This is a genomic window from Salinivibrio sp. YCSC6 (assembly GCF_004916735.1).
GTDB lineage: Bacteria > Pseudomonadota > Gammaproteobacteria > Enterobacterales > Vibrionaceae > Salinivibrio > Salinivibrio proteolyticus.
Genome location: NZ_CP039517.1, coordinates 634,386 through 691,643 on the forward strand (window position 1 = coordinate 634,386; position 57,258 = coordinate 691,643).

Below are 57,258 nucleotides of genomic sequence, written 5' to 3' on the forward strand. Positions count from 1 at the left end.
CGTTGTTTTGAAGTTGATGGTTGTAAATCATCTGGTATAGCACTACTGTAGGCTTTTTCGAAGTCACTAGACAAAAATGAATCTGTAACTAAATCATTAATTTCATCCTGAGAGTACATAGACAAAGTTGAAAGAGCTAAAGCTGGTATTTCAATGCCAGCCTCTTTTCCATCAACTCGTAACTTCACAAATGCCGTCTTCTTCAATCTACTTTTTAAGTGAATCTCGCGAATAATGGATGTAACGTTAATCTCTCTTTCACGACCTTGAATAAGCGCTTCTTTATAACTTTGCATAATAAACTCAGAAACTGGAATCTCTTTAGTCACACCAGTCTCAGGATCAACTATTTCCAACTTACTCAATTTATCCTCCTAGAACGTAATATTAAATTAGTGCACATATCCGGTTTTCCAAAGTCCTTATATGCGCGATTCTCTGCCTAACTGGCTGTTTAAAATTCTATTTATTACTCATAATAAATGCTGATTGTCCGCGAATGTGTTCACGCCGCTTATCTCTTTTTCAGCATTAACACTATCCCCACGCAAGCTATATGCCTAATCGACGCTTTAAATCATCCGTTATGGCTGGGGGAGTGTGCATCTATCACGGATAAACGCGTACGCTTCTGCGTATAGTTGATGAGCTCATAAATATCGGTGAAGACCATTTGCAGAGAGCCTGTTAATGCGGCGGACACCTTGATGCCTTCTAACGAATTAGGCACTGCAACCGCGCAATGTCATCAGGGCCATGACGTGAGTCAGTAAAAGGCCGAATGTAGAGCAGCAGTCCAAACCAAACTCAATACGCTTCGCGGATGCTTGACGAACGGGGGAATCCATGTAGCCTTGTTAAGCTACGCTTGCTCTGCATTTTTATACAATTGTTCAACGTCATATTGAGCTTCCACTTTTTCATTGGAACCAAAGTATTCATGTAACAGCAAAAATTTATAAGCAAGGATGCTTTCTTCGTCACAACGTGTTGTTAGAGCATTACTATCTAGGCTATTCTCCGCAAGTAAGTCATTATATGATTTATCCTGATTGGATATACCTAGATATTTAGCACTCATAGAATAAAAGCAATTAATCAGATCTTCATATAAATCTACAGCTTTGGGCGGCACTCTTGTCCCTGCACCAAAGTTTCTCAGTACTCTTGAGGTGATCTCTGGTTCTTTAATAGAACAACTAACCACTTTCCTTAATCGATCAATAACTTTTCGAAACTCATCGGGTAAATAGATAGTTAAGGATGAATTTGCCTTGATTATTCTTTCATCACATTTTAAACGTTCTTTCTCTAATTTATCAGCACTTCCACATTTATTAACGACATAATGTATATATGTGTTAAAGACCATTTTATGCTCAGAGACGGCTGCATTAATTTCTTCAAAAAGAGGCAATACACGTTCCATTTTTATCTTTTCAAACTCAGCTTGTTTTAATACAAGTTCTTTCTGAATTTGCAATGCATTACCGACTTCTTGTTTTTGAAGATCTAATCGATTTTTAAACCAGCCATCAACTAAAGACTTAACAATAAGTTTCCACAAAATAAAGACAATAACGACAAATGTCGTCCATTCACCTAAATTTAATTTTTGTATAATTTCTAACATTTACTTGATGACTCTTATTAGTAGCTTAACGCTGAGCTCAGTTGCAAAATGATTGGCGCGTCATTTTTCTCTGCAAAATGCGTGACAATTATTTTGTCAATTGAAGCGACTTGTTATATTTTTTGTCCCCAATTTTTTACAACATGATCTTTGAATATCATTGTTTTTGATTTTCTTCCTAAATACTCGACAACTCCGACTAATTCCTTAGAAAAATCAATACGAACAGGGCTAATGATTGGCTTTGGAATTACATATTTTAATTCGATAGCCATGATTTTTAATTTAATTCCATCAAAACACAAGTAAGCATCTTTATATTTATAAGTAACATGATGCTCACCAAAATCATCTTCATTTTCTTTTGTAAACCTTTCTTGCAATTCTTTCAATGTGTACTTGTCTGATCTATCTATATCTTCAACAAAAGCTAAATCACTACGAACTTCTATTTTCAATTTATCTAAATCAATATTAGTATTTGCTTTTGCCCATTCGGCATCAATATAAGGTCTAAAAAATGCAATTGTCGCTTCGGACATAATATGAATATTAACATTCACATATTTTATTAAAGGCGTACCATCTTCAGCGTTCCAGTCTGTATCATTTTCTTCTCGAACGATTAACAACTCAACTTTATTACGTTCAGCCTTCGTTTTCGCACCAGATTGATAACCTGTTTTTGTTGCAAATATAGGTTTTATATCTGGTATATCTCGCAACTTACCTAATAAAGCATCTATTTTTTCAATTGTTACTTTTGATGCGTAGTCTTTACACTCAATAATAGTTTTATAAGTAATTCCTGCTAATTCATATTCCCAATAGAGATCAAACTCTCTATCTATTCCACAATTATCTGTGATTTTCTTATTACGCTCTATCGTTATATTGTGCAACTCTGTCCATTTTTCCGACTCAAAAAGTGCTTGTTGTAGTGAGGCAACAAACTCTTCATAATCTCTACCATTATTGCTCATACGATCTCCAAAATCGAATAAAAATATAACGCCGGCAGCACGCGCGGCTTTGGAATGGAGGCGAAGCCGCAATGGAAAAGCCGCCGCTGTGCCTGCGATTGTTATGGATACTCTGCCTCCAAGCGAGCCGCCAAGGACAGAGCAACGTCAATATACGCTTCAATTGGCATTCCTCGAATGTCGAATTCCTCAGCATGCGCCGCTTCGTTTCGCAACTTTCGTAGCTGGTTAAACTGATAGTATTCCTGCTTGCTCAAGACTTCGCCCTTGAGCATTTTTTGTAGCTGCAAAGGGCTTCGCGCGTGGCGGCTCTCAATCTCTGGGTATATTCGAGCTGCCTTCTTCGCTGCGGCAGACTCGACAGCACGGAAGGACTCAAGGACGGCTGAACGAGGCGATATATCTGCCAGCCTCACCAGGAAACTGAACTGGTCTTGGTATTCGTCTGATCTCGGTATTTCTTGATCTTCGATCCCGGCAGCTTCCCGCTCCTGGACTAATTCAGTAATACCTTCCGTAAATTCGATTTCGGTGTCTTTATGCTTGAATCGTTTGAGTCGCGGAATTAGTTCAGCGACCTTTTCACGCAGTAAAATGACAAGAATAATCACCACCCCTGGCCAAGCCAGAGAGTCGATTACTTGTGCTATGAAAGTCTTCCAATCCATTATCATTTATCCATAACGCAGGGGCTCAGGGGCGCGCAGCGTCCCTTGGAGCCCATTGTTATGTGATTATTCGTCGTGAGTTTGATCACTGAAACCTCAAAAACAAACCGAGATAATTATCATGGATCGCGCTCTTCCAAGGCTTGCCATAATGTCTAAAGCCCAATGCTTCTAAGATCTTCACCATTCTAGGATTAGCAGAAACTTCCGTTGAAGCCATTAGGTTTTCTTGGCCGTACGCATCAACCAGCAGCCGCGCAATATTCCTACCGATACCTTTTCCGGTATGCGCAGGGTCAGTAAACAGATAACCCAGTTCCCAATCAAAATCATCACTCAACTTTGAGAGATCAGCTTTTTGTTCAGAAAAATCCGATTTTGTTCTGACCTTTATTGCCCCTATGCCAACTACTTCGTCATCGATTCTAGCGATGCAAAGGAGTTTGCACCTATCGGCCTTTTCGCTCACGTCGCCTTGGACCTTACCCTGCCGTTTCAGGGCTTTAGCGAAAGTGTCTCGAACCGAAGCGTTAATATCACTCTTAACGAGCACCTGATATTCAATTCTCATTCAAATAATATTTCCCGATGTCTTACACATAACATTGCATTAGTGCGCATGTACGATTTCCCAAAACCGTTATCCGCACTCTCTTATACCTAACTGGCTGTTACCAATAGAATTTCTAATGGATACTGCTCTTCCGCGACAGTGTGCAGCCGCCTATCTCTGTTCAAGCGTTCACACTATCCCCAAACACAAATCTTTAACTATATGACTAATAAGCTCTTTTAATCATCCATTCTGGGAGAGTGCGCATCTGTCATGGATAAACGCGCACGCTTTTGCGTTTATCTAGCCGATAAACAGGTTAACCATCCTGTGTTTTGCCATGCTACCGCCAGCTAGTTGTCGGCACCTAACACGCCATTGAGTTGGTAGATTTGAAATTAGTTTATCAAGGGCTGTTTTGGTTTTCGTGCGCTATTGTCCAAAGTGTTAGATAAACCATGTTTTGTGAGGTGGGTGCAAGAAGTTGGTTAGAACACAAGGAGCGAATTGGGTTGGTGGGGTGAAGTGCGCGATTAAAGCTACTTTAGTATGTTCGTTTTGGCGGCGATAGTCAGCGTAAATGGCTTCATTGCGTATCTTCGGCATCGATTTCTTGGATAAAGTTATCGATGTCGTACTCAGCATCGCCACTCTGTTCGCCCTCTACGAGAAGTTGACGCAGTGTATGCAGTTTTGTCTCTTGGTTTTCGAGTAAACGCAGTGCGGCGCGAACGACTTCACTTGTCGAGCTGTAACGCCCTGTTTCGATTTGGCTAGCGATAAAGCCATCGAAGTGTTCGCCCAGGGTAATACTTGTATTCTTTGCCATGGTTAAAACTCGTTGATACCAATATATACCTAATTATGGTATTTGGCGTACGTGAAGGCAAGATGACGGACATGGGCGATAAAACCTATGCGACGAGCAATATGCGCGAGCTCTATCTCGCGCACTGCTGAGGTTGGGATGCCGCTGTGTTCGCCGATGCCGATCAGTGCGATTGCGCTGAGTGGGTGGTGGCAGAGCGCGTTGCTTTTGTGGTTTGGCGCGTCGGCTGCGGGCGTTGTTGGTTGCGGTGGATTTGATATTGCTGCCACGCGAAGGTCACCACAAAACAGCCGGTGAGTAGCAATACAATAGTCGGGCCGGGTGCACTGTCGAGGTAAAACGAGAGGGTGACGCCGCCCACGGCGGTGACTAAGGCGATCGCACAGGCAATCCATAACATGCGGCTAAATTGCTTGCTGAGCATAAAGGCGGTGACGCCTGGTGCAATCAACATCGCTACCACTAAGATAATCCCCACAGCATGTAACCCCGCCACAATGGTGGCAATCATCACTGAGAGCAGCAGCCAGTGAAGCTTTTGTACGGGGAGTCCGAGCACGCTGGCTTGCGCAGGGTCGAACGAGAGCAGCATTAAATCTCGCCCTTTAAGCAGCACAAGCGCCAGCACGACCAAGCCAGTGATGGCGGCTGTGAGCAGCTGTTGGTGGTTAATCCCCAACAGGTTGCCAAATAGAATATGGTCAAGGTGCAAATCAGACGGGAACTGGCCTTGCAAAATCAGCCCCAGTGCGAAAAAGCCAGAAAATACAATTCCCAGCAAGGTGTCTTCTTTCACACGGCTATTTTGTTTGAGCCAATGCACACTGGTGGCGCATGCAGATCCTGCGGCAAAGGCGCCGACAATCAGCGGCAGGCCAAATAAGTTTGCCAACACCAACCCCGGCAGCACCGCGTGTGCCACGGCATCGCCAATTAATGACCAGCCTTTTAACACCAAATAGCACGAAAGAAGCGCACAGGGCAGCGCTACCAAGACGGCCATCAGCAAGGCATCTTGCATAAAAGTCAGTTGATATGGATTCATTGCAGTGCCTCCTGACGTTTAGCGCGCCGTGCGAGGATCCCGTGTTTGGGGCCAAACACAAAGGCGGCTATGAAGAGTCCCACTTGGGCCAGCACAATCAGTGCGCCGGCGTTAAGGTTGGCGAAATAGCTGATGTACACCCCAAACAGTGAAGTGAGTGTGCCGATGACGCCGCTTATGACCAACACGGGCCCGAAGCGATCAATCAATAAATAGGCGGTGGCGCCGGGGGCGATCACCAAGCAAATCACCAAAAAGGCACCGACACTTTTAAGTGCCGCCATGGTGCAAGCGCTGAGCAGCGCAAAAAACAGCACTTTGAGCCCTACGACTGGCAAGCCAATGCAGCGGGCGTGGCTTTCATCAAAAAAGGTCAGCATAAAATCACGCCATTTCACCGCCAGTACGGTGAGGCTGACCAAGGCAATGATCAGCATTTGCACCGCATCGAGCGGGGCAATGGCGAGCAAGTTGCCCAGCATAATTTGTTGAATATCGACCGCGACGGGCGAAATGGAGACTAAAAACAGGCCGAAGGCGAAAAAGCTTGAGAAGATCAAACCGATGATCGCATCTTGTTTGATGTGGCTACGTTGGTGCAAAAACAGCATCACACTCGCGGCCATGCCGCCGGCAACAAAAGCGCCGAGTGAAAAGGGCAAGCCCAGCATATAAGCGCCGGCAACGCCCGGTACAATCGCATGAGAGAGGGCATCGCCCATCAGCGACCAGCCTTTGAGCATCAAAAAGGCGGAGAGCAAGCCGCACACGCCACCAATTAAGGTGGTGACCAGCAATGCTTTTTGCATGTATTGATAGGCGAGAGGATCGAGTAAGCTCATTCGCGGCGCTCCTGCGCGCTTTGTTCGCGCTTGCCGTACACCACCAAGGGACGTTCATCGTCGGAAATCACCGACAGCTCGCGCGGATCGGCATCTTGGTGGAGCTGATCGCTGGGCATGACATACTGGCGCAGTTTGCCGCCAAAAATGGCACTCAGGTTCTCGGTGGTAAACACATGCTCAGTGTGTCCGCCTGCTACTACCGCGCGATTGACCAGCACAGTGCGATCGCAAAAGTCGGGCACGGTGCCAAGGTTATGGGTGGCGATTAAAATGGTTTTGCCTTCGTCTTTAAGTTCGAGCAACAAACGCATAATCGACTCTTCACTGGTGACATCTACGCCAGTAAAAGGCTCATCCAGTAAAATCAGCGGGCTGTGCTGAGCCAGAGCACGGGCGAGGAAAACGCGCTTTTTCTGTCCGCCGGACAGTTCACCAATTTGCCGCTGGCGAAAGGCTGTCATACCCACGCGGGCTAAGGCCTCATCCACGGCCTGATGATCCGCCGCTTTGGGGCGACGCATAAATGACATCTTGCCGTAGCGACCCATCATCACCACGTCTTCCACTAACACCGGGAACGACCAATCAATCTCTTCCGATTGAGGCACATAAGCGACCAAGCCTGCTTTTTGCGCTTGCTTAATTGGGGTGCCGTTCACCGCAATGCTGCCACTGCCGGGATTCACAAACCCCATGATCGCTTTAAACAAGGTGGATTTGCCGCTGCCATTGGCACCGACTAGGGCAGTAATGGTTTGCGCTGGCAGCGAGAAGCTGGCGTGTTCAAGAGCACACAGGCCGTTTCGATACACGACACGCACCTCGTTGACATCTAACACACTGGACGTGCCGTCGGTTAAATCATAGTGCGTCATGGCGTAACCCCGCTAACACGGTTTCTGTGGTAACTGTCAGTAAGGATAGATAGTCAGGCACGGGTCCGTCAGCGCTGCTGAGCGAATCGACATATAAAAGGCCGCCATAGTGTGCGTCGGTTTCTGCGGCGACTTGTTTGGCGGGCGCATCAGACACGGTGCTTTCGGAGAAGACAGCACGCACTTGGTGTTCTCGCACGGTATCAATCAGCGCGCGCACTTGTTGCGGTGTGCCCTGGCGCTCGGCGTTAATCGGCCATAAATAGGCTTCGTTGAGGTTTAAATCACGCGCCAGATAAGAAAACGCGCCTTCACTGCTCACCAACCAACGCTGGGATTCGGGGACAGCGGATAAGGCATCTTGCGCACGCGCGAACACGGCTTGAATTTGCGCTTTGTAGGCTTTGGCATTGGCTTGGTAGTGCGTTTGGTTGACAGGGTCGTACTTAATCAGGGCTTGCTCGATGTTATCAACGTATCGCATCGCATCAGAGGGCGACATCCACGCGTGTGGGTTGGGCTTGCCACGATACGGGCCCGAGGCAATCACAATCGGCTCCACCCCGTCAGATAAGATCACATTCGGCACCTTATCAATGTGCTGGAAAAAACGTTCGAACCAGCGCTCTAAGCCTAACCCGTTCCACATCACCACATCCGCACCTTGCGCACGCAGAATATCTCCCGGAGTGGGTTGGTAATTGTGGATCTCCGCGCCGGGTTTAGTGAGAGACACTACCTCGGCATGCTCGCCCGCCACGTTGGCAGCCATATCAGCCAGAATGGTAAAGCTGGTCACCACTTTTAGCTTGTCCGCGTGTTTTAATTGGTCGGCGTGCGCCATCGGAGAGAGCAAGAGCGCCGCAATAATTAGCAGGTGTTTTCTCATAAGCGTTAATCTCGTTCATTATGCGAGTGACTACGGCGTGAGGTCGCCAGCCGATCATACGTTAAAGATAACGGTTATGATAATCATTCTCAAGTGAGTGTTATTAAAAAGGGCACACAAGGCGCCCTGTCGTCACGTTTCCTGTGATCTTTTACTAATCACGAATGGTGTCGTAGCGAGCCCATTCCATAATGGTCCAATCTTTTTCTTGGGCATGCAGGCTTAAGTGCGGGTCCGGGTTAACCGCAAAAGCGCTGTCGACTTGCTCAAGCAAGGGGACATCCCAGTGCGAATCACTGTAACCGTATGTGTGGCCGACCGTGTCATGACGGTCAGATAGCCATGCCTGCATGTAGTCATGCTTGCCACGAAAATCACGCACGCAATGGGATATGCTGCCTGTATACACACCATTTAATGTTTCAAGCTCAATCGCAATCACGGTATCGAGTTTGAGTAGTTCGCCAATTGGCCTTGCCAAGTGTGCGGCGGTATTCGATACCAGCACACAGTGATCGCCACGGTTGCGATGCCACTCGATGCGCTCTAACGCTTGTGGCACTACCACGGGAGCAACGCGCTGATCGATAAAGTCGGTCGCCCATGCAGCCACAGTTTGAGTGGATTTTCCTTTGATTGGGCTCAACTGCACTTGCATATACTGCTCAAGGTTGATGCGGCCTTTTTTAAAATCCAGATACGCCCGTTTTTCTTGGTCGACCACGTTTTGCGGGGCGAGATCGCACTGGCAAAGGTATTCCAGCCACGCTTGCTTGGTGTCGGTGGCAATCAGTGTTTCGTCTAAGTCGAAGAATGCAATGTTAATCGGAGAAGTCATAGCCAAACTGATGTAATGAGACATTGATAGGCATCCTAACCAGCAACTATGACGATAGGGTTTCACTCTGCAGCCACATCGTCTGGTAAGAGCAGCCCGTATTTTTGCTTCAAATCGTCAAAGGTGCCATTCCGTTTGATTATTTCTAACCCGCGGTTAAAGGCTTGAATATATTCTTGCGCCTTAGGGTTGGCTTTGCCGGCGGTGACATGGATATGTTGCTTGATCATCGGGGTGGGGGAAAAGTGAAAATCATCAGCATCTAGGTTTAAGGGCTCGAGCTCGTGTTGCATCACAAAGCGATTGCCCACAGCCAGATCGACCCGTTTGGCAGCGAGCATTTGTAAGCTTGATCTTAACGAGGTGGTTTCCACCCGTTGAAAATAATCCGCGTCTAAAAACCAAGGTTCATAGCCATATTCCAGTACACTGGCAACCCGTTTGCCGGTAAGGCTGTCTGGGCCAGTGAAGTTAAACGCTGTGTCTTTTCGCATCATGATATCGATATTGGTTGCGAAATAGGGGTCGCTGTAGAGTAGAAATTCACTACGTGCGTCTGTGTACCAAGTGGTGGTGATTAAGTCGATTCGCCCATTTCTGACTTCGTACAAACCACGCGCCCAAGGGAAGAGTAAGAATTTGGTGTCATAGCCTTGGGTAGAAAGGGCAGCGGTCACTACTTCAACAGAAAAGCCCGGTTTAGCTGTATCTCGAGTGACGTAAGGAGGCCAAGCGTCGTTGACTGCGGTAACAATTTTCATCGCCCCTTGTGCAGGAATTGTGGCGAGACAGAAAGCAAAAACGAAGGAAAGACGCTTAAAAGAGGTGAGTCTCATAAATAGGTATCCTTATCATTTAATGGATATCATCGCCAGACCAAGGCGTCGCTTTTTATGAGTATAGTGAATGTTTAGGGATAGATAATAAACGCCCCAGCAGGTGCCGGGGCGTGTGGATTAGTAGGGAAGGAAAGGGTTATCCCTTATTGGCGGATACCCTCTACGTGCAGCTCCATATCGACATACGTGGCTGGACCCATAGTGGCAATGCCGAAATCAGCAAGCTCGAGGCGAGTGTTGCCCATAAAGCCTGCGCGGTAGTTACCCCAAGGGTCATCGCCGTGGCCAACTAATTCAGCGTCAATCTCAATCGGCTTGGTTTGCCCATGCAAGGTGAGATCGCCTGCAATAGTCATTGAGCCATCGCCGTTATCTGTGACCTTGGTGCTCTTGAAAGTGGCTTGGCCAAACTTGCTCGCGTTAAGAAAATCCGCACTACGAATATGCTTGTCACGCTCGGCTTGGTTGGAGTCCAAGCTGGTGGTATCAACGGTCACTGTCACGCTAGACGCGCTAATGTTGTTGGGATCAAATTCAAACTGACCATCAAATTTGTTAAAGCGACCCTTGATAAAGCTGTAGCCCAAGTGAGGCACTTTGAAGTTGACAGAGGCATGTGCGCCTTTGGTGTCAATCATATAAGTGTCTGCCAATGCAGGCCCAGATAAGAGTGTCGCGGCGCTAATTCCCATGGCTAACATGAGTTTTTTCATTTCGGGTTTCCTCCGATCATCTTCCGTAATGTATTGTCTTTGTCAATAAAATGGTGCTTTAACGCAGCCAGTGCGTGAACAGCGGCTAGGGCAATCAGGGTAATGGCAACGTAATAGTGTACGTCACCCGCGATATCCGACTGATTAGGGAAAAGCTCCCCAGCACTCGGCACGGTAAACCAAGTAAACACGTCGATACCTCGGCCATCTGAGGTGGAAATTAAATACCCAGACACAAACAGTACTGCGAGGAGCAAGTAAATCGTGTGATGTGCCGCGGTCGCGGCCTTACGTTCCCACGCTTTGCCCTCAACCTTGGGCATCGTATGAGTGATTTTCCACCCTAAGCGCAGTATGGTGGCGCCAGCGAGCAAGATCCCAATGGATTTATGCCAATGTGGGGCGGTTTGATACCAACTGCTGTAATAGCTAAGGTCGACCATCCACAGGCCCACGGCAAACAAGCCGATAATGACCAGAGTAGAGAGCCAGTGCAGCACCCGCATTACAGGATCGTAACTCGTTTTTGCTGTCATAGTCCCTGTCCTAATAACAATTCCAACACAGTATATAAGGTAAAATGAAATTCAGAACCAAGTTACCTTGAACAAGATGTTCGAATTATTCTAACGAACTCTTTACGCGGTTACGAATCGCGGTCTGTCCAACTGAGGCTCAGTGAGACGGAGTCGGCAAACCTTAACGCATGCGGCTTATCAATAGTTACTTGGGCGTAACGCACCCAGTGGTGATCGCGTGCAATGTCGAGCACGCCGGCGACCAGTTTTTCCAACAACAAAAAGCGGCCATTCTCAACATAGTCGATAATCGCTTTGGTGATCACTTTATAGTTCAGTGCGTCGTCAACATTATCTTCTTGGCTGGCTTTGCGGCCGGGATAGTGAATTTCTACGTTAATCACCACGTCTTGCTTTTTTTCCTGTTCTTCGGGGTTAAAGCCGATATAAGTACGCAAACGTAGGTTGGTAATTTTGATCACAGCGTCATTCATCATTGTGCTTTCCAGTTAGGCAATTACGCTAAATGGCGTCCGCCATCGAGTTTAAGGGATTGGCCCGTCATATGCTGACTGGCAAGAATAAAGTCGCAGGCGTCGATCACTTCCTGCTCGCCGGGCACGGTGCCCAAAATCGATTTTTTGCGCGCTTTTTCACGGTAGGAATCGTCATCGCCGTCGTTAAACATGATAAGCGCAGGGGAAATACTGTTTACCTTGATGTCGGGGGCGAGTTGTTGGGCAAACGATAGCGTGAGGTTTTCAAGCGCGGCTTTACTCGCGGCATAGGCAAGGTGTTTTGCGCTACCTTTATGGGCCACATAATCGGTCAGGTGAATAATGTCGCCGCTATTCATCCATCGGGTTGCCGCCATATTGATTAGATAAGGCGTTTTGGCGTGGATTTGCATCATGCTGTCAAACAAAGCCGCGAAATCTTGGCTTTGCTTTTCACTGTCCCACGATGAGGCATTATGGATTAAGCAATCAAACACCGGATTGTGCGCGTCAATGGCTTGGATAAATGCGTGAATGCCGGCATCGGTAGAAAAGTCCGCCTGAATACAGTGGGCGCCTCGCTCGATAAGCTCACTCACTTGGGGGCGCGGTGTCCGATACGACACAGTGACTTGATGCCCTTGGGCAAGAAAGTGACAAGCAAGCGCGTAGCCGATCCGTTGTCCTGCCCCTGTGATAAGAATATGCTTTTTTGTCACGTGTTTTCCTTTATGGTTACCACTGAGAGTGAATGCACTCTGACAACAACGAGTATGTTACGTTTCATAGACTTGTAGCGATCAAAGATAGCGACATGTTAACGAAATCGACAGATTTATACGGAGTTAACTCGCTGATTTCGTGGCATGAACAACAAAATCGCGGACAATCGGAACAAATACATTACCATCATGCAACCAACTTTAAGGAAAATTGTCATGGAACCTTGCCAATGGGCACAGCAGAGTGAGTCGGAGCGGCATTATCACGATACCGAGTGGGGCGTGCCGACATTTGATGATCAAGCGATCTTTGAGTTCATTTGCTTAGAGGGCGCGCAAGCAGGATTAAGTTGGCGGCTGATTCTAGAAAAGCGTTCCGCGTATCGCGCCGCTTTTTCTGATTTCGATTTCTATCAACTGGCAAACGTGGCTGAGCCGAATATTGCTGAGATCATGGCCAACCACGAGATTGTCCGCAATCGCTTGAAAGTAGCGTCTGTGTTTACCAATGCGAAAGCGGCGGTGACGCTGGTGGAAGAGTATGGATCCTTGGCGAGAGCACTTTGGCAGTTTACTGACGGTGTACCAATTGTTAACCACCACCAATCGGATGCCGATGTCGCCACCGCGACCGACGAGTCCCGCGCCATGAGTCGCTTTTTGAAAAAGCGTGGCTTTAAGTTTGTGGGCGAGACCATTTGTTATTCGCTGATGCAAGCGCTTGGCATGGTCAATGATCATGTCGTCACATGTCCGCGCTATCAACCCTGTTGCGAACTGGCTGACTCGGTAAAAGCCTCGCCTCAGAAATAACGACGGAATTGCCAGAAGCGCGCTTGCCAATAAGGGTTATCGAGGCGTGACACTGTCACTCCTTGTGACGTGGACGCATGCATAAATTGCTGATTGCCGAGATAGATACCAACATGGCGCAAGCCGGGGCGAATGTGGAAGAAAACCAAATCGCCCAATTGAGCATCCTGATAATCAACCGGATAGCCGCCCTTTGCTTGGCCATGAGTTGTGCGCGGTAAGGGCGTGGATAGCGCATCACGATAAACGCGCTGGGTATAAGCCGAGCAGTCGATGCCTTGGCGTGAGGTGCCTCCCCAACGATAAGGCGTGCCTTGCCATTGCTGGTAGTGCTGGGTTAGTGCGTAGTGCAATGCTTGGCTGCTTGCGGAATGTGAGTGAGCCGAGGAGACGGGCGTTGTGCTTGAGTCCGGATCCGATGGTGAGCTGCTACATGCGCTTAGCAACAGGATGAAGGTACACACTAACCCTAGCTTTATCATTCGCTTCCTCGAATACAGTTTCTTCCCGCCTGTTTAGCTTTATACAGCGCTTGATCGGCCAGTTGCAACACTTCATCCGGTTGGCTGGCTTGCGAGGCATCGGCGAAGCCGATACTGACAGTCACATGAACGGTTGCGCTATCTTTTTTCTGTCCTCGTTTTTGCTTGCCTTCACTCGGGTTGGTGGGACGGTTTTCTTCACGAAGTACCAACGGGTATTGGGCAATATCCTCTCGCAATGCGTCAAGAAAAGGCAGGCATTGATCGGTGGTTTTTCCTTTGAATAAAAGGGTAAATTCTTCCCCGCCGTAGCGGAAAGCGCTTGCGCCACCTTCGCATTGTGACAGCAAACTCGCCACCAGTTTTAACACATCGTCACCGGTTTCATGGCCATAGGTGTCATTAAAGCGCTTGAAGTGATCCACATCGAGCATGGCGATGGTGTAACGACGACCGAGGTGTTTTAACTCATCTTGCAATGCCCGACGACTTGGAATGGCGGTTAAACCATCTAAAAAGGCCAATTGATGACTAAACGCGACTTGGTTGGCAATAAGGAGTAAGCCGGCAATGGCAAAACTAAATGATGACACATAGGCCATATCAAAAAAGATCACCGTGACTGATGTACAGGTGAGCGCGATAAAGGTGGCATGATCATCGACACTGTTTTTATGTAAAACACGTATCGCGGCCATACACAGCGCAATCAGTAGCATTACGATCAAAAGCAGGGGCAATGGGCTAAAGGCGGGGATGCGCACAAACACTGGATGCTGGTACAGCCAGGTCGCCAATTCACCATATTGCATCACTAACAGCGCGCCCCAGCCAATCTCGAGTGCCATAGCGGCAAAAAATAACAAGCCATACAGCGAGGTCAGCTTTCTATCGCGGGTGATGCGAATATAGAGCAAATTAATCGGCAACAATACGACTAGAAGGACATATTCCAAATAGGTTGTGCCGTCAGTCAGTGGTGATTGCAGCCGGGTTAAAATGACGGTGTAGCTAATAAGCAATATCACCACAGTCATGCCAACACGCGCACTCTTGAACAAGTGACTTAATAGCAGGGCAGTAAATAATAAATAGAAGGGAGCGGCATAGAGTAAGTTTAGGTATGGCGAAAGCGAGGCCAGCAACGGGTGATAACCGGCAGCAAAAACAAGGAAGATAAGTAGCGGCACGCCCAAACGTGCTAACGGTGAATGTAACAGCCCCATGACACCTTATATACTGCGTGGCAAGTGTGAAAAACCAATGCTTGTGTTTTAGCTATCATAGTTTGCGCACGGTGAAAGGGTGCCAAATTCAGGGCCTTAAACAAACAGACTGTGACCAGCCTTGTGCTTTTTCCTGCCGATGCGCCGTCAAGGCTTGTTATCGATGGGATGGTGGCTCGATGACCCTGGCGCCTTGCCGTTAGATAGCGCGAAACTAATGACTAACCTATCACTTTCGGCGCAAGACGCCCAATAAAAAAGCCAAGCGGTAAGGCTTGGCTTTGAAGGGGAGTGGACTCGCCGTAGAGAGCCACAAGAAAGAGGGCGAGATTATTCTTCTTTCGCTTGCTCAGGCAGCGCAAACACTTGGGTTGGTTTTGCCACAATAGAGCGCGTGGATTCTTTGATATCCGCAATCACCACTTCTAGGCTGTCGCCAAGCTTAAACTCAACGTTGCCATCAATGGTCACTGTGCCAGTTTCTTTATCACAGGCAATGCGGGTTTTGTTATCGATGATCAGCGACGATGGGATAAACGCCGGTGCGCCATTTTCGAGTAGGCGAACACGCATACCCGCGCGATTAATATCAAAGATTTCCGCTGTGTAACGGGTTTGTGCTTCCACTTCTGGCTTCAACAAACGGACGTACAGCCAATCAGCGACATCGCGCTCGGCCATGCGGTGGTGTTTGCGATGACCAGCCAGTTCTTCACCGACCGTATCCGCAGGGGCATTAGCTTCGCTTTCGCCGCGAATGCTCGCTTTGAGTAAGCGGTGGTTAATCATATCGCCGTACTTACGGATAGGCGATGTCCATGTAGCGTAGACATCAAGGCCCATCGCGTAGTGAGGAGCTGGCTCGTGACCAATTTCACTGTACGCTTGGAAACGACGCAGGCGGTTGTCGAGATACGTGCTGTCGAGGCTGTTTAACCAACGACGCAATGCGCTAAAGCCTTCAACGGTTGCCAAACTTTCGCTATCGGCTTCTCCTTCATGGGCTTTGACCAACTCGACCACATCGTCCAGCTTGTCACTGTTAAAGCCTGCGTGGGTGTTAAAAATACCGAAACCGAACGATTCACGCAGTTTGCGACCCGCACAAATGTTAGCGCTGATCATCGCCTCTTCAACGATACGGTTAGCGATGCGGCGCGCGTCAGTGTGAATCGCGATCACATCGTTATCTTCGCTGAGTTCAAAGCGATAGTCTGGACGATCGGGGAAGGTCACCGCATGCGTTTCACGCCATTCAATGCGAGCAAGTGCAAACTGATGCAACTGATGGATTTGATCCGCGATGTCGCTGCTCTCTGGCTGCCATGCTGCTTGTTCACCTTGCTCGATGTAGTCAGACACCTTGTCGTAGGCTAGCTGGCCGTGTGATTGGATCCATGCTGAGAAAAACTCGGCGTCATCGGCAATGGTGCCATCGGCAGCGATATTGAAGGTACAGCAAAGCGCCGGACGTTTCTCGTGGGCACGTAGTGAACACAAATCGTCACTCAGATCGCGAGGCAACATTGGGATATTGCGACCGGGCAAGTAAATCGTAAAGCCGCGGCTGCGGGCCACTTGGTCAAGGTCGTCATCCGCATCGATATACGCAGTCGGATCGGCAATCGCGACTGTCATGGTAAAGCCGCCTTGCTCGTTGGCTTTTACATATAACGCATCGTCCATATCTTTGGTCGATTCGCTATCAATGGTCACGAAGGGGAGCGCGGTCAGATCGCGGCGCTCTAAACCTTGCTCCAACATCGCCCATGCTTCTTTAGGCGCAGGCTCTTGGTTTGGTAAGTTATGTTTTGCTAGCGTGACCCACCAAGGCGCAATCTTGTCATTGGCATCGGTGATTTTTTCACTGACTTGGCAGAAGAAGTTGTCGTCGCCTTTGAGTGGGTGACGGATCAGGGATGCGACAACCCAGTCGCCATCTTTAAGTTCGTCTTGCGATAAGCCGCGCTGGGTTTTGGCGCGGATAGCATCTTTGATTTGCGGATGATCCGGGACAATATTGAGACGGTTACGAATCCACTGAACGCGACCAATAAAGCGGTCAATGCTTTGCTCAATCAAGGCATCCGGCTCTGCGACCTCACGCTCTTTTTCTGTGCGAACGAAGGCTTCAACACGATCACCGTGCATCACTTTCTTCATATACGGTGGTGGAATAAAGAGGCTGGTTTTATCGTCCACTTCTAAAAAGCCAAAGCCTTTTTCAGTGGCTTTCACCGTTCCCTCTTTCTTGGGCAGGGTTTCTTGGATCTGTTGCTTAAGTTGCGCTAGCAGGGGATTGTCTTGAAACATAACATCGGTCTCGGTTTTCGAATCGCCACACTATACGTATTCGGTCACGCAAAACCAACCCGTGACCGGAAATTGCTATCGATGGTGTGGTAAGGCGTGGATCCGAGTGAATCGCCAGTAATCGGTTGATGCGTAACCATACAGGGATTGTATGCGAGATAAACAATGTGCCACATGAGTGCGCGAAATCGGCAAAATTTGTGAAGTTGTTCAACTTTTTCTGGCTTTTTTCGCCTGAATAGCGCAGAATGCACACCCTTAATTACCGAGGCCCGTGGCGCTGGTGACTTACACTGTGAAAGAGCAGTGTAGCTGGTTGAGCAGAACGCTGAAGGGGCCCCGTTTCGCTACACTCATAGATTGGGATCCCAATGCAAGAATCTGTAACCAAATTTCGCCAGTTAGATCTGGCCGACACCCTTTTATCTGCACTTGACGCCATGGGCTTTGAATCGCCAACACCGATTCAGGCTGCGTCTATTCCTGTGCTGCTAGAAGGCCGTGATGCGCTAGGTAAAGCGCAGACGGGGACGGGCAAAACCGCGGCGTTTTCTTTGCCGCTGTTGAACAAAGTTGATTTAAGCCAGCATAAACCTCAAGCCATCGTGATGGCGCCGACTCGCGAGTTGGCCATTCAGGTTGCTGCTGAGATGAAAACCTTGGCGCAAAACATCAAAGGCCTCAAAATTCTTGAGATCTACGGTGGTGCTTCGATCGTTGATCAAATGAAGGCGCTGAAAAGCGGCGCGCACATTATCGTGGGTACCCCAGGTCGTGTGAAAGATTTGATTAACCGCGATCGTTTGAAGCTGGATGAAGTACATACCTTTATTCTCGACGAAGCGGACGAAATGCTCAAAATGGGCTTCGTAGACGACGTCACTTGGATCATGGAGCAAGCACCTGAGTCGGCACAACGCGTGTTGTTCTCTGCCACCATGCCTCCAATCGTTAAACAAATTGTTGATCGTTTCTTGCGTAAGCCTGCTCGCATCGATGTTGCGGGAAGCAACCGTACGGTTGAGAAAGTTGAGCAACAATTCTGGGTTGTGAAAGGCGTAGAAAAAGACGAAGCGATGAGCCGTCTTTTGGAAACGCAAGACACAGACGCCTCGATTGTGTTCGTTCGTACTCGTCAAGATACCGAGCGTCTTGCGGACTGGTTGTCTGCACGTGGCTTTAAAGCCGCTGCGCTGCACGGTGATATTCCGCAATCTCAACGTGAGCGTACGGTTGACCACATCAAACGTGGCGTGATTGATATTTTGGTAGCAACTGACGTTGTTGCGCGTGGTCTTGATGTGCCACGTATCACCCATGTCTTTAACTATGACATTCCGTTTGATGTTGAATCTTACATTCACCGCATTGGTCGTACCGGTCGTGCTGGACGTGCAGGTAAAGCGATCTTGCTGGTACGTACCAACCAGATGCGTATGCTGCGTACCATTGAGCGTGTCACTCAGACGCGCATGGACGAAATCCAGTTGCCGAACCGCGATAAAGTAGCGGAATCTCGTGTGGCCCGTTTGGCTAGCGAACTGGCTGAGAAAAAAGATGCTGACTCAATCGCTCCTTTCGTCAGCTTGATTGAACAGCTCCAAAACGACATCGAAGTTGATGCGACTACCTTAGCGGCGATGCTACTTCAGCGTCAGCAAGGCAAGCGTCCATTGTTCTACAAAGGCCCTGATCCTATGATTGCGGCGATGGAACGTGAAAGCCAACGTCGTGAGCGTCGTCGTGATGATCGCCAAAATGGTCGTGACCGCCGTGATACCAACCCGGCAGACTGGGATACCTATCAGTTAAGCGTGGGTCGTGAGCAAGGCGTACAAGTTAAAGATATCGTTGGCGCGATTGCCAACGAGCTAGGTCTAGACAAAAACAACATTGGTGCGATCAAACTGGCACCGGGACACACTTACGTACAGTTGCCAAAGACCATGCCAAAAGAAGTCTTTGCGCAGCTTCAGAAGCTACGTATTCGCCAGAAAGAAACCAACGCACAACGCGTTGAAGGCAATGTGATCCGTGACCGTCGCCCAAGCGATCGCGGTGGCCGTGGTCGTCAAGACCGTGACAACCGTGGTCGTGGCGAACGTCGCTTCAACCGTGACCGTGGCAATGATCGCGGCTCATTCCGCGGTGAGCGTCGCCAAGCGCAGTAAATAATAGAAAGCCGGGTAGCAATGCCCGGCTTTTTTGATCCATGTCTGCGACGTAATGCCTTGTTGGCAGGGTATTAACGGCGCTGATATGCCTGTGGCATTGTGGGACATTCCCGATGTGCCAGCTATATACTTTTAACGGTGCGCGGTTTAATGTGCACTTTTACCGTTGTCGCCTTTAATGGCGTGATAACGCGAGTGGTTCGAAGGGCTTGCAGGCCACTGGTGCGTTAATGATGAGTTTCCCATGTCATGATTAACTTTCAAAACACACTGCGTCTATTGGGCATGCCTGTTTTATGGATGGGTATTGTTCAATTTGTGTTTGGACTTCTGTCGCTATTCCTATTTCGCGATCATGTGTCGACACAGTTTTTTTATCCCTCTTTACTGATGATGATGGCCTCTTTGGTTATCTCTTGGCTATTTCGTAAAAGTAAGCTAAGCCAAGTCACCTTCCGTGATGCCTTATTGTTTTCGACCTTTACGTGGATTTTGGTCGGTATATTGGGTGGGATCCCGATTAAACTGGTGACTGGGGTGAATTTTTCGGATGCCACCTTTGAGTCGATCAGTGCACTTAGCACCGCTGGTGCCACCATACTCAGTGGGCTGGATGATATGCCCGCCTCTTTCCTGTTGTATCGCCAGTTTTTACAATGGATGGGCGGACTTGGTGTGGTTATCTTTGTGGTCGCGGTGCTTCCTATGTTGAACGTGGGCGGGATGCGGCTGTTAAAAGCAGAAACCCCCGGACCCATCAAAGACGAGAAATTGTCCCCGCGGATCTCTAAAACGGCCCACTATTTATGGGGCGTGTATGTGGTGATCACGCTTGCTTGTGCCCTTGCGTATTATTTGGCGGGGATGAGTGCTTACGATGCCATTGCCCATAGTTTCTCAACCGTTTCAACCGGTGGCTTCTCGACGCATGATGCCAGTATGTGGCACTTTCAAAGCCATTTGATGTTGATGATCTCCAATGTCTTTATGCTGCTTGGCGCGATTAACTTCGGTTTGCACTTTCGTATTTTTCGCATCGGTTGGCGGGGTGTGCGTTTGTATTTCGAAGATGAAGAATCACGGGTCTTTCTCATTGTCGTTGCCTGCTTATCCCTGATATTGGGATTATATTTATACGGTGAATCACGCTATGAATCGGTGTGGGTTTCTCTAAGCTTTGCTGCGTTTCATGTGGTGTCTTTTATTACCAGTACGGGGTTCGGTGCTGCTGATTTAAGCTCTTGGCCTGCGGCGACCGGACTGTTCTTGGTGTTCTGTGCCTATTTGGGTGGCTGCTCAGGCTCGACTGCTGGCGGGAACAAAATTATTCGCGATATCATCACGTTTAAAATTATTCGTCGCCAGCTGCACCAATTGATTCACCCCTCAGCGATGCTGCCTATTCGCTATCAGGACAAAGTCGTATCCAACGACGTGACGCAAGCGGTTATGGCGTTTATGTCGCTGGCTGCGCTGACCACGGGTGTTTTCACCTTGTTGATGATGATGACAGGTCTCGACTTTTGGTCTGCATTTACCGCGGTCGTCGCATGTATCAATGTATTGGGCCCAGGTTTTGGTGAGGTTGGCAGCAACTTCCAGCCGGTGAGTGACACCGGTATTTGGTTCCTGAATGCCGCAATGATTTTGGGCCGTTTGGAGTATTTCACCGTTTTGGCCCTGTTTATGCCGCACTTTTGGCGTTGGTAAGCCCGCGATCAGGCGGGCTGTTCAGTCTCCGTTGCCATTAAGGTGTCAATAAATTCACCGATATGGCGCTGCTCGGTATACGGATTAAGGAACACGGCCTTTTCGCCGGGAATAAACAAGCATTGGCCATCGGTGTCGAACTCCGTATGGGCAATGGATTCAACCCAATTGGTATGAAGTTTTCGACCTTGCCGAGCCAAAAAGTGCTGGCGGTGAAATAAGCTGTGCTGGGTAATGCTGTCGATACGCGCGCCTAATTGGTGTAGCTTTTGTTCTTGCTCGAACAAGGTATCCACATCGAGGTCTTCAGCGGGGTGATACAGGCGAAAGGCCACCGTGGGCCCCAAGTTATCTCTTGCGACCACTTTGCAATAAGGTAAATCGCTCAATCGTCCCTTCAGATACTCCGCGTTTTGTAAGCCATGCGCAATCATGGTCTGATAGCCTCGCTTGCCCAGCATATTAAGCGCACAGTAAGCACCATAAGCCCCCGCTGCACCGCGAGAACACTCAATGGTGGATTGCAGATGGGTATGGGTGGTTTTGCTCGCTTCAAAATAGGAGAAATAGTGAGGATCTTGTTTGAGGCATTCCATATCGTCGCTATTTTTGAACATCACCAAACTGGAGGTATAAGGGACAAACCCCCATTTTTGGAAATCGATCGTGATGGAATCGGCATAGCGCAGACCACGGATCCGCGGGAGTAAGGCGGCGAGTTTTTGCTTAGTCACGCTGTTAATGCCGAGCGGATTGTCGTTAAAGTCGTAATCATTGAACATGATAAGTGGCCAACCGACGGCCGCATCCACATGAATATGAGGCTTGCTGACGACGTTATATTGCTGACAAGCACGCTCTCGGATCTGATACACGCGTTCAATGTCATCAATTGCAAAGGTGTCTGTGGTCCCAAAGGTGAGCAAGATGGTAGGAACCGCTAGCCCTTGCGCCAAACAGCCGTTTAAGGTGTAGGCAAAATCATCCAAATCCATGCGGTTACGCGCATCGACTTTGACGCGAAGCACTTGATTAGGAATATCTGTCCCTAACAGGCCGAGGTTCGTCATGTTGGAATAGTGACCGGCCAATGAGTTAATCATCCGAAAGTCTTGCCCTTGCAGACCCCGCTGACCGGACAGCGGAAACTGTTTTCTCAGCCCAAGCAAGTAACCGTAGAGGTTGCCAAAGGTGCCACCTTGGGTAAAAAGCCCCGTGGCGCGTTGGTCATCATAACCAATCAAGTTGGCGACTTGGCGGACGATAGTTTGCTCAAGCTCTACCGACAACCCCGCGTATTCGCTATACACCAAGTTTGGATTGGCCAAAGTAGCCAGTAGTGCGCCATGAATGGCAGGGTCACAGGGCGCAGTAATCACATTTTCGACCGCTTGCGGTGCAGTCCAATCTTTGGAGTGTGTTGCCGCGTGTAAAGCAAGCGGCGGAAAAATATGATGACTCAGATCGCTGTGGCTGGGCACGTGTTGTTGCTCAAGTAAATGTATATCGGGTGACGTTGGCGCGGGGAGCATACCTTGCTCGAGCCACTGGGCTAAACCCGGCGTACGATAAATGGGCCAGCGGTTCGGGTCTCGGTTAAAAAAATGCGCCCGCATGGTTTGGTAATGTTTAGCGAACGTGGGGGTGACGGCATAGCCGTCGGGGTGGGCACTAGACATAACTACATCTCCAACTGCGAAGTCAGGCAGGGGGCCCTGCCTGACGATAACAACAACCGAATAAAGTGTGAGGGTGCTTGTGCCGCTTGAAACGGACTGCGTGCAAAACTACTGCAGTTTAAAATTGGACACTAAGCGATCAAGCTCTTGATTCGACTGTGATAATGAGTCGGTTGCGGAAACGGTTTGCTTACCGCTCTCGACTAAGCTGCTCACCATGTCGCGAATCGAGAGCATGTTTTTACTCAACTCCTCCGCTACGGCACTTTGTTCTTCGGTCGCGGTTGCGATTTGGGTGCTGACATCATCAATTTCACGTACGGAGGCGCTCATGATGGTCAGGCTGTTTGAGACTTCCGACGTCTTATCCGCCGTGCTTTGGCACTGCTCTTTGGTTTTTCCCATCGCCTCAACCACGCTCGATGTGCCATCAAGGAGGGCAGTAAGCATATCTGAGATTTCGGTCGTGCTGCTTTGCGTGCGCGCGGCGAGGGCACGAACTTCATCGGCAACCACCGCGAACCCACGGCCTTGCTCACCGGCCCGCGCGGCTTCAATCGCGGCGTTAAGGGCAAGCAGGTTGGTTTGCTCGGAAATTTCCCCGATCACATTGAGCACGTCGCTGATTTTGTTTGCATCCTGATTCATGCTGGTGATTCGGGCTGACATATCTTCCACTTCATCTACCAGTGCACTCACGGTGACGACGGCATTGTCGACCACTTCAAGCGATTGACTGGCCTCTTTACTGGCCGATTCTGTGATGTCATTCGATTGCGAGACATTTTGAGCAATACTGCGTGCACTTTCACTCATCTCAGTAATCGCGGTCACCACTTGTTCGGTTTCTGCCGAGTGCGCCTCGAGAACAGACTCGTTTTCTTGGGTGTTTTGCGACAGCTGGGTGATGTTGCTGGAAATCATTTGACTGGCTTGGGAGACCTTCAGCATCATATTTTGCAGGTTTTCGACAAAGGTATTAAAGCCGCGGCTGATTTGGGCCAAATCATCGTTGCCATTGACCTCAAGTCGTGCGGTGAGATCGCCGCTCCCTTTGGAGAGATCTAACACCGCTTGTTTCAATTTGATCAGTGGACGGTATGAGTAATTGATGATCAGATAGATCGCTGCCAAGCTCAGCGCCAGCAGGATGATCCCCGTCACTAAAGATTCAATTTTAGCACTGCGAATGTCTGCCAACGCCGTTTGCTGATCCACAAACACCATCAGCGTCCAATAGCGATTTTCCGTGAGGTTAACGCGCTGGAAATAGCCATCAAAATTAATGCCCATATAGGGAAAGCTCAAGTGACCTCGCTCATCGGTGCGGAACATGTTTTCCATATCACTGAAGGTGGCACTGACCTGAGAGGGCGTTTTGCCGATATCGTTCGGATCATCACTGGCAAAAAAGACTGCGTTTTGATCGGTCAGTGTTGCGGCACCACCGGCAAAGCGCATGTTGCTTACCTGAGTGATCACGCTTTCCAGTGGAATGTCACCAAGCAACGCGCCGATGAAGCGGCCATTTTCAAACACGGGGGCAACCGCGCTGATCACCTTACCGCCAGTCACTTTGTCGGTGTAAATACCGGTTAAGTGAATGGATTGATCGGCTTTGACTTGCCGATACCAGTCGCGATCGCGGAAGTTGTATTGGTTGGTGGTGACGCCATCGCCTGAATGATTCGACATAAACGAATCACCGGTTTCATACGTCATGATCACATTGGCGATACCGGCGGTGTCTGCCAGCATCCTCACTTGCGCCACGTTTTCTTGTGCGGTGAGGCCCGTTGTGAAGTGATTTGCACCTTTTTCAATAGCCGAGAGTTGCGAGGTAACCAGCTGCTCTAACTCTGTAACATGGTGATCAAGTTTGTTTTGTGTTTGTGTGGTGAGAGACTCAATCATTTTCTCTCGTAGCGAGAGCGTATTGAGTGTTCCCAACACCACGAGAGAGACGGTCACCAACAGACCGACCCCCACCATAATGCGTGATTTAAACCCCAACGTCATAGTTTTTACCCCTTACTGAGCTAACGCTTGTCTGTCTAAAAAGTAAGGGTGCTTCCTACGGGCGGTAATCGTACACTGTCCGCTTTTCTATGCGGCTTTTATTATGGTTACCGCGGAGTCACCCAGCCAACACCGTTTTAAAGTTAGTTAAATGTTCGGCAACTCGCCAAATAATGAATGCTTTTTGATAAGAATAACAGTAGAGCGGGTTGGTGGATTTGGCTAGTCGAAATGACAAAAAAGTGTATGACAATTTGGCGTCACTCGTGCGCTGGAGGTGTCACAAAACACAGACACCTATGCTGTTTTAAACAGGTGATTTATTGGCAGAGAGAATAACTGGTTTAAAGTTGGTCTCTTTTATCCGTGCGGAGCGCTTTGTGTAAACGCGCCTTAATAGGCGCGAGAGGATCAGCTGACAGGGGGGTCTTGTTCGGGAATGATGAAGGCGTCGGGTTGGGCTCGATACTTTTCGACGCATTCGAGGTAGAAGTCCCGCTGCCATTCAGCTAGCGCATGCGCTTCTTGCTCGAATAGGCTCGATTCTGCTTTGTTGTTGACCACTTTCCAAACTGCGTAGGCGGCTTGTTTGTCGAGTTCTATTTTTTGTTTTTCATCGGCAGGCAGGTTCGCCAAATTAATGTCCATAGGGGGCTCTTGTGTTTGGGCGCGTAGTCGCGATCCTAGCGAAGTCGATGCCACACGGCAAGATTAACTCGCGCTTAACGGCAGGCTGACATTCGTCGGTCGTGGCTTGTTACCCTTGCAGCCAATGCTCTTTTTTTCGATTGGACACTAGGATGACGTTTAACCAAGAGGATCGACAAGCCCTCTACGACACGTGGATGTCGTACAAAGCCAAAGCACGGATCACGCAAATTGAAATGGCAAAACGCTTAGAAGTCAGCCATCTTACCTTTTCACGTTGTATTCATGGCGATGCCACACTCGACAGCCGTTTTGTGTTCGCATTTTGTCAAGCGATGGGCGTTGAGCCCAACAAAATCTTACCCAGCCTGCGTGAGCGCGAACAAGCGTACCAAGATGTGTTGGTAAGCAGTAAAGTCATTGTCGACGGCGACATTGAAGCAGTGTACTACGAAGGTAACCAAGTGATTATTGAATACCGTAAACCACTGGTGGCATCAGCTGAATCGTCGTTTGAACGGGTTTCGTGAGGGGCGAATGGGCTCAGGCGGTTTGGGGTCAGGACGCTGTGGGAGCTCAGCCATAATCGCGGCGCGCTGATCGTCGGTCATTTTGCCCCACGCAATGATTTCATCGAGGGTACGCTTGCACCCTACACAAACATCTTCTTCACGGCGGCACAAACCAATACAGGGCGTTAACACGACAAAACCTCGACAGCATAGACAGAACAAAAAGGGCAGGCCAATGATGTGCCTGCCCGTTTAGTATACCGCTCAGCCTAGCGTGTGACCATGCCGCGAATTTGTTTGGCGCGCTCTTCATCTGTCGCGTCAGAGGGGGCGGGCGTGAGTAGCGCCTTTTGGCAGGCAGGCCTTGCCGCTAGCGTATCTAGCCACGCTTTTAAAGCATCAAGGCCCGAAATATCAATGCCGCTCCATTCATGAATGCGCGCCCAAGGCCAGGTGGCCATATCGGCAATGGTGTATTCGTCGCCGGCAAGGAACGGATGTTTTTGCAACTGGCCATCAACCACTTCGAGTAAGCGTCGCCCCTCTTTTTGATAGCGTTCGATTGCCGCTGGGATTTTCTCTGGGAAATAGCGGTAAAACACGTTCGCTTGGCCCATCATGGGCCCAACCCCACCCATTTGAAACATGAGCCACTGGATAGTTTGCGAGCGCGCTTTAGGGTCTGACGTTAGAAACTGCCCCGTCTTTTCCGCGAGATAGAGCAAAATGGCACCGGACTCAAACACAGCAAAATTGTCGTTGTCCTGATCGACAATGGCAGGAATACGTCCATTGGGGTTAATCGCCAGAAATTCCGGTTGTTTCTGTTCGTTCGCCATTAAATCGAGTGCATGCAATTGATACGGCAGTCCCATTTCTTCCAAGGCGATCGCAACTTTGTAGCCATTGGGGGTGGCGGCTGAATAAAAGTCAATCATGTTAGCTCTCCCTGTCAGTGAACCCTCAGTATCGACACGATAAAGCGGAAGATCAATCTTCGCCAAGCTGCTGTGTGCTGGGCCATATAAGTGACATTGTCACACCATCTTGGCTGGCGCGATTGCTGGCCACAAGTGTCGCTTGGTGAAAGTCTGCAATCAAACGTGCAATGTAAAGGCCTAAACCGAGATGCGGTTTATCCGATTTATGCGACTCTGACCGTACGCTGACCATAGATTGGAACAACTGATCACGCATATGTTCGGGCAGTAGCGGCCCGGCGTTACTTACTGTGATAGTAATATGCTCAGCATCAAGGCTCAGCGCAAGATCAATCGGGGTGGCGCCATCATCAAACTCAACCGCGTTGGACACGAGCTTATCCAATAATTGCGCGAGGTAGTCGGGCACAGCGAATACTCGAACGGTCTGCGCCGGTAGTGTGATGTTAAACCGATGATCCGGATACGCCAGTTGATAGCCTTGCCCGCAGCCTTCTATCAGTGCATTGAGATTCACCGGCTCTTTATCGGCATTATCAAAGCTTTGTTCAAGGCGTGTGGCTTCGGTTAAGGTCGATAAGATCCCTGCAAGGCGTTGCACCCCGTCTTGGGCGCGGTTGATGTAGGTAAGCTGGTCAGGGTCCGCTTGCGTGTACGCCATATTTTCCAATGACGATCGCACTACCGCAATGGGCGTTCTCAGCTCATGGGATAAGCGAGATGACATTTTTTCAAGATACTGGTTATAGCCAGCAATGCGGCCAACCATGTCGGTGATGGTTTGGGTTAATAAACCGATTTCATCGTGGCTGGTTGCCGGTGTGATTGTGCCCGTGACGCGCCCTTGGCTATCGATAGCATGATTAGCTTCTTGTTGGAGACGACGCAGACGTTTGGCGATATGCGAGCCGAATAACAGCAGCAAGAGCACGCCGGTACAAATCACCGCGAGCATCACGGAAAAGAGGGTTTCGAGGGCCTCATTACGCAGGCTACGGATCCCGTTGGTGGTCTCTTCAACAATCACGGCCCCCGCTACTTTACCTTCCAACCAAATCGGGTAGGCTGCGGTTAAGATCATCGCTTGGTTGTCATCTGAGCTGCGCCAACTGGCGTAAGGCCGCCCTTGTAAGGCTTGTTGCGCCTGTACGCCCTTATAAATTGAGGCTTGTTGCATCGCATCGACAAAATGCTCAGGCGGGGTTACAAGCAGTTTATCGTACCAAGGGCGTAGCAGCGTTTGTGTTATCCAGTCCATGACGCCTTGCTGCTCTGGGATCGCTTGGCGAGGTTGCCAGACGCCGGTGGAGGTTTGGATATCGCCCGCTTTTGCTAGCACGCGACTGTGTTGATCAACCACCCATACACTGGAGGCGCCATTATTCATCCGCTCAATTAATGCTTGAATGGGGGCCGAGGGCATCATAAAGCTGCCCAGCGTTGCCGCCGAACGTGTTGATGCGGTGCCAATGATCGCCCGTAGACCGCGGTTAAAACTGTCATCCACATCGTAGTAAGCGATGCCGAGCTGCTGGCCGACCCAAGCTGCTGGCAGTTTGATCTCAACTTGGTAGCCTTGCTCGGTGGCGCGCCACTTAGCGGCGATGGGAAGTGGTTGGGGCGGGCCTTCGATATTTACGCCGGTGGCATTGTCGGCAAGACCGTTATCAAGATGGATGATTTTTGCATTGTCAGAATCACGCGCTTGTCCGATGGCGACGCGATAAAACGCCCCTTGCGGTGAGGTGAGTGCCAATATGAGATGATCTTGACTGTCGATATCGCCTGTCGCTTGTGGCTTGGCAGGGGTGCTATCGATAATATCGAGCGCGAAATACACCGCAGTGTCGGTGCTGCCACTCATGATCGCCAAAGAAAGCGTGTCACTGTTGTATGCACCTTGGCTAAAGATCAGTCCGTTGCGTTGGTAAAGGCGCTGATGATGGTGATAGGGTTGCCAATCCTCTAAGTTGCCATCTAAGCGAATAGGCTGGGTTAAGCGAAATGCATGCAAATCTTTGCCCGGCTCTAAGGTAGAGGGTGGGGCATGCTGGGTAAATAAGCTGGGGCGATCGTTCATCCCCATCGCAAAGGCCCGAGCGGTGCCCATTAGCGTCTGCTCTTGGCCTTGGCGTAAAACACTTTCCATTTCCCACACGTACTGGTAGCCCAAATAGGGCAGCAGCAGTAGAAAACTCGAGAGAATTACAATCTTGGTGCGGATCCCGGCCAGCCCTTCTCGCACCCAGCGACGTCCTTTTAAGCCATAACGACGCAGTCGACTCAGGCTCATGGGTGTTCCTCATCCCAGCGATACCCCATGCCATAGACGGTGCTAATGCAATTAAATTGGCTATCGACGGCGAGAAACTTTTTACGGATCCGTTTCACGTGCGAGGTAATGGTGCTGTCGTCCACCACCGCGTGCGCTTCATCCATTAATGCTTGACGGCTTTTGACGTGGCCCGGACGTTTAACCAAGGCATGGACCATCCAAAACTCGGTCACAGTGAGATCGATCAAGGTGTCATGCCAGTAAACGCGCATCCGATCCAAATCAAGATTCAGCGGGCCGCAATGCAGACTTTTTACTTGGCTAGCCGGCGTTTGGGCCAAGAGATCACTGCGGCGAAACAAGGCGGCAATGCGTGCCATCAGGTGAGGCAGTGAGACGTCTTTGGTCAAGTAATCATCGGCGCCCATTCGCAGCCCCACCACTGTGTCAATGTCACTATCCCGAGCGGTTAAGAAGATAATCGGCACTGTTGCAGACATCGCGCGTAGGGCTTGGCATAGCGCAAAGCCGCCGTCAATTTCATTCCCCAGACCAATGTCGATAATGGCTAAATCGGGTAGACGTTGCTCAAAAGCGGTTTGGGCAGATGGGCGATCGGCGTAGGTATTAACCTGATAGCCTTGGCGACGAATCACATCGGCATAGTTATCGCGAATGGCGGCTTCATCTTCAACAATTGCTATCTGCTTCATGGTACGGGATAGGTAACGAGTGTTGCAGTGACTATACCCAAACTCAGCGCAGAGAAAACCCCTTTTGCCGGATTCCGCGCAATTGCCATTTTTTTGCCACAATTGATCGCCACATTGCCATTTTTGCTCCCGCAAAATGCCTGATCGGCTTGTTTTAATGTCCTCATCGCCAGCACGGCACAACAAACACACTTTCGAGGACATTATGGATATCAAAAAAGCACTCACACACTCTGTATTCGCGGTTTCTATGTTTGTCGTGGCAACCCCACAAGGGATGGCCGCCACACATGTTGAGCGAGACAAAAAACCAGAATTGATCGGCATGGGCAGCGGCGCGGTGGCTGGCGCGTTAGTGGCCGGACCGGTCGGCGCAGTCGCGGGAGCGATTATCGGCACCGTGATGGGGCAAAACGCGAGCTTCGAAACACTTGCGACGGAGCAGCAAGATACGATTGAAACGATGAATGCGAAAAATGAGCAGCTGAGTCTTGTCACGCAAAAATACAACGAAGCTCAATTAGAGCTTGCCCGCTTGCGCACCGAGCAACATTCTATCGAGGATATCGACTTAGCGATGAATATTCAGTTTCGAACCAGCTCGGCTGACATTGAACCCCACTTTATGATTCAGCTTGATGAGCTGGCAGGGTTTATCCAGCAAATGCCGGATGCGCAATGGCAATTGGCCGGGTATGCCGACCCACGTGGGCGCAAAGCCTATAACCAAGCGCTGTCAGAGCAACGTGTGCAAGCGGTGTATGACTACTTGGTCTCGGTTGGGGTCGAACCGGCGCAGCTAGAAACGGTTGCGTATGGAGACAGCCAGCCATTGGCCGACCAAGCCGACAATGAAGGCTTTTTCTTTGACCGTCGCGTTACCCTTTCACGCGTGAAAGGCGGGCAAATGGCACAGGCACAGTAATCGTCGCTTTATCGTTTTGGGGCTGGGCTACCATGCAACGGCCTAGCCCATCGCAAATGTTAGAGACTTATCTTCGGCAACCAAGGAAGACACCATGATTCGACAGGCAACCCTTCACGATATCGATGCCATTTGCGCTTTGTGTGAGCGCTGTCAGCCTGACCCACTTCCGTGGCGTCAAATGAAGAAAACACTCACCGATCTGATTCACGCAGAGGATGCCAACGTATTAGTCGCTGAGCTTTGTGGGTTGGTCGCAGGCGTGGTGGCGTTCAATGTGATCTTACAACTGGATAAATCCAACCATGTCGGGCGCATCAGCACCATTATGGTGGATGAACACTTTCGAGACATGACCCTCGGCCGCCAGTTACTCAGTGCCGCGGAGACCTGTTTGCAGGCAAGAGGGTGTGATCAGATTGAAGTGGTCCCGAGTTATCACAAAGCCGATGCGCAAAGCTTTTACCTGCACTGCGGTTTTAAACTTACCCCAGAGCGACTGATAAAAGCGTTAGCAGCGTAGCTAAGCGACAAAGGCTTTCTCTTTACCACTTTGCGGATTGGGGAGCGTGGTTGGCCATTCGCCGGTTGCTTCCCACATCAACAAAGCTTGTTTGGCCGCAAGACCGCCCCCGTAGCCAATCAGCTGCCCTTGGCGACCAATAATACGATGGCAAGGAATGATGATAGAAATTGGATTCTTGCCATTCGCGCCGCCTACCGCTTGGTTGGCTTTTGGGTTACCAATAGCGGTGGAAATGGTCTGATAGCTGGCCGTTTGCCCATACGGAATTGCTTGTAGCGCTTGCCATACCCGTTGCTGAAAGGGTGTGCCTTGTGGGGCGAGGGGCAAAGAGAATTGTTGGCGCGTGCCATTGAAGTAACCATCCAGCTGACGACATGCTTCATCCAGTACCCGTTGGGCGGAGTGAGACGATGCATTAACGGGTTGCGGTGCGCGTTTAGGCAAATACAACCCGGTGAGTCCGTCGCTATTCGCGGTTAAGGTTAACTCACCGAGTGGTGATGCATAAGTGATTTGGCTCATAACACATCCTTGTGGTTGTCACTTAATTAGTTGGTGTGCTGATTACAATACGCGCAAGCGGTTAAAAATGCTTGTTCTTGGAACTGCTTAAGGCCGAGCTCTTTTAAGCTCACATCAACAGGATGACGTTTTAGGGTTTGCTTCATTACGCTGCTTGGCAGCACCTCAGCATCGATTCCCTCAATTAGCTGCAACGCGGCTTCTAGCTTGAATCCAGCACTGCTACCGGCAAATTTGCCTTTGGTTGGGCGCTCGCGGATCACAATCTTTTCTACCTGATAGTCTTCGACCAGCTTGCTCATGGTGCGATGAAAGTGTTGGATGCTTTCTTGTGCTTCAGGCTTGGCAACGGTGATCTTTTTTGCGCGGCACTCAGGCACAGAAAACAAGCCGTTGTCGCTGTCTAGCAATACAATGTTCGCTTCATTGGCTTTTAAATCAACAGCACAAACTCTCATGATGATCTCTCTGTCTTAATCGGTAAGGGCGGGCAGTATACGCAAAAGGTCTCGCGTCGTCACAGGATTAACCATACTTGCACGGGCGAGTCTGTCAATAATGCCGATAAATTCGTCCATACGGGTTTTTTAGCACCACGCTGGATAGCCAAGAGCAATGGGTTCGGGAAGAAGGTCGATAAAATAAGACATATAGCTCGCATTATTCTGGACGTTGGCGTAATTTTATGCGCGCTCCGTGTGCGGAACCCCAGCGGCTTCGCGCGTTTCCTTTCGCCGTATGATTATTCATCGCAGAGACAACCATCATGAATACTGATGCACGCGCCACCACCAAGCCGAGTGGCCTTTTAATCGTAGGAATCCTTTTTATTCCCTACCTATGTGTTTGGACCTTATTGGACAAAAAGTATAGCGCGTTTAGCCGTATTCTCGGCTTTGGCTATATGGTGATTGCATTTATGTTATTTGTTAATGGCCCCACTAACCCGCAGTCTATATGGTCAGCGACGTTAAGTTTGTTGGCCCTTTGCGCATTGGGCTTTGGGTTTTATTTAGTCCGCCAAGCGCTCAAGTGGGGGTGGAAAAATGCCATTGAGCAATTAAAACCAACCGGCAGGGAAACCACATCAGCCGCCAACATGCAGGCACCGTCCCAGCCAGCGGTGACAAAAAAACTGCCGGCTTGGCTTGTGAAAGGCATCGATGTAAGCGAAAACGCCGATGGCACGATTCACTTCACGTTTCCCGCTGATATGTCTGGCCCAGCGAAAGACAAAGTCATTCAGTTCTGTGAGGGTTTATCGGACTTCGGCCCCTTTACGTGGTCAGACGCGGTGGCTTCTGAGTCCGTTTCGTCATCTGCTGAGCATCACGCGCCCGCTCAAGCTAATGATACTCGCGTGAGCAACACCGACTCGGCGCGTCCGGTTGAGGGCTTGATCAAACTTGCCACCCCTAAGCATGGCTGGTTTAAAGTCAGCTTCTTAGGCTTTCCAAACGATGAAGAGAGTCAGTTATCAGAGATGGCACTGCAAAGCGGTATGACGATTAACGATCACACGCAAGAAGCGGTTGATGTGCTCTGCTTTGGTGATTTTGCTAGCAACGCAATGATAGAAAAAGCGCACGCTGAAGGTGCGGTGGTGTTAGATAAAGAAGCGTTTGTTCACTTTGTGGCGAGCGGCTATGTACCAGAAAAAGGCACCGCCTTGGCGTAACGGCGTCTCGGTTTGTAACGCGCTGCGGCGAATCGTGCGAGTGTGTTATACTCGCGCGCTTTGCTTTCGTATTGCCTGAGTTCTTTATGCAGATTATCGCCCAACACACCGATGAGCGCGTGTTACCGCTCGACAACAAAACCATTATCACACGCCATGCGGCCCGCGCGATTGCGCTGCAAGGGGATGAGATCCTTTTGATGTACACCGCACGTTATGATGATTATTCGTTACCCGGTGGCGGTATTGACGAGGGTGAAACTGCAGAGCAGGGGATGATCCGCGAGCTACAAGAAGAAACGGGTGCCCAACATATTCGTGATATTCGCCCGTTTGGCTGCTTTGAAGAATACCGCCCTTGGTATCGTGACGGCGCTGATGTGATGCATATGTTTTCTTACTGTTTCTACTGCCAAGTCGATCGAGAGCTGGGTACTCCCACGTTTGAGCACTACGAGATCCATAACGGCATGCGGCCTGTGTGGGTGAATTTGTCTCACGCGATCGCGCACAACAAAGCGGTGATGGCAAACAGCGACAAAGCCGGGCAATCGCTGATCCGTGAAACTATGTTGCTTGAAATGATTGCTCAGCAGCGAGAGAACCCCCAACAAGCCACGGCGTAATCGACAAGGAATGCTTCATGGACAAAGCGCAACTGATTAAATTGGCCAATATGCGCATGCCGTTTGGCAAGTACGCAGGCCGTGTATTGATTGATCTGCCTGAAGAATACTTACTGTGGTTTCAAAACAAAGCAGAATTCCCCGACGGCGAGCTCGGGGAGCTGATGCAATTGTGCTTAGCATTAAAAGTTGAAGGCTTAGAAAGCGTGGTTAAGCCTTTAAAGCGGATTTAACCTACCTCAACCCAAACAGTCAGGCCACCAGCTTGGCTGTTTTCCCTTATCTCAAGCTGGTAACGAGGAGCAAGCTCTCGGTTGCAAACGGTTTTTACTCCCAAAATGCGTTAGCACCGATAGAAACTAGAAACTTCTAGCTACATAATTGCATAACAGCTAATGGGTGAGGCAAATAGCAAGACCTGCCCTTTTAATGGAAATCATCAACACTAGACTCTGTCATTTAAGGTGGGCTCTAAGGAGGGAGCATGGTATTCGATACCAAATTGTTCGAAAAAAAAGAGTTCAAAGCAGCAATCAACAAACTTGAAGAACTGCTCTCACATTCAAAAGCGGTTTTGCTAGGTGCTGGGGCGAGTGTTTGCGCTGGGCTTCCATTAACAAACCAGCTAACAGAAAGAGCATTAATAAGTGACAAGCTCTCTGATGACTCAAAGCAGATACTAACTGCTATACAAACTTCTTTTGCAGGTGCCAGCCCAGCATCGCACATTGAAGATTACTTAAGCGAACTCGTCGATTGGCTTGCTATCACGGCTCGTCGGGCAAATCGCAATGTAACCGCTAGCAGTGTATTGATTGGAGGTAACGAATACAGCAACGATCAGCTATTGCAAGCGATAAAAGAGATAAAATTCGCTATTTTTGACGTGATTAATGTTGAAGTAGATTCTGCTGTACATGAGCGCTTTGTTCAGGCACTGCATCGACCAATGCGACCAGGGAAAGACAACCATTCGAGCACAATCGATTAGGCTCTTCACCGGATGTGGTGGAAAGTGTTTCTTTTCAAGTTTTCCGATTAATTGGACAATGAGGAAACACTCTGCACTTGAGCCCTGAATCAGATGAAAGATACAGCACTCTATCAAGCGATCCTTGGACTGACTCCGCCATGGACTGTCGACTCTGTCCAGGTGGATAAAAAGAGCCAGCGTATTACCGTGACCATCATGTACGAAAGTCCTTCAGGCGTTGCTTGTCCAACATGCTCGAAAGTGGTAAGAAAGCATGACTCTCGAAAGCGGATATGGCGTCATTTGGATACATGCCAATACGAAACATATCTTGAGGCCCAAGTTCCACGTGCTGACTGTCCAAAGCACGGGGTTCAGACCATTTCTGTTCCTTGGGCATCTCCTAGTAGTCGCTATACCGAACTCTTCGAGACAAAGATTATTGAAACACTTCAGTTCACTTCTCTTCACTCTGTATCTAAAGCCTTTCGACTGAGTTGGGGAGCCATTGATCGGATAATGAAAAGGGCTGTTTCACGAGGGCTCGCCCGGAGAAATTTAAATAAGGTAGAAGATCTGTTGGTAGACGAAACTGCCTTTTGCCGAGGGCATGATTATGTCACTGTGATGTCGAGCCGAACGGGCCAAGTTCTCGCTGTTGCCGACGGTAAAAGTGAACAAAGCTTAGCAAACTGCTATCGAGTGCTGCCTAACATCGCTAAACAACAGGTCCGCTCAGTCTCGATGGATATGAGCCAAGCTTTTATGAATGCAACCGAGTCCTTCTTTGGCTCACGATCTAAACGCCTGATTGCAGTTGATCATTTCCACGTAGCAAAAGTGCTCACCAAAGCTGTTGACGATGTTCGCAAGCAAGAGGTTAACCGTCTACCGCCATACCTTAAACGAGAGTGCTACAGAACGCGTTATGGCTGGCTCAAAAGAAATAGAAACCTCACCGGTCGCCTGAGAGAGCGTATAAACAGATTGGCCAAACTCATGATAGATACAAGCCTTAGCTGGTTGCTCAAAGAGCAAGCAAGAATAATCTGGTACGGAAGTTCGATCAGAAGCGCAAGGAATCAATGGCTAGAGTGGCTTGCTTTAGTTAAAGCAAGTGGAATTAAACCATTGATGACAGCAGCAGCGACAGTGAAAAAGCACTTACCAGCAATCCTTAATGCAATGCGGCTTAAGGCATCGAATGGCTTGGCGGAGGCTATAAATGCCAAAATCCAATATATGAAGCTTAGAGCCAAAGGCTTTAGAAACAAACAACGGTTCAAGACAGCGATACTGTTCTATTTTGGGGGGCTTGATATGACTTTCCACCATGAACGATGAAGAGCCATCGATTATCTGGTGATGAACTATGACACGTTAATTGAAGACTCACTCGCACTATCACAATTGAGATATGCCGATGGTTTAGAAGGCGGCGTATCAGGATGGTGGAACCCTTCGACGTTTGAACAGAACAATCTAGATGCCCGCGTATTTAAGCTACATGGCTCCATCAATTGGGCTGAACACACTTCTTCATCAACACCATTGCGTATTGCGCCACATTTAAAGTGCAGCCAAGATCAAGCTGCGAAGATTATGATTTGGCCTGCATCGACTAAATACCGTGAAACTCAGCTCGACCCCTACGCCCATTTAATGCACAGAGCAAGAGCTGTTTTAAACCCGCGAGGTGGTAGCCAACGGGTTTTATTGATTGCAGGTTATAGTTTTGGTGATGCACATATCAATCTAGAAATCGAACGAGGTTTAAGGGCTTCAAATGGCAACTTAACCGTGATTGCGTTCACCAGTGAAGCCGAGCCTAGCGGTACGCTGAAAATTTGGTATGAAGACAGCTCAATCAACGAACAAGTACTGATTTTTGCTGATAAGGGGTTTTATCACGCTGAACACAAGGCAACCTCGGAAAGTAGTATTGAATGGTGGAAGTTTGAAAACCTAACCAAGCTCATTGAAGGAGATATTTGATATGGATAATAAATACATAAAACCCATTGAGAATCTCTCTATCGGGAAAATTATTGAGGTGGATGGCTCGCGTATTATCGCTGAGCTCGACCCTACGATTTCAGACTTGTCCCGAGTATTTGCTGGTGAAAACTATCCGATTGGGCAATTTGGCTCAATCATCAAAGTTCATTTTGGCCGCCGCTCTATTTATGGGTTAGTCAGTCGATTACGTATGAAGGCGGACTACCAGCTAGAAAAGGGCTTGCCTGTCGCGTCTTCAGACGAGCGAATAATTGAAGCTGATTTGTTTGGTGAAGGGGAGTGGCGCAGGAAAGGTGAAGATGAGTTTGCCCTTGACTTTGAACGCGGTGTTGCTACCTATCCACTACCACAGCAAACCATTTACCTGACACCCAAATCAGAGCTTAGATTTATCTACGGTGATGCCAAAGGTGCGGTTATTCAACTTGGCGAGCATGTTGGATCTGGTGGTGCACCTTGTTACGCTGAGTTGAATGAATTACTAGGTAAACACACAGCCATCCTTGGCTCCACTGGTGCCGGTAAATCAGGTACTGTGGCGGCAGTTATTCATAGTATTCTAGAACGTGGGCAGATAGCTAATTATGAGCGCTGGCACCCACAAATTATTATCCTTGATCCACATAATGAGTACGGCAAAGCGTTCCCCGCGCACCAACGCTTATCGACCGATGAAGGTTCACTAAAACTACCGTATTGGTTACTCGATTTAGAAGAGTCATTGAGCTTGTTTATCGGCAAGACCGAGTTTGCAGCAACCTCACAATCAAACATTGTTAAGAATGCGTTGATTGCAGTTCGTGAGCAAGCAGCTGAGCAACTTAAGCTTGATAAGAGCCAGCTCACAGTGGATTCACCTATCCCTTATATTCTTGGTGACAGCAATGGGCTTGATCATTTTGGGAAAAAAGATGGTCAACTTTATACCGAAGGGCTAATCGGAGCCATTAACCAGCAAAGACCAAATGATGCTAATAAAAAGAATCACGAAGACTTTAGCAAGGTCATTCGCAAAATAGATTCATTACTTAAAGACGGTCGTCTTAAATTTATGATGGAAAGTTGGGATGGAGCTGAAGATCCGTTACCGATAATCGTCAATCAGTTCTTAACGCGGCGAACTAGAGTGCAGATTGTTGACTTGTCTGGTGTACCCAATGAAGTGGCAGGGGTAGCTAGCGCAGCAATCGCGAGAATAGTTTTTCAACTTAAAGTCTGGCAAACCGAGGCTGAACGGCAAAATAGCCCAATACTTTTGGTGTGTGAGGAAGCACACCGATACGTGCCGAATCGTGGTGAGGCACAGTATGAAGCAGCGCAGTCTGCAATTCGTCGAATTGCGAAGGAAGGCCGTAAGTATGGCGTTGGTCTGTTACTCGTTTCTCAGAGACCGAGTGAAGTTGAGGCAACAGTGTTGTCGCAATGCAACTCATGGATTGTACTTCGAATAACTAATGATGCCGACCGCGAGCATGTGCGTAGTGTGTTACCTGACTCGATGTCCGGTTTAACCAAAATGCTTTCCGGTTTAAGACGTCAGGAGGCCATATTTGTCGGTCAAGCAGCAACGTTACCAACTAGAGTGATGATTCGCAGCTTATCTGATGACCAGTTGCCTCGCTCAAATGATGTTAATTTCGATAAAGGTTGGCAGCAACAGGCGCTGACAATCGAACAAATTACTGATGTAGTAACGAAGTGGCGTTATCAGACAAAATGATCCTAAAATAGGACTAGAACTATTCAGGCGATCTGTAACAGAAAAGTCATTTTTAGGTACAGATACAACGTAGCTCTTGTTCGGTAAAAAGAAGGGTGCTCACCTATAAAATCAATTGGGTGCAGTACCTTTGATATGTCATGCATCAAAAGGAAACGGGGGCAGGCAATGCGTTTCCCCCTAACTTTTTTAATCTTAATGCTCTCCAACTTTAAAAAATCTAAACGCAGAAGTGTCCAATTACAAATTACAGAAACCCCCGCTTTCATCTCCCAAACACAATCCTTCCCGTGAAACGCTCGTTGAATGACGAGCGTTATAAGGCCGCTTAAGCGTCAGGTTTGACCGGCAATTACCCATTGGCGGTTGTCGTCAGTCGCCTCCATCATTGCGCGTAGAAGTTGTGCGCGGGCGTCGTCACTGGGGGCAATTAGATCATAAATACCACTGATTGGTTGGCCGTTTTCTTGGGTGTCTACCCGCATGGCGGCGGCGCAGGTTTCGCCGTGTTGGGTGCCAATGCACAAAGAGACCGTGGCTTCGGCAATTTCTACACCATCATGCAGGGCGAGTTGCGCGAAGTAAGCAAGCATGTCGGGGCGGGCATCGTCCGGCCACTGTGCCGCTTGTAGCTTGGCATATTGCAGCATCAATGGATGGTTATCGACCCAATAAAGTGTCAAGGGGGCGTGGGCTGGGGCAGATGGCCGAGTCGCAGGAGTGGGTAACGTCTCTTCGGCATGGTAGCGCTCGAAACCGGCCAAGCTTTCAGCGGTTGGATATTGGGCTTGTTTAACATGGCAGGCCATCCAACGTTGCTTGACTTCAAAATGGGAAATAATTTCAGACGCGTCCATAAACACCACATGCGATAACAACAATCAACAGGCATCATAGCGGAGTGAGCAGAAATAACAATCGCTGCGCTACAGCACGCGAAAATAAAGCCTGCCAGAGATCACAGCCTCGATCTGATTGCGTTCAAACTGGGCAGACGGACTGTCCGTTGTCGCGTAAAATAGGAAGTATCAATAATAACTGATACTGCCTTTAGGTTCCCCTTTTATGTCTGGACAGCGGCTACGCGCACAATTTACCCGTCTTTATCATCACTTTAACGGGGAAGATTCGGATACCACGTTACAGGCGATTGCCGATATTTTGGTGTGTACACGGCGTAACGCGCGGATGGTTCTGAATAAATTGGAGGAGCAACATTGGCTGACGTGGGCGCCATCCGTTGGACGAGGCAAGTTGTCACGGCTGACGTTTTTGCGTACCGAGTCAGCCCTGCGTGACGAGCAGGCGGCTCATTGGTTAGCGCAGGGCAAAATGGACCAAGCACTCGCCTGTTTGGATAACGATTCGACCAAGCTTGCGGCGTTGATCCAAAAGCAATTGGGGCCGAGCACCTTAAATGGTCGCCAGATTGTGCGCTTGCCGTATTATCGTCAGCTTGAAAGCCTTGATCCACGTACCCCTCTGCGCCGTTCTGAAGAGCACTTGGTGGGGCAGATTTTTAACGGGCTGGTGAAATATCAAGAGGGTAATAAGCAAGTCTGTGCGGATTTAGCTCACCATTGGGAAGCGCTTAGCCATACCCATTGGCGCTTTTATCTGCGCCCCGGCGTGCGATTTCATGATGGGCGTATGATGCGTGAAGACGATGTGGTGGCGAGTTTGTCTGCGCTATCGTCTCGGCGGTTTTTTGCCCACCTTGCTAAGGTGACATCACCTGCCGCACGGATCATTGATATAACGCTTTCGTCGCCCGACCCGCGTTTTGATCATGCGTTAACCTTGCCTGAAGCGGTTATTTTACCCGCCGATTGCGATCAGCAAAAAGGGTTTGCAGATCAGCCAATTGGCACAGGCCCCTATCGTGTGGCTGAGCGTCAGGATCACCGCTTGGTGCTCCAAGCATTTGACGATTACTTTGGCTATCGCGCGTTAACGGATGAAATCCACTTGATGGTGTTTGATGAAGCGGCCATGTGTTATCTCACCCCGAGTACGGATCGTATGTCGGACTATGCGGTTAAGCCGCCAGCTGCGTTAAGCCAAAAGCTTGAAATGGACCAAGGGGCTGGGTATTTGATGCTCAATTGTCGTGATGGGTTGGCGAAAAGTGCGCGCTGGCGTGCTTACTTGCATGCCAAGTTGTCCTCCTTGCAATTGCTGCCGCGTTTAGCCGCGAACGGGATGGGTGAATACCGCTTGTTTAATGCTTATGGTTTGATGCCCGGTTGGATCCATCACACGCAGCCGGTATCGATGCCAGAGTTACCGGGCCCGACGCGATTGAGTGTGGCTTATTTGGCGGACCATCCTCTTTATCCACTGATCGCAACTGCCATTGAAGCGCATTTGGCCGAAGAAGGCATTCAAGTGGAAACCATGGCGCTGTCGCCCGATGCGTATTTTGGCGGGAAATACAGCCGAAAAATAGACATCTGGTTAGGGGCGATCAGTTTTGGGATCCGCGGGGAAGAAGGATTATTTAATTGGTTGGGCAATCACGATCTTTTCTTGCACGCGTTCACCGACGAGTTGCTAAATAAAGTTACCCATTACACCACCCGTTGGCGTGAGCAGGCTAAGCCAGATTGCGCTGAAGCCTTGGCGCGTGAGCTGGTTGCCCAGCAGGTGGTGCCGTTATTTCATATCTGGACGGGTGTGGTTGCCACGCCGGACTTGCAAGATGTGGCATCGAACGCAGTCGGTTGGTTCGATTTCCAATCGGTGTGGTACAAGCCAAGCGAGTAAGGGTTATTCATCGATACCGAGCGGAAAGGTGGCGGTGAGTAGCAGGTACTTATGCAACGGCAGACCATCTTTTTTACGAAACAAAGGGTGGAAAATGCGATAGCGTCCGTCGGTCAGCCCCAATGGTTCGATGGTCTCGGCGAGGCTGGTGGTCGCACTGGTCAGTTTAATCCCTTGCGCGCGGTATGAGTCGGCATGAATCGGTTGATGGCCTAGCCACCAAGAAGGAATCGCTTTGCTGGCATTGGTTCTATCTATCCAGTGGTCGCTGACAATGATCACTCGCCCGGGCTCGGCCGGATTGGTAATACCGTGGTTGAGCAACCATGCGACATCGCGCACCAGTGCATCACGACAGGCCAAATTCCCACTGAGCAGACGGTGAGCAAGAATGTAAACCGCGGCGCCATCCAGTTGCAGTTGATAAACGGTTTGGCTGTGGGGACGACTGTCATCAAGCAAGTGAAACTGAGCGGGGCGGTCGTGCGCTTCCAACACGCGCATTAAACGACGTGCCAGTGCTTTACCCATGTGTGGGTCACGCATCCCGCGGTTATGCACCGTGGGATAATGATGTTCGCAAAGCTTGACGCAATCTTGTTGAAATTGTCGAAGCGCGAGCGAGACGAGATCATCTAACAAAAACGAGCCACTCCTACCAAAACACGACTGATTTATCGCACGTCATAAAGTATGCATTATATCACCCAAATCGCCCAATAAATCAGAGAGAAACGCCACTCTGTGCGCACTTTCTCATCACAAGTCGGTGTGATTGGGCGAAGTATGTCTAGTTCTGCCACTAAAAGAGATATCGGCAACGCAGGCGTCGGCTTGATAGTGGCGGCAGAGATTTGCCTCTATGTTTACCCGATGAAAGGCAAAAGCCATGATGAGTACACCCATGTTGGTCGAAGTATGACCGGTTTCGGGCGCATTGAAGCTTATAAATTGGAACGGTAATTGCAGTGCTAGGTGTCTCTGTGACATGAACTCGATGGATGATAATGAAAACAATAGCTTGGCTATGTGGTTCGGCATGTTTACTTGCCGCTTCGATTTCTTTTCCGGCTCGAGCAGCTGATGGCTTAGCGGCCGGCGTTTTTCTGGGGTCGCCGATGTCCGGTGTGACCATCAAGCAAGACCAATTTAAAATTCAAGCTGGGATCGATAAGTTTGGGATTGCGATCGATGGGACGTGGAATTTAGGGGAATGGCTAGGCCGGATGGAATATGCGCCCATGTATATCTATGCTGGTGGTCAGTGGGTAGACGATTCTACCCATCAGTGGGGACCGAGAGCTGGGCTAGGGGTGACACTTCCCGTAGGCACCGGTGATGTAGAGCTGTTTGCGGAAGCCGGTACCACATGGTACTGGGAGGAGAAAGGCGATATTGAATTTGAAGGCGCAGCCGGCGCAAGGATGTATTTTTAAGCGGTTTTATCATGCGCTTTGGGTGCTTGCTATCGGTTGGGGGTTGAGCGTTTCCCCTGCATGGGCGGTGAGCTATCCGTTACCTTTGGATGGCAGTCGGCTTGTCGGCTATGCCTCCATGCACGAGGTGCAAGAAGGCGAGCATCTTGAAGCGATTGCAAAACAGTATGATATCGGCTTTTTAGCACTATTGACGCTAAACCCCGGCGTAGATCCGTACTTGCCAGAGCCCGGTACGCTGATCAAACTCCCCCAGCAGCATCTGTTGCCCGACACTCCCTACGAAGGGATTGTGATCAACTTGGCGGAGCTCAGGCTCTATTATTATCCGCCCAAGCCGCAAGGAGAGAAGGACGCAACGGAGGAAGAGCGGCGGGTTCATATTTTTCCGATTGGCATCGGACGAATTGGCCGTGAAACGCCCGTGATGCAAACTTACGTCAGCCAAAAGCGCCAAAACCCGACGTGGACGCCGCCGCAAAGCATTCGAGAGGAATATAAGCGGACACGCAATATTGTGTTACCAGACGTGGTCCCTGCTGGCCCCGATAACCCGTTAGGACGTCATGCACTGCGGCTTGGTTATGGGAATGGCGAGTATTTAATTCATGGTACGAATAAGTCATTTGGTATTGGTTTACGCGTCAGTGCCGGCTGTATCCGGTTGCGGCCTGATGATGTGGCTTGGCTTTTTGAGGCGGTGGATGTCAACACGCCCGTGCGGATCATTGATACGGCAACCAAGGTCAGCATTGAACCAGATGGACGAATTATGGTGGAAGCTCATCGTCCACTGTCGCGTACGGAGAAAGAAACCCAGCAACGTATTCTCCTTCCCCCCGATCCTGCGATTATTGCCAAACTTGAGCGAATGGATATTTCCACGCAACGTTATCGTGCCGCATTGGCGGTGCAACAAGGGGTGCCAATTGAAGTGGCGGAGCTGAGTCCGTTGCAGTTAAAGGCGTGGCATACGCTCAATGAGCAAGGCCTGACAAACGCGTCTGATCTGGTGAGAGCGGATACCCCTTAGTGACAGAATGAGGTAATCACGGATAAACAAAAAACGGCGCGAAGGCGCCGTTTTTATCTTTCAATCTTGCCTTATTTTGTATAAGACTGTGCCATGTTATCAATGCGTTCATTGGCGCGTTTTGCTTCGTCATACGCCATTTGAGAGTCATTTTTCATCATGGAAACGTCGTTAGACAGCGCATCGACTTTCGCGGATAAATCATCAACACTTTGTTGTAGTGCAGTGTTGCTAGTACAGCCGACGAGCAACACGGTTGAAGCTATTGCTGCTAGCGCCATTGGACGGATTTTCATAGAGAACCTCGCTATTGTTGTTGGAGATAGCAATCACGTCAAAAGGGTCACGCGCAAGCGCGACTACCTTTTACCATAGACGGTGATAGGAGATTTTGCTGCTGAATCCTCAACTTGGCGGCCATACCTTGACACAGTTAACATTTAACGCGCTGTGTGACTCATCCATTAAGACGTGTTAAACGCTATTGGTGGTGATGATTTCCTTCATCGCTATGGTGCTGCATGCCTCCCATGACAGATTTCACTGGGATTTGTTTGGTCAGTGAATGGCCATCAGCAGTGGTCAGGGTGAGGGAAATCTGTTCGCCCACTTTCAGCGGCTTCACCAAGTCGAACAACATAACATGCAAGCCGCCCGGCTGAAGGACAACTTGTTCGCCGCTGGGCACCAGAATTTGTGGGATTTGACGCATTTTCATCATGCCATCTGCCATAGCGTGCTCGTGTAGCTCAACGCGTTTTGCCGCAGGAGTTTGGGCACTAACAACACGTTTAAGCACATCACTTTGATTGTCTAACACCATAAAGGCGGCACTGTTAGGGGCGCCCGGTGCACTGGCGCGCGCATAGGCGTCATGGATAAAAAATTCACCATGAGCATGGCTGAAAGATGCAGTGAAAAGTGCAATGGCTGAGATAAAAAGGCGACAAAACGACATTATGGTTCCTTATTGGTGTCAGTCACTCGAGAAATAGCGGCGGTGATCATTTGAGGGTTCAAGGTGTGGGGCACCTTTTCTAAAAGCTCACCGTTCGGAGAAAGAAAATAAAAGTATGAGCTATGGTCAACGGCATAATCCATGGCGGAGTCTTCAAGCTCGGTAATTTGATACAAAACGCCGTATCGCTTCGCCAATTGATCAATTTGTTCGTTACTGCCACTCACACCTGTGATGGCCGGATGAAAGAAATGGGCATATTCGGCCGCCTTTTCACTGGTATCCCGTTTTGGATCCAGTGTAATAAAGACAGGTGACACCGCATCTTGTGTCGATTGTGGCAGTGACTTGAGCGCCGCCGATAATACCGCCAGCGAGGTGGGGCACACATCTGGGCAGTGTGTGTAACCAAAATAAACAATTCGGGGCCGAGGATCGGCTTCATTGAAAAGATTGAAGGGCTGCCCATCTGATTGTAAGGCGCCAGCCTGTGCTTGCTGTTGCTTCACTTGATAACTGTCATAGTAAGCGCGTGCGCCTAACCCCAAACAAACCGCAAATAATGCCACTAGCCATGCTTTTTTACTCATGGTCGCTCCATGGTCACTTTGATCGGAAATTGTGTTTGACCTTGATCCGGTACCGTAATGGTTCCTGCCCACGTCATGGTCTGCTCAGTACAGACTGGAAGCATCAAATCGCCACGATAGTGCGTTTCGTCTATTTGATTCAGCACTAAGCGATATTCTCCCATGTTCATCTCAACACCTTTTAGCTTAACTAACAGGGTTTTGCTATTAAGAGGCTGTGATGTTGTGAAGGTCAGCGTGTTAGCGTGCATGGGGTGGACGGTCGGGTCCGATAAACTGGCTTGATAGCCTTGATAATGGCAGGTTTGTTGGTTTAATGAGCAATGGTTAAGAGAGGCCGTTGAGCCTCCCTCTATCCAATCGGCAAGAGTGTTTAGCCATGTCGGTGCGCTGAATGCGAGCGCAAATACTGCGACAATGCCTGCAATCGTCAGCAGGCGATGACCACTACGTGAGTCGGTGAGAGAAGAGTCCATGATTTAGTCCTGACTGGGGGCAAAGCGCTCCAACAGCAATACCAACACAAAGCCCGCTATCATGGCAATCACCGCAAGGCCAACTTGTGCCGGATGTCCCACCACGGCCTCGTAGGCGCCGGGCAAGAGGTTATCTTGCACCAGAGGCACTTGTTCACCGGATGAGTTCGTGCGCCAAGTGAGGGTATGTTTCCAAGGCCAAATCTTACCCAAGGTACCTAACATCAGGCCGGTCAGAAACGCGAGGGTCAGCGCATAATAGCGGCGTAGCAGCCATGACAATAGGTGCGAAAACGTCAGTAAGCCGGTTACCGCGCCAACAGCGAATAATCCCAATAAGCCAAATTGCGCTTGATGAACTGCACTCAAAATAGGGCTGTACATGCCAAGTAAAAGCAAAATAAAGCTGCCGGAGATACCGGGCAGGATCATTGCGCATATGGCAATCGCGCCGGAGAGAAACACTGTCGCCGGGCTTGCGGTCAAATGAAGTGGGCTGGCGACGGTAATCCAATAAGCAAACCCAATCCCTAGCGCACCGGCGATAAGGGTTTTAACGGTGAACTTAGGCGTTGGTAATTGCTTGGCCATGTGAAAGGCCGAGGCAATGATAAGGCCAAAGAAAAACGACCAAAGTGGAATGGGATGATGAGTGAGCATCCAACTGATCCCTTTTGCCAAACTGGCAATGCTGGTCAGAATGCCGGCTAGGAGTACACAAAGAAAGGTGCCGTTAACATGTTGCCAGACCGCTTTGAAACCCTCTTGGCGCCATAGTGTAAAAAGGCGCGGCGTGATACGCCGAATGCTCTCAAGCAACTGCGTGTAGATACCGGTAATAAATGCGATCGTACCGCCAGAGACACCAGGAACCACATCCGCAGCGCCCATCGCCATGCCTTTAAGGTAAGTTGAGATCAGGTTCTTGATCATAATGCTATTCATCGATAAAAGCTGAGACGCGCATTATACCGACATTCATCCTGTGGGGTAGGGCAAAGTTAATCCGCAGGAGATGTGAGAGGTAAAGTGTGGTTTTTCTATCACTGGTTTAACAATTTGGCTATGATCCTTGAGTTATTTAAAAATTGCTAGGCTAAACATATGCTTGCTGTGCCACTTCCGTATATTGCAACTCTGATTTTGGTAATGACGGCTATCGTCATCGTAATTCGTCGTGACCAAAACTGGCACAAGCCTTTTGCGTTCACCGTTTTTTGTGCGGTGATGACGTGTATTGTCGGATTACGTTGGACGTTCGATTTAGCTGCTTTGCGATTTATACAAACCATTCTGGCAGCCTGTCTTCCCATTGCTGCCTGGTATGGCTTTGTTGAACAATCTTCACGGAGAGGTCGCTTAATTTGGCATTTATGTGGTCCTGCTATGGTCATAGCCTGTGCGTTTTTTCCGTACTTAATTAGCTTTGGTGTTCTCGATGTGCTTTTAGCCACTTTGCCGGCAGGGTATGGGGTGTGTTTACTTATACACTCATTGAGGCTCCCTCAATCGGTTAGCTTCAATCGTGTGAGTTTGTTTGTGTTGTCAGAACGGACTGCGGGGAGTTTATTACTTTACTCAGCATTGATTGATGTTCTGATCGCATGGGACTTTTCTTTGGCATCAGGAGAGCACGTTCGGGCCATTGTTTCGGTGAGCTATTTGTTACTTATCCCAGCTCTTGTCGTGACAATGATTATCGCGAGCTATCAACTTCCAGCTAGCAAGGAACAAGTCAGTAAAAAGGCCCAAGTAACTGAAAATGATGTCGAGTCTGAGGTGGTGGAAAGTTTCAAAGCACTCATGGATGCAGAAGCGCTATTCACTGATCCAGATTTGTCCCTCATTCGGTTGGCACGTAAGTTAGGTGTACCATCGCGTTCTTTTTCTTCGGCTATTAATGCGCACTACGGACAAAATATTTCCAGAGTAATCAATGAATATCGTATTGAATACGCGAAGAAACGACTCCTCTCAAGTGACGACACCATCATGGATATTTTATTGAGCGCTGGGTTTTATACGAAATCTAACTTTAATCGTGAATTCTCACGTGTTGTAGGCCAAACACCGAGCGCATATAGAAAAGGAGCGGTGAACGAGAAGCAGCCCATAATAACGGGATAACTTCTCGTCTGTAGAGCTTAATCTGCTAAAAACTGCACAATATCATCGATTATTTGCTGGTGTAGGGTACTTCTTTGTGCACCTCGTCCATCTTGGCAAATGATACCGTCTCCCTGCTTTTCGGCCTCAATTAGCGTCACGGCATTGGGCTTACAGGCTTGTATAAAGCTGAAGTGGGTAGCGTTTTGATAGACTTTATAGCGTCGATGTGCGCGCCCCATATGTTCCGCTAAGTAGCCAGACTCCATGGCTTGTGGTAAGTCCCCAATATCGACACCTGCAGCCAAAATGAGAGTGGGCTGAGACACTGATGCGAGGCTGGTTGTCGAAAAACTTCGTGCTAACCCAAGATCAAGGCTAACCACTCGTTTTATCCGAGGATCACTAAGGTTATGAGATGAGGGTTCAGCATCTTGTCGTGTGGACAATCCTAGTTCGTCCGCTAATCCACATGTTCTCGAGTTCGGGTATTGCTGACAATCACGTTTGAACGCTGTTCTATCGAGTTGTGCGCCGATCAATTGCATCACTGTCCAACCACCCAATGAATGCCCGATCGCCGTGATATTCTGCTTATCTATTTTGTTGCGATAGCTATTGTTGCTTAATAGATGGTCGAGGAGATGTGACATATCTTTTGGGCGTTGCCACCACTGTGCGGCTTGAGAGGCGTTATGGTTAAAGCTCGTGGTTCCAGGGTGGTTGATTGCCGCTACAATATAGCCTTTCTGAGCCAGTGAATAAGCCAACCAGCTTTGATTCCTCCAGTTACCTCGATAGCCGTGAGACAATACGACCAATGGTGCATTTTTCGTATCAATGGAGGCGTGTTGGATGACAGGCACGCCTATAAAAGCAGGGTTATCGCCGATTAGTACTTTCGCTTCAGTTTCATCGGTTGGATACCACATAGCACCTTCAAGTGGGCGGACAGCATTTGCCTCAATATACAAAGGTATAAAACCGACTGAGTTGGCCAGCGCAGGCTGTAGGAGAAGAGAGGATAAACAGAAAATGGTGAATAAGACACGTTGATAATACATCGCTTTTTCTCATGTTGATAAAAGCTAACAAGATGAGCGAAAGTCGGATGTGGTGCGACCTCGAACATGATCGAGGTCGTGTAAATCGGAGTGTTTAACCTTGCATATCGAGCACGGTGTACCCAAACAGGACAAGATGGGGGAATGATACTGCACTCCCCCCAATACGATTAAGGTTGATGAGGTTTCTCGAATACGGCGACGGACCATGCGGGGATGGTGAGTTTGCCGTTGGTTACGTGAGCGGCCTGTTGGTTATACGCTATCGAGCTGTTGCCCGCATTGGTTTGCAAGCTGTGAAGCTGATAGCCGGTGGCGTCGATGTTGGCAAAGTCATTGACCGCCATGCCCGAGGCATTGATCGCGACGATAATCCCGTCACGCGTTGCATCAATCGAGCTGTCGTGCAGAGTGCCACTGTTATCAAGAAGCATCACAATTAGCCCCGGGATTTGTGAGGCACCGGTGTTGTGAAAGCTGACACGTTGGTTAATCACGCTGCCTTGGCCTAAGTGGAACAGCCCTGACGACGCACGCAGCGCCACCAGCTCATTAAAGTAGCTGTCCATGTTGCTGATTGCCTGTGGTGTTGGTTTGGCCTCGCTGTTGTGGTTGGCAATCACGGTTTCAATCATCGGCCAGTTGTAGCCGTCTTTATCTTCACGCGGCAGCCCTTGGTCCCACTGCGTAGTTTGTTGGGTAAAATCGACGCGGTTATACCAATCGCCCGAGTCATACGAGTCACGCTGCATGGATTTTGAACGAAGTAGCTCGCTGCCCATGTGAATAAAAGGCACCCCTTGTCCCAGCAGTGCAGTGGAGAGTGACACGGCTTGGGCGCGGACGCGTGTCGCAAGTGGCATGGCGTAAGGGAATTTGTATTGATTGTTATCCCACAAGGTTTGGTTGTCGTGCTTGGAGACATAGTTTTGAACCTCCCAAGCATCTTGTGCGTAGCCAGCCGGTTGACCGTTGTAATCGACCTCGTCACCGCGCACGACATCACCATTGGCAATTTGTAACTGAAAATCTTTTAAGTTACCCGCCATACCCAAACGAACTAGGTCGGCATTATGCAGGGCACCGGCTCTTTCCTCGCTGTTTTGCTGTTGCAAATCATTGGGGGCGACCCATTGACCATTACCAAAGCCTTGGTTTTTGCGCAGGTACTCGCCGCCATCGAACGGACCGCCGCCGCGAACCGCATCTCGAAGTCGGTCAGAGAATGAGCCAATACCTGTGCCTGCCAGATTTGCTTGGGTGGCTTGGACAAACTGGCGATCGTTGGCGACTTCACCGAAGTTCCAACCTTCACCATAGAAATACACATCTGGGTTGATGGCGCGGGCAACGGCAAGTGTGTGCTCGATCTGGGCTAGCGGATGATGCCCCATCAAATCCCAACGGAAGGCATCGATTTTGTAGTCTTTCACCCAAGTGGCAATCGAGTCATCGATCAGTTTGGCAAACATGCGATGCTCAGGTGCGGTGTTTGAGCAGCAAGTGGATTGCTCAACGTCCCCAGTGACGGGGTTAAGGCGCTGATAATACCAAGGCACGACTTTATCCAGCACAGAATAGGGCCCTAAGCCTGCTTGGTGGGTGTGGTTGTAGACCACGTCCATCACTACATTCATGCCGATATCTTGTTTGATGGCCATGATCATTTTACGAAACTCGAGGATTCGCGCGGTGCCTTCAGGGTCGGTCGCATAACTGCCTTCAGGCACGGTGTAATGGAAAGGATCGTAACCCCAGTTAAAGCTATCGTATTGACGCATCGCCGCCATTACCGTTTGCACATAGGGGGTGTCCGCACTGTCTTGGGTGGCTAAATCCGTTAAGGCCGCTTGGATGGTTTGATTGTTGTCGCACTCACTGGCCAGCCTTGGGGTATCTTTCAGTGAGGGGACTTTGTCACATAACGTGGAGAAGCGGTCGGTGACATCGATACGCTGTGCGACGTCTTCGTTGATGGAGGCAATGTCAAACACGGGGAGCAGGTGCAAGTGAGTAACCCCAGATTGCGCGAGCGCGGTTAAGTGTTTGACCGGCTCAGTGGTGTTTTGGGTAAAAGCAAGGTACTTACCGCGCAGATTTTGGGGAGTGGATTGATCGAGCGCGGAAAAATCACGCACGTGCGCCTCATAAATCACGCTGTTGGCGGGATTTTGCTGCGAGTGAGGCGCACTCAGCGTATCCCAACCACTGGGTTTAAGCGCGGGCGCATTCAGATCGACCACCTGTGAATAGCTGGAGTTGGTCGACAAGCTATGTGAGTAAGGATCCGTGACTTCGAGACGCTCGACACGGTGTGTGACAGGGTGATAGACCGACAGTTGATAACGGTAATAGTCACCATGATTCAGCGCCGTGGTGGCAATATGCCAGCTTCCTGACTCGGCGTCGAAGTCCATTTTAATGGGCGTTTGGCGCTGTTTGGGCGCGTTTTGTTCGCTCGCCGATTGATAGGGCACCAGCGAGACTTGCTGTGCGGTAGGGGCCCAAAGACGAAACTCAGTGTGTCCAGCGTCAGGGATGGCCCCATAGTTAAGTTTTTCGGCGTGTTCTGCGTACAAGGCATCAAGCGCGCGGGCCGGTTGCACATCGGTTGCGGTTAATACGGTATCACCGTCTTTGGCGATAGCGAGAAGCTGTCCTTTAAGCCATTGCTTCAGCGCAATATCAGCGTCAACAAAGTCAAAATCGAACCCTTTGACGTTACCTTGCAAATGGGGAAACGATGTCTGCCAATGATCGCGCGTGGCAAGGGTGGATTCGACACTCGCGGTGGCGTTTTCCACCTGTTGTGTGTCCGGGTTATAGCGCATCGTGCCATCAGCGGAGTAATACAAGGTGAGCGAGGTGGCGTTGGTTTGATGAGTGAGCAGGGTATCGGCATCAGCAAATAGCACACTGGCATCGCTGGTGCCCGCATCACGAACACTGGCGGTTGGGTTGGTATCGACGTCAGGGTTATCGTCATTTAACGGACAGCCTGTTAATACAATCGCCGAGGCAATCGTAAAAGGCAGTGCAAGAGGATGTTTGTTTAACAGATGATTCATCAGGTTGACCTTTATGTTTTGTAAGGAGGCCAAGCTTACTGAAAGGTGAAATGTACCAACTGTGATCGCGTTATAAATCAACTGATGAATAAGAAAATATTTCAATAATTCAATAACGTATCACGAAAGGTAGGCGGAGAATAATCAGCGCCTACGCCCTTAGCGAATAGCCAAAGGCGTAGGCTTCATCCGTTAACTTCCCATCAGTTGCAGTAAATTTTCTGCGGTGACTATCGCTTCTTTGCGGTTTGCAATATTCAGTTTTTGGTAAAGGTTACGGATATGTGTTTTGATGGTGGTGCCGGCGACATCGAGCTCTTGAGCAATTTGTTCATTGCTCAAGCCCGAATAAATGAGCCCAAGGACTTGCCACTCGCGTTGCGTGAGCGAGCTGGTGCGTACTAACTCAGGGACGTTGGGGTGTTTCACCAATTTTTCGACGAAATCTTCATCAAAGTGAACGGCGCGGCTGCGCTGATGACTGGCAATTTCTTTCAGCAGTTGCTGAGCGCGATGACGCTCTAATGCCCCGAGTGCTTGCTGTTGAAGCAACTGGTGCAGTAAGGGCGCAATAGCCTCGCCTTCGATTAAGAAGTTACCCACCATGCCGGTCTGGTTGGTTAGCGTGAGCGCCTCTTGCAGTAAGGTTTTCGCATATTCTTCTTCCTGCTCTCGGCTGGCGAGTACGGCTTCCACAATCAGGTTGCGATTTTTATCCGTGACTAGGCATGTGCGGTCGGCTTCTTTACGTAAGAAGGCCAACGCCTCGCGGGCTTTGTCATGATGTCCCAGTTGTAAGTACGCACGGGCAATATTTCGCCATTGCAGTTGGCAAAAATGGTTGCAGGCAGTGTCGGGACGCACGGCTTGATGGAGCCATTCATCGATATTGGTGAGCTCATGTTTGGCTTGCCAGTATAAGAGCAGTGACAGCGAGGCATTGGCGGTCCAGTCTACGTGGTAAACCGATTCACGAAGAAGGTGTTCGATATGATCGATATACTTTGAGGCTTTATCGAGCTCACCACGGCTAATCGCGACGCGAGCCAGCATGGAATAACTGTGCAAGTGTTTGCTCGGCGGCTGCGTTTCCAGCACGCGAAGTCCTTTATGCGCACAGACTTCGGCTTCATCCAATCGATGCCAGCACCATAGAATTTGTGCCCGCAAGCGCAGCGCAAATTCATGCAAAGGGACTTGGTGGAGCTGCTGATCTTCAATCAATTTATCGGCGCTATCCAACAATTCGAATGCAGCTTGCACGTAGCCTTGTGCGAGCAAAATTTCGCTTTGTTGTAAAATCGCCCATAACGCTTGGTGGTACACTTGATGCTGGCGCGCGAGCTTCTCGGTTTGCTGCATCATAGACAGAGCGCGATCAAGCTGCCCAACCACGTGATTTACTTCCCCCACCACGGATGTGGCGACAATGCGACCGCGATAGTTCGCGCTGTCAAGTTGGCTAAGTGCCAGCTCAGCCAGCGCCATCGCTTGGTCAGGGTCATTGCGATTGATGGCAACTTGGGCCAGTAACGCGTTGGCATTTCCCTGATAATCAATATCAAGCGTGATATTACGTTCTTGGTAGGCTTGCTCTGCTTCTGCGAGAAGTTCACCGACTTCATGATATCTGTGTTGACTCTGCGCTAACCACGCGCGTAGCAGACCTAAGTTGGGGTAGGTGAATAGCAACTGATTACTGATTTGGCCGATAGCCGCCTCTAGGGTCGAGAGCTCTCCACGATTAAACATACGCCAACCGTGCTGATTGAGGATATCCGCCATCAAGGTATCGTCTTCGGCGTAGCGGGCGTGGCGCAATGCTTGATGGGGCGTATTCAGCTTTAGCCAAGCCAACGCTGCCTGTCGGTTTAAGTGTTGTTGCTGTTGAGGGATCCGTGCTTGACGCTCATGGGCGAGAAACTCTGCGAATAAATGGTGGAAGCGGAACCAGTTATTGTCTCCTTCCAACGGATAGATGAATAAACCGTAGCGATTTAGCGACTCGAGCATGCCGAGCGCGTCTTCGCGCTCGGTCAGCGCAAAGACCAGCTCGTCATTAAACATTTCCAGCACGGAAACTTGCATTAAAAACTGACGGGTTTCACTGTCCAGCAGATCAAAAACCTCTTCGACCAAATAATCCCACAGGTGGGCATGGTTAAAACTCGCGCAGGAGGCGGCACTTTGCATCAGGGTCCGTTTTTGATGCTGAGCCTGAATCGCAATTAATTGTAGGGCAGATGGCCAGCCCTCGACGTAGGCACAAAGGGTGCTCGCGGTGGTTTCGTCGACACCATCGGCGACACGTTGATTAAAAAAGCGGGTGGTCTCTTCATTATCGAACGCAAGCAGTTCATTGCCGATCTCGATCATCAGATCGCGAACCCGCAAATTTGCTGTCCCTAGCGGCGGATTCGCGCGCGAGGTCACCACCAAAGTCAGGCTATCGGGCATGTGCTTAATAAAAAAGCGCATTGCTTCATGAATGTCTTCATTGTCGATCAATTGGTAGTCATCCAATACCAGATAACAGGTGGACTGTAACCCAGCCAGCTCAGCGAAAACATCGGAGAGCAGCGCACGCAGGGATGAGAACTGGCGTTTTTCTGCTAGCTTAACGGTATTGGGGCACCCATCGTGGGTCGCTTTATTTAATGCTTGCAACAGGTAGTTGATAAAGCGGAAGCTGTCGTTGTCGCTGTCATCAATGCTGAACCAGCCGACATGGTTTTGATCGGCGAGCCATTGTGCGGCCATGGTGGTTTTGCCGTAACCTGCCGGCGAGCGGAACAACACCAATTTGTAATGTGGCGCTTGTTGGAGGATATCCAATACGCGCGGGCGCAAGATGGCATTGTAGAGACGGCCGGGACGGGTAAGTTTTGACGGGATCCACATAGCGAGAAGGTCCTTTACAGCGAGTGCGGCTTTGCCGCGTTTATCCTTGTACGCAAGTGTATGTAACTGGTCTGTCACAAACTATGATCCAGCGCTGATAATGGTGCAATTGCTCTATTTTGGTGCAGCTACGCCTTTTAATTGTGATTAAAGTCACTAATTTTATTGTTTCGGATACGGAATATAGAAGGTGTTACACGCCAGAGACGATGAATGCCCCCACAATTTGCGTTAGCGCACAAAATTAACAAAAGGGATTGTTCTTTTTTCACAGCCGTATTTTGGTCAGTGTTCCCTCAAATTGTGATTTTTATCACCTCAATATCACGAAATTCCTCCATTGATGAGAGCAAGCTCACTCACAGCTTGTGATGTGGCTCTCTACGCCCTGACAACTCCTCCTTTCCTCCTCCTGTCTCGGGAGGATGTTTGCATCGACAGGCTTGGGCAGGATGACTGTCATCGAGGTTTTTTTCCATTACGAGAGCGATGACATGACGCCTAAACAGCAACACGCATTTGATAAAAGCGCTTTTAAAGCCAGTATGACCCAGCATTTGACGCAGCTTGGTCGCACCCCCGAAACCGCGGAGATGCGCGATTGGTATCTCGCCTTAGGCCGCGCGCTGGCCGAACACACCACCAGTGATCTGGTTGCGACAGAAAACGATTTAGCCATCAAACAAGCGAAGAGTGTGAACTACTTATCCCTAGAGTTTTTGATTGGCCGCTTAACGGGCAACAACCTGATTAGCATGGGGCTTTACGATGAAATTGCGGCTGTGGTCAGCGAGTTTGGGTTTGGCCTGACCGATTTGCTTGAGCAAGAGCGCGATCCTTCGTTGGGGAATGGTGGTTTGGGCCGCTTGGCCGCGTGTTTTATGGACTCGCTGGCAGCCCAACAGTATCCAGCGGTCGGCTATGGCTTGCACTATGAATATGGTCTGTTCCGTCAATCATTTAAAGATGGCGCCCAACAAGAAGCACCGGATGCATGGCGTGAGCCAGAAGGCTATCCGTGGGAAGTGGTTCGTCCTGACCTTGCCCAAACGGTTGGCTTTTATGGCCACGTAGCGGTGATTGAAGAAAACGGTCACACGCGCCGCGAATGGGTTCCTAGCCTTCATATTCAAGCGATGCCTTGGGATCTGCCTATCGTGGGCTATCAAAGTAATACGGTTTATCCACTTCGCTTATGGGAAGGTCGAGCACTGACGCCATTTGCGCTCGATGCCTTCAATGATGGTGACTATACCCGTGCGCAACAAGCCGCAATTGATGCAGGCAACCTGACCAAGGTGCTTTACCCGAACGATAATCATGATGCGGGTAAAACGTTGCGTTTGATGCAGCAATACTTCCACAGTGCGGCCTCTGTTGGGGATATTCTTCGTCGCCATTTAGATGCTGGCCACCCACTGGCTGCCCTTCCAGATTATGAAACCATTCAGTTAAATGATACTCACCCGACTATCGCCATTCCTGAGCTGATGCGAGTGCTGTTGGATGAGCACCACTTGAGCTGGGATGACGCTTGGTCTATCTCCAGCCAGACGTTTGCTTACACCAACCATACCTTGCTTCCAGAAGCGCTGGAGACGTGGAGCGAGTCGTTAATGGCGAACTTGCTGCCGCGTCACATGGAAATCATTTTTGAAATCAACCACCGCTTCTTGCAAGACGTTGCTGCGAAATGGCCGGGCGATGTCCGCAAACAGCAAGTGCTGTCTGTGATTGACGATCAGGGCGAGCGTATGGTGCGCATGGCAAACCTCTGTGTGATTGGCTCGTACGCGGTCAATGGTGTGGCGGCGTTGCACTCTGAGTTGGTAAAACGCGATCTCTTCCCTGAATTTGATGCGCTTTATCCGGGCCGTATCCAAAACGTGACCAACGGGATCACGCCACGTCGTTGGTTG

General features: G+C 49.5%; 57 protein-coding genes (2 of these 57 running past the window's edge). 19 read left to right on the plus strand and 38 right to left on the minus strand.

Annotated features, from left to right (window positions below; translation table 11 throughout):
- The 16 genes from E8E00_RS16650 to folM form a co-directional block, all read right to left on the minus strand.
- Nucleotides 1-365, minus strand: the start of a protein-coding gene (locus E8E00_RS16650) for a hypothetical protein (RefSeq protein WP_046075942.1). It extends 433 nt beyond the left edge of the window; 365 of the gene's 798 nt are visible here — the first part of the coding sequence; its start codon is at nt 363-365; its stop codon lies beyond the left edge, outside the window.
- Between the two features lie 497 nt (nt 366-862).
- Nucleotides 863-1,633 carry a hypothetical protein gene (locus E8E00_RS16655; protein WP_096631753.1) on the minus strand — a complete coding sequence of 257 codons (771 nt, stop codon included), beginning with the start codon at nt 1,631-1,633 and terminating at the stop codon, nt 863-865.
- Between the two features lie 113 nt (nt 1,634-1,746).
- A complete protein-coding gene (locus E8E00_RS16660) occupies nt 1,747-2,616 on the minus strand; it encodes a restriction endonuclease (protein ID WP_096631748.1) in 870 nt (289 codons plus the stop codon).
- Between the two features lie 101 nt (nt 2,617-2,717).
- Nucleotides 2,718-3,284: a hypothetical protein gene (locus E8E00_RS16665; protein ID WP_096631745.1), complete on the minus strand. Its 567-nt coding sequence runs from the start codon at nt 3,282-3,284 to the stop codon at nt 2,718-2,720.
- Nucleotides 3,285-3,369: 85 nt separating this feature from the next.
- Nucleotides 3,370-3,855, minus strand: a complete 486-nt coding sequence (locus E8E00_RS16670) for a GNAT family N-acetyltransferase (protein WP_096631742.1) — start codon at nt 3,853-3,855, stop codon at nt 3,370-3,372.
- 568 nt (nt 3,856-4,423) lie between these two features.
- Nucleotides 4,424-4,666, minus strand: a complete 243-nt coding sequence (locus E8E00_RS16675) for a type II toxin-antitoxin system ParD family antitoxin (protein ID WP_069588744.1) — start codon at nt 4,664-4,666, stop codon at nt 4,424-4,426.
- Nucleotides 4,667-4,829: 163 nt separating this feature from the next.
- Nucleotides 4,830-5,711 (minus strand): metal ABC transporter permease, encoded by an 882-nt coding sequence (locus E8E00_RS16680; RefSeq protein ID WP_077639993.1) that lies wholly within the window; start codon nt 5,709-5,711, stop codon nt 4,830-4,832.
- Complete coding sequence (locus E8E00_RS16685; RefSeq protein WP_096631739.1) at nt 5,708-6,553, minus strand: metal ABC transporter permease; 846 nt, start codon at nt 6,551-6,553, stop codon at nt 5,708-5,710. Before E8E00_RS16685 ends, E8E00_RS16680 begins: the two co-directional genes overlap by 4 nt.
- Nucleotides 6,550-7,431, minus strand: a complete 882-nt coding sequence (locus E8E00_RS16690) for an ATP-binding cassette domain-containing protein (protein WP_096631736.1) — start codon at nt 7,429-7,431, stop codon at nt 6,550-6,552. The genes E8E00_RS16685 and E8E00_RS16690 overlap by 4 nt, the downstream gene beginning before the upstream one ends.
- Entirely contained in the window at nt 7,418-8,320 is a 903-nt protein-coding gene (locus E8E00_RS16695) for a metal ABC transporter substrate-binding protein (protein WP_096631733.1), read from the minus strand. Before E8E00_RS16695 ends, E8E00_RS16690 begins: the two co-directional genes overlap by 14 nt.
- Before the next feature lie 154 nt (nt 8,321-8,474).
- On the minus strand, nt 8,475-9,182 hold the full coding sequence (locus E8E00_RS16700; protein WP_096631730.1) for an HAD family phosphatase: 708 nt from the start codon (nt 9,180-9,182) through the stop codon (nt 8,475-8,477).
- A gap of 38 nt (nt 9,183-9,220) precedes the next feature.
- Complete coding sequence (locus E8E00_RS16705) at nt 9,221-9,994, minus strand: ABC transporter substrate-binding protein (protein ID WP_096631728.1); 774 nt, start codon at nt 9,992-9,994, stop codon at nt 9,221-9,223.
- Nucleotides 9,995-10,140: 146 nt separating this feature from the next.
- Nucleotides 10,141-10,710: a YceI family protein gene (locus tag E8E00_RS16710; RefSeq protein WP_096631726.1), complete on the minus strand. Its 570-nt coding sequence runs from the start codon at nt 10,708-10,710 to the stop codon at nt 10,141-10,143.
- A complete protein-coding gene (locus E8E00_RS16715; protein ID WP_069588733.1) occupies nt 10,707-11,246 on the minus strand; it encodes a cytochrome b in 540 nt (179 codons plus the stop codon). Before E8E00_RS16715 ends, E8E00_RS16710 begins: the two co-directional genes overlap by 4 nt.
- A 110-nt stretch (nt 11,247-11,356) precedes the next feature.
- A complete protein-coding gene (gene folX, locus E8E00_RS16720; RefSeq protein WP_205907442.1) occupies nt 11,357-11,725 on the minus strand; it encodes a dihydroneopterin triphosphate 2'-epimerase in 369 nt (122 codons plus the stop codon).
- A gap of 20 nt (nt 11,726-11,745) precedes the next feature.
- Nucleotides 11,746-12,444 (minus strand): dihydromonapterin reductase, encoded by a 699-nt coding sequence (gene folM / locus E8E00_RS16725; protein ID WP_096631723.1) that lies wholly within the window; start codon nt 12,442-12,444, stop codon nt 11,746-11,748.
- Nucleotides 12,445-12,663: 219 nt separating this feature from the next.
- On the opposite strand from folM, the gene E8E00_RS16730 reads away from it, so the two are divergent.
- Nucleotides 12,664-13,260: a DNA-3-methyladenine glycosylase I gene (locus E8E00_RS16730; RefSeq protein ID WP_096631720.1), complete on the plus strand. Its 597-nt coding sequence runs from the start codon at nt 12,664-12,666 to the stop codon at nt 13,258-13,260.
- On the opposite strand, the gene E8E00_RS16735 is transcribed toward E8E00_RS16730, so the two are convergent.
- From E8E00_RS16735 to E8E00_RS16745, 3 genes are all read right to left on the minus strand, one after another.
- Nucleotides 13,251-13,742 (minus strand): C40 family peptidase, encoded by a 492-nt coding sequence (locus E8E00_RS16735; RefSeq protein WP_069588728.1) that lies wholly within the window; start codon nt 13,740-13,742, stop codon nt 13,251-13,253. The genes E8E00_RS16730 and E8E00_RS16735 overlap by 10 nt on opposite strands.
- Complete coding sequence (locus E8E00_RS16740; RefSeq protein WP_096631718.1) at nt 13,739-14,968, minus strand: diguanylate cyclase; 1,230 nt, start codon at nt 14,966-14,968, stop codon at nt 13,739-13,741. The genes E8E00_RS16735 and E8E00_RS16740 overlap by 4 nt, the downstream gene beginning before the upstream one ends.
- 330 nt (nt 14,969-15,298) lie before the next feature.
- A complete protein-coding gene (locus E8E00_RS16745; protein ID WP_096631715.1) occupies nt 15,299-17,281 on the minus strand; it encodes an exoribonuclease II in 1,983 nt (660 codons plus the stop codon).
- A gap of 371 nt (nt 17,282-17,652) precedes the next feature.
- Between E8E00_RS16745 and E8E00_RS16750 the strand changes: the two genes are divergently transcribed.
- Nucleotides 17,653-19,452 (plus strand): DEAD/DEAH box helicase, encoded by a 1,800-nt coding sequence (locus tag E8E00_RS16750; RefSeq protein WP_069588724.1) that lies wholly within the window; start codon nt 17,653-17,655, stop codon nt 19,450-19,452.
- Between the two features lie 252 nt (nt 19,453-19,704).
- A complete protein-coding gene (locus E8E00_RS16755) occupies nt 19,705-21,165 on the plus strand; it encodes a TrkH family potassium uptake protein (RefSeq protein ID WP_096631713.1) in 1,461 nt (486 codons plus the stop codon).
- 8 nt (nt 21,166-21,173) lie between these two features.
- Here E8E00_RS16755 and E8E00_RS16760 read toward each other — a convergent pair whose 3' ends face one another.
- From E8E00_RS16760 to E8E00_RS16770, 3 genes are all read right to left on the minus strand, one after another.
- Nucleotides 21,174-22,844, minus strand: a complete 1,671-nt coding sequence (locus tag E8E00_RS16760; RefSeq protein ID WP_096631711.1) for a pyridoxal-dependent decarboxylase — start codon at nt 22,842-22,844, stop codon at nt 21,174-21,176.
- 108 nt (nt 22,845-22,952) lie between these two features.
- Nucleotides 22,953-24,863, minus strand: coding sequence for a methyl-accepting chemotaxis protein (locus E8E00_RS16765; RefSeq protein ID WP_096631708.1), 1,911 nt, complete (start codon nt 24,861-24,863; stop codon nt 22,953-22,955).
- 411 nt (nt 24,864-25,274) lie between these two features.
- On the minus strand, nt 25,275-25,511 hold the full coding sequence (locus E8E00_RS16770; RefSeq protein WP_077457192.1) for a DUF3283 family protein: 237 nt from the start codon (nt 25,509-25,511) through the stop codon (nt 25,275-25,277).
- Nucleotides 25,512-25,663: 152 nt separating this feature from the next.
- On the opposite strand from E8E00_RS16770, the gene E8E00_RS16775 reads away from it, so the two are divergent.
- Nucleotides 25,664-26,041, plus strand: a complete 378-nt coding sequence (locus tag E8E00_RS16775; RefSeq protein WP_096631706.1) for a helix-turn-helix transcriptional regulator — start codon at nt 25,664-25,666, stop codon at nt 26,039-26,041.
- On the opposite strand, the gene E8E00_RS17540 is transcribed toward E8E00_RS16775, so the two are convergent.
- From E8E00_RS17540 to pdsR, 4 genes are all read right to left on the minus strand, one after another.
- A complete protein-coding gene (locus E8E00_RS17540) occupies nt 26,009-26,215 on the minus strand; it encodes a DUF1289 domain-containing protein (protein WP_198532242.1) in 207 nt (68 codons plus the stop codon). The genes E8E00_RS16775 and E8E00_RS17540 overlap by 33 nt on opposite strands.
- 77 nt (nt 26,216-26,292) lie before the next feature.
- Nucleotides 26,293-26,961, minus strand: a complete 669-nt coding sequence (locus E8E00_RS16785) for a glutathione S-transferase family protein (protein ID WP_096631704.1) — start codon at nt 26,959-26,961, stop codon at nt 26,293-26,295.
- 52 nt (nt 26,962-27,013) lie between these two features.
- Nucleotides 27,014-29,257, minus strand: coding sequence for a proteobacterial dedicated sortase system histidine kinase (gene pdsS / locus E8E00_RS16790; RefSeq protein ID WP_096631702.1), 2,244 nt, complete (start codon nt 29,255-29,257; stop codon nt 27,014-27,016).
- Nucleotides 29,254-29,952 (minus strand): proteobacterial dedicated sortase system response regulator, encoded by a 699-nt coding sequence (gene pdsR, locus E8E00_RS16795; RefSeq protein WP_096631699.1) that lies wholly within the window; start codon nt 29,950-29,952, stop codon nt 29,254-29,256. The genes pdsS and pdsR overlap by 4 nt, the downstream gene beginning before the upstream one ends.
- Nucleotides 29,953-30,157: 205 nt before the next feature.
- On the opposite strand from pdsR, the gene pdsO reads away from it, so the two are divergent.
- Together pdsO and E8E00_RS16805 are read left to right on the plus strand one after the other, a co-directional pair.
- Nucleotides 30,158-30,877 carry a sortase-associated OmpA-like protein PdsO gene (gene pdsO, locus E8E00_RS16800; protein ID WP_168174076.1) on the plus strand — a complete coding sequence of 240 codons (720 nt, stop codon included), beginning with the start codon at nt 30,158-30,160 and terminating at the stop codon, nt 30,875-30,877.
- 94 nt (nt 30,878-30,971) lie between these two features.
- Nucleotides 30,972-31,400: a GNAT family N-acetyltransferase gene (locus tag E8E00_RS16805; protein WP_069588709.1), complete on the plus strand. Its 429-nt coding sequence runs from the start codon at nt 30,972-30,974 to the stop codon at nt 31,398-31,400.
- Here E8E00_RS16805 and E8E00_RS16810 read toward each other — a convergent pair whose 3' ends face one another.
- On the minus strand, nt 31,401-31,925 hold the full coding sequence (locus E8E00_RS16810; protein WP_096631695.1) for a methylated-DNA--[protein]-cysteine S-methyltransferase: 525 nt from the start codon (nt 31,923-31,925) through the stop codon (nt 31,401-31,403).
- Between the two features lie 26 nt (nt 31,926-31,951).
- The gene (locus E8E00_RS16815) at nt 31,952-32,383 is read right to left on the minus strand and encodes a DUF3010 family protein (RefSeq protein ID WP_069588706.1); all 432 of its coding nucleotides are present in this window, start codon (nt 32,381-32,383) and stop codon (nt 31,952-31,954) included.
- Nucleotides 32,384-32,691: 308 nt separating this feature from the next.
- On the opposite strand from E8E00_RS16815, the gene E8E00_RS16820 reads away from it, so the two are divergent.
- The 7 genes from E8E00_RS16820 to E8E00_RS16850 all read left to right on the plus strand — a co-directional run bounded on the left by E8E00_RS16820 (nt 32,692) and on the right by E8E00_RS16850 (nt 38,941).
- The gene (locus E8E00_RS16820; RefSeq protein ID WP_096631693.1) at nt 32,692-33,603 is read left to right on the plus strand and encodes a hypothetical protein; all 912 of its coding nucleotides are present in this window, start codon (nt 32,692-32,694) and stop codon (nt 33,601-33,603) included.
- 86 nt (nt 33,604-33,689) lie between these two features.
- Nucleotides 33,690-34,229, plus strand: a complete 540-nt coding sequence (locus E8E00_RS16825) for an NUDIX hydrolase (protein WP_096631691.1) — start codon at nt 33,690-33,692, stop codon at nt 34,227-34,229.
- A gap of 17 nt (nt 34,230-34,246) precedes the next feature.
- Nucleotides 34,247-34,462, plus strand: a complete 216-nt coding sequence (locus E8E00_RS16830; protein WP_077640018.1) for a DUF3820 family protein — start codon at nt 34,247-34,249, stop codon at nt 34,460-34,462.
- Between the two features lie 251 nt (nt 34,463-34,713).
- Nucleotides 34,714-35,220: a hypothetical protein gene (locus E8E00_RS16835; protein ID WP_240531963.1), complete on the plus strand. Its 507-nt coding sequence runs from the start codon at nt 34,714-34,716 to the stop codon at nt 35,218-35,220.
- A gap of 93 nt (nt 35,221-35,313) precedes the next feature.
- Nucleotides 35,314-36,546 (plus strand): ISL3 family transposase, encoded by a 1,233-nt coding sequence (locus E8E00_RS16840; protein ID WP_069591129.1) that lies wholly within the window; start codon nt 35,314-35,316, stop codon nt 36,544-36,546.
- Between the two features lie 21 nt (nt 36,547-36,567).
- Nucleotides 36,568-37,197, plus strand: a complete 630-nt coding sequence (locus E8E00_RS16845) for an SIR2 family protein (RefSeq protein ID WP_240531987.1) — start codon at nt 36,568-36,570, stop codon at nt 37,195-37,197.
- A 1-nt stretch (nt 37,198) separates the two neighbouring features.
- Nucleotides 37,199-38,941, plus strand: coding sequence for an ATP-binding protein (locus E8E00_RS16850; protein ID WP_096631689.1), 1,743 nt, complete (start codon nt 37,199-37,201; stop codon nt 38,939-38,941).
- A gap of 335 nt (nt 38,942-39,276) precedes the next feature.
- Here E8E00_RS16850 and E8E00_RS16855 read toward each other — a convergent pair whose 3' ends face one another.
- Nucleotides 39,277-39,798 (minus strand): hypothetical protein, encoded by a 522-nt coding sequence (locus E8E00_RS16855; protein ID WP_096631685.1) that lies wholly within the window; start codon nt 39,796-39,798, stop codon nt 39,277-39,279.
- Nucleotides 39,799-40,006: 208 nt separating this feature from the next.
- On the opposite strand from E8E00_RS16855, the gene E8E00_RS16860 reads away from it, so the two are divergent.
- Nucleotides 40,007-41,707 carry an SgrR family transcriptional regulator gene (locus E8E00_RS16860; RefSeq protein WP_096631683.1) on the plus strand — a complete coding sequence of 567 codons (1,701 nt, stop codon included), beginning with the start codon at nt 40,007-40,009 and terminating at the stop codon, nt 41,705-41,707.
- A 3-nt stretch (nt 41,708-41,710) separates the two neighbouring features.
- Here the strand turns inward: E8E00_RS16860 and E8E00_RS16865 are convergent, their stop codons facing one another.
- Entirely contained in the window at nt 41,711-42,349 is a 639-nt protein-coding gene (locus E8E00_RS16865; RefSeq protein WP_077765336.1) for a hypothetical protein, read from the minus strand.
- 144 nt (nt 42,350-42,493) lie between these two features.
- Here E8E00_RS16865 and E8E00_RS17220 point away from each other — a divergent pair, with 144 nt between their 5' ends.
- The 3 genes from E8E00_RS17220 to E8E00_RS16875 are packed head-to-tail and all read left to right on the plus strand — an operon-like array spanning nt 42,494 to nt 44,176.
- Entirely contained in the window at nt 42,494-42,670 is a 177-nt protein-coding gene (locus tag E8E00_RS17220) for a hypothetical protein (RefSeq protein ID WP_168174075.1), read from the plus strand.
- Nucleotides 42,671-42,714: 44 nt separating this feature from the next.
- The gene (locus E8E00_RS16870; RefSeq protein ID WP_069591194.1) at nt 42,715-43,143 is read left to right on the plus strand and encodes a hypothetical protein; all 429 of its coding nucleotides are present in this window, start codon (nt 42,715-42,717) and stop codon (nt 43,141-43,143) included.
- 22 nt (nt 43,144-43,165) lie between these two features.
- On the plus strand, nt 43,166-44,176 hold the full coding sequence (locus E8E00_RS16875) for a L,D-transpeptidase family protein (protein ID WP_371414253.1): 1,011 nt from the start codon (nt 43,166-43,168) through the stop codon (nt 44,174-44,176).
- Between the two features lie 71 nt (nt 44,177-44,247).
- On the opposite strand, the gene E8E00_RS16880 is transcribed toward E8E00_RS16875, so the two are convergent.
- The 5 genes from E8E00_RS16880 to E8E00_RS16900 form a co-directional block, all read right to left on the minus strand.
- The gene (locus E8E00_RS16880; protein WP_069590383.1) at nt 44,248-44,472 is read right to left on the minus strand and encodes an LPP leucine zipper domain-containing protein; all 225 of its coding nucleotides are present in this window, start codon (nt 44,470-44,472) and stop codon (nt 44,248-44,250) included.
- 185 nt (nt 44,473-44,657) lie between these two features.
- On the minus strand, nt 44,658-45,134 hold the full coding sequence (locus tag E8E00_RS16885; protein ID WP_096631678.1) for a copper chaperone PCu(A)C: 477 nt from the start codon (nt 45,132-45,134) through the stop codon (nt 44,658-44,660).
- Nucleotides 45,134-45,724, minus strand: a complete 591-nt coding sequence (locus E8E00_RS16890) for an SCO family protein (protein ID WP_069590379.1) — start codon at nt 45,722-45,724, stop codon at nt 45,134-45,136. The genes E8E00_RS16885 and E8E00_RS16890 overlap by 1 nt, the downstream gene beginning before the upstream one ends.
- Entirely contained in the window at nt 45,721-46,200 is a 480-nt protein-coding gene (locus E8E00_RS16895; protein ID WP_096631676.1) for a hypothetical protein, read from the minus strand. The genes E8E00_RS16890 and E8E00_RS16895 overlap by 4 nt, the downstream gene beginning before the upstream one ends.
- Before the next feature lie 3 nt (nt 46,201-46,203).
- On the minus strand, nt 46,204-47,133 hold the full coding sequence (locus E8E00_RS16900; RefSeq protein ID WP_096631674.1) for a DUF368 domain-containing protein: 930 nt from the start codon (nt 47,131-47,133) through the stop codon (nt 46,204-46,206).
- Between the two features lie 171 nt (nt 47,134-47,304).
- Between E8E00_RS16900 and E8E00_RS16905 the strand changes: the two genes are divergently transcribed.
- Nucleotides 47,305-48,327: an AraC family transcriptional regulator gene (locus E8E00_RS16905; RefSeq protein ID WP_096631672.1), complete on the plus strand. Its 1,023-nt coding sequence runs from the start codon at nt 47,305-47,307 to the stop codon at nt 48,325-48,327.
- A 17-nt stretch (nt 48,328-48,344) separates the two neighbouring features.
- Here the strand turns inward: E8E00_RS16905 and E8E00_RS16910 are convergent, their stop codons facing one another.
- From E8E00_RS16910 to malT, 3 genes are all read right to left on the minus strand, one after another.
- The gene (locus E8E00_RS16910) at nt 48,345-49,370 is read right to left on the minus strand and encodes an alpha/beta fold hydrolase (RefSeq protein WP_136588416.1); all 1,026 of its coding nucleotides are present in this window, start codon (nt 49,368-49,370) and stop codon (nt 48,345-48,347) included.
- A 170-nt stretch (nt 49,371-49,540) separates the two neighbouring features.
- Complete coding sequence (pulA, locus tag E8E00_RS16915) at nt 49,541-52,438, minus strand: pullulanase-type alpha-1,6-glucosidase (RefSeq protein WP_096632733.1); 2,898 nt, start codon at nt 52,436-52,438, stop codon at nt 49,541-49,543.
- Nucleotides 52,439-52,630: 192 nt separating this feature from the next.
- Nucleotides 52,631-55,339 carry an HTH-type transcriptional regulator MalT gene (gene malT / locus E8E00_RS16920; protein WP_136588417.1) on the minus strand — a complete coding sequence of 903 codons (2,709 nt, stop codon included), beginning with the start codon at nt 55,337-55,339 and terminating at the stop codon, nt 52,631-52,633.
- Between the two features lie 494 nt (nt 55,340-55,833).
- Here malT and E8E00_RS16925 point away from each other — a divergent pair, with 494 nt between their 5' ends.
- Nucleotides 55,834-57,258: the 5' portion of a glycogen/starch/alpha-glucan phosphorylase gene (locus E8E00_RS16925; RefSeq protein WP_096632819.1), read on the plus strand. It continues 1,026 nt past the right edge of the window; only the first 1,425 of its 2,451 coding nucleotides appear in the window; its start codon is at nt 55,834-55,836; its stop codon lies beyond the right edge, outside the window.

Excerpts from the sequence above, each read along its gene's own strand:
- E8E00_RS16880 (WP_069590383.1), bottom strand. The coding sequence starts at position 44,472 with ATGAAAATCCGTCCAATGGCGCTAGCAGCAATAGCTTCAACCGTGTTG.
- E8E00_RS16745 (WP_096631715.1), bottom strand. The coding sequence starts at position 17,281 with ATGTTTCAAGACAATCCCCTGCTAGCGCAACTTAAGCAACAGATCCAA.
- E8E00_RS16885 (WP_096631678.1), bottom strand. The coding sequence starts at position 45,134 with ATGTCGTTTTGTCGCCTTTTTATCTCAGCCATTGCACTTTTCACTGCA.
- pdsR (WP_096631699.1), bottom strand. The coding sequence starts at position 29,952 with ATGAAGCAGATAGCAATTGTTGAAGATGAAGCCGCCATTCGCGATAAC.
- E8E00_RS16675 (WP_069588744.1), bottom strand. The coding sequence starts at position 4,666 with ATGGCAAAGAATACAAGTATTACCCTGGGCGAACACTTCGATGGCTTT.
- E8E00_RS16730 (WP_096631720.1), top strand. The coding sequence starts at position 12,664 with ATGGAACCTTGCCAATGGGCACAGCAGAGTGAGTCGGAGCGGCATTAT.
- E8E00_RS16735 (WP_069588728.1), bottom strand. The coding sequence starts at position 13,742 with ATGATAAAGCTAGGGTTAGTGTGTACCTTCATCCTGTTGCTAAGCGCA.
- E8E00_RS16755 (WP_096631713.1), top strand. The coding sequence starts at position 19,705 with ATGATTAACTTTCAAAACACACTGCGTCTATTGGGCATGCCTGTTTTA.
- E8E00_RS16870 (WP_069591194.1), top strand. The coding sequence starts at position 42,715 with ATGAAAACAATAGCTTGGCTATGTGGTTCGGCATGTTTACTTGCCGCT.
- E8E00_RS16855 (WP_096631685.1), bottom strand. The coding sequence starts at position 39,798 with ATGGACGCGTCTGAAATTATTTCCCATTTTGAAGTCAAGCAACGTTGG.
- E8E00_RS16760 (WP_096631711.1), bottom strand. The coding sequence starts at position 22,844 with ATGTCTAGTGCCCACCCCGACGGCTATGCCGTCACCCCCACGTTCGCT.
- E8E00_RS16830 (WP_077640018.1), top strand. The coding sequence starts at position 34,247 with ATGGACAAAGCGCAACTGATTAAATTGGCCAATATGCGCATGCCGTTT.
- E8E00_RS16700 (WP_096631730.1), bottom strand. The coding sequence starts at position 9,182 with ATGTCTCATTACATCAGTTTGGCTATGACTTCTCCGATTAACATTGCA.
- E8E00_RS16680 (WP_077639993.1), bottom strand. The coding sequence starts at position 5,711 with ATGAATCCATATCAACTGACTTTTATGCAAGATGCCTTGCTGATGGCC.
- malT (WP_136588417.1), bottom strand. The coding sequence starts at position 55,339 with ATGTGGATCCCGTCAAAACTTACCCGTCCCGGCCGTCTCTACAATGCC.
- E8E00_RS16695 (WP_096631733.1), bottom strand. The coding sequence starts at position 8,320 with ATGAGAAAACACCTGCTAATTATTGCGGCGCTCTTGCTCTCTCCGATG.
- E8E00_RS16900 (WP_096631674.1), bottom strand. The coding sequence starts at position 47,133 with ATGATCAAGAACCTGATCTCAACTTACCTTAAAGGCATGGCGATGGGC.
- folX (WP_205907442.1), bottom strand. The coding sequence starts at position 11,725 with ATGATGAATGACGCTGTGATCAAAATTACCAACCTACGTTTGCGTACT.
- E8E00_RS16850 (WP_096631689.1), top strand. The coding sequence starts at position 37,199 with ATGGATAATAAATACATAAAACCCATTGAGAATCTCTCTATCGGGAAA.
- E8E00_RS16845 (WP_240531987.1), top strand. The coding sequence starts at position 36,568 with ATGAACTATGACACGTTAATTGAAGACTCACTCGCACTATCACAATTG.
- E8E00_RS16685 (WP_096631739.1), bottom strand. The coding sequence starts at position 6,553 with ATGAGCTTACTCGATCCTCTCGCCTATCAATACATGCAAAAAGCATTG.
- E8E00_RS16810 (WP_096631695.1), bottom strand. The coding sequence starts at position 31,925 with ATGAGCCAAATCACTTATGCATCACCACTCGGTGAGTTAACCTTAACC.
- E8E00_RS16655 (WP_096631753.1), bottom strand. The coding sequence starts at position 1,633 with ATGTTAGAAATTATACAAAAATTAAATTTAGGTGAATGGACGACATTT.
- E8E00_RS16840 (WP_069591129.1), top strand. The coding sequence starts at position 35,314 with ATGAAAGATACAGCACTCTATCAAGCGATCCTTGGACTGACTCCGCCA.
- E8E00_RS16665 (WP_096631745.1), bottom strand. The coding sequence starts at position 3,284 with ATGGATTGGAAGACTTTCATAGCACAAGTAATCGACTCTCTGGCTTGG.
- E8E00_RS16860 (WP_096631683.1), top strand. The coding sequence starts at position 40,007 with ATGTCTGGACAGCGGCTACGCGCACAATTTACCCGTCTTTATCATCAC.
- E8E00_RS16715 (WP_069588733.1), bottom strand. The coding sequence starts at position 11,246 with ATGACAGCAAAAACGAGTTACGATCCTGTAATGCGGGTGCTGCACTGG.
- E8E00_RS16690 (WP_096631736.1), bottom strand. The coding sequence starts at position 7,431 with ATGACGCACTATGATTTAACCGACGGCACGTCCAGTGTGTTAGATGTC.
- E8E00_RS16660 (WP_096631748.1), bottom strand. The coding sequence starts at position 2,616 with ATGAGCAATAATGGTAGAGATTATGAAGAGTTTGTTGCCTCACTACAA.
- E8E00_RS16740 (WP_096631718.1), bottom strand. The coding sequence starts at position 14,968 with ATGGGGCTGTTACATTCACCGTTAGCACGTTTGGGCGTGCCGCTACTT.
- E8E00_RS16670 (WP_096631742.1), bottom strand. The coding sequence starts at position 3,855 with ATGAGAATTGAATATCAGGTGCTCGTTAAGAGTGATATTAACGCTTCG.
- E8E00_RS16765 (WP_096631708.1), bottom strand. The coding sequence starts at position 24,863 with ATGACGTTGGGGTTTAAATCACGCATTATGGTGGGGGTCGGTCTGTTG.
- E8E00_RS16815 (WP_069588706.1), bottom strand. The coding sequence starts at position 32,383 with ATGAGAGTTTGTGCTGTTGATTTAAAAGCCAATGAAGCGAACATTGTA.
- E8E00_RS16805 (WP_069588709.1), top strand. The coding sequence starts at position 30,972 with ATGATTCGACAGGCAACCCTTCACGATATCGATGCCATTTGCGCTTTG.
- E8E00_RS16775 (WP_096631706.1), top strand. The coding sequence starts at position 25,664 with ATGACGTTTAACCAAGAGGATCGACAAGCCCTCTACGACACGTGGATG.
- E8E00_RS16890 (WP_069590379.1), bottom strand. The coding sequence starts at position 45,724 with ATGAGTAAAAAAGCATGGCTAGTGGCATTATTTGCGGTTTGTTTGGGG.
- E8E00_RS16750 (WP_069588724.1), top strand. The coding sequence starts at position 17,653 with ATGCAAGAATCTGTAACCAAATTTCGCCAGTTAGATCTGGCCGACACC.
- E8E00_RS16710 (WP_096631726.1), bottom strand. The coding sequence starts at position 10,710 with ATGAAAAAACTCATGTTAGCCATGGGAATTAGCGCCGCGACACTCTTA.
- E8E00_RS17220 (WP_168174075.1), top strand. The coding sequence starts at position 42,494 with ATGTCTAGTTCTGCCACTAAAAGAGATATCGGCAACGCAGGCGTCGGC.
- pdsO (WP_168174076.1), top strand. The coding sequence starts at position 30,158 with ATGGATATCAAAAAAGCACTCACACACTCTGTATTCGCGGTTTCTATG.
- E8E00_RS16820 (WP_096631693.1), top strand. The coding sequence starts at position 32,692 with ATGAATACTGATGCACGCGCCACCACCAAGCCGAGTGGCCTTTTAATC.
- pulA (WP_096632733.1), bottom strand. The coding sequence starts at position 52,438 with ATGAATCATCTGTTAAACAAACATCCTCTTGCACTGCCTTTTACGATT.
- E8E00_RS16825 (WP_096631691.1), top strand. The coding sequence starts at position 33,690 with ATGCAGATTATCGCCCAACACACCGATGAGCGCGTGTTACCGCTCGAC.
- E8E00_RS16705 (WP_096631728.1), bottom strand. The coding sequence starts at position 9,994 with ATGAGACTCACCTCTTTTAAGCGTCTTTCCTTCGTTTTTGCTTTCTGT.
- E8E00_RS16835 (WP_240531963.1), top strand. The coding sequence starts at position 34,714 with ATGGTATTCGATACCAAATTGTTCGAAAAAAAAGAGTTCAAAGCAGCA.
- E8E00_RS16770 (WP_077457192.1), bottom strand. The coding sequence starts at position 25,511 with ATGGACATTAATTTGGCGAACCTGCCTGCCGATGAAAAACAAAAAATA.
- pdsS (WP_096631702.1), bottom strand. The coding sequence starts at position 29,257 with ATGAGCCTGAGTCGACTGCGTCGTTATGGCTTAAAAGGACGTCGCTGG.
- E8E00_RS16785 (WP_096631704.1), bottom strand. The coding sequence starts at position 26,961 with ATGATTGACTTTTATTCAGCCGCCACCCCCAATGGCTACAAAGTTGCG.
- E8E00_RS16905 (WP_096631672.1), top strand. The coding sequence starts at position 47,305 with ATGCTTGCTGTGCCACTTCCGTATATTGCAACTCTGATTTTGGTAATG.
- E8E00_RS16895 (WP_096631676.1), bottom strand. The coding sequence starts at position 46,200 with ATGGACTCTTCTCTCACCGACTCACGTAGTGGTCATCGCCTGCTGACG.
- E8E00_RS16910 (WP_136588416.1), bottom strand. The coding sequence starts at position 49,370 with ATGTATTATCAACGTGTCTTATTCACCATTTTCTGTTTATCCTCTCTT.